The sequence below is a fragment of the Brasilonema sp. UFV-L1 genome (genome assembly GCF_012912105.1).
Classification (GTDB): domain Bacteria; phylum Cyanobacteriota; class Cyanobacteriia; order Cyanobacteriales; family Nostocaceae; genus Brasilonema.
Genome location: NZ_QMEA01000024.1, coordinates 1 through 57,671 on the forward strand (window position 1 = coordinate 1; position 57,671 = coordinate 57,671).

At 42.0% G+C, this 57,671-nt stretch carries 41 protein-coding genes, 1 other RNA gene and 2 pseudogenes (1 of these 44 running past the window's edge); 14 read left to right on the plus strand and 30 right to left on the minus strand.

From position 1 onward, the window contains the following. Nucleotides 1–64: 64 nt before the first annotated feature. From DP117_RS10200 to DP117_RS10215, 4 genes are all read right to left on the minus strand, one after another. Nucleotides 65–712: a response regulator transcription factor gene (locus tag DP117_RS10200; protein WP_169218204.1), complete on the minus strand. Its 648-nt coding sequence runs from the start codon at nt 710–712 to the stop codon at nt 65–67. A gap of 61 nt (nt 713–773) precedes the next feature. Further along, on the minus strand, nt 774–1,643 hold the full coding sequence (locus tag DP117_RS10205) for a trypsin-like peptidase domain-containing protein (protein WP_169218205.1): 870 nt from the start codon (nt 1,641–1,643) through the stop codon (nt 774–776). 35 nt (nt 1,644–1,678) lie between these two features. Continuing rightward, nucleotides 1,679–2,599, minus strand: a complete 921-nt coding sequence (locus DP117_RS10210; protein WP_169218206.1) for a trypsin-like peptidase domain-containing protein — start codon at nt 2,597–2,599, stop codon at nt 1,679–1,681. A gap of 158 nt (nt 2,600–2,757) precedes the next feature. Next, the gene (locus tag DP117_RS10215) at nt 2,758–3,765 is read right to left on the minus strand and encodes a D-glycerate dehydrogenase (protein ID WP_169218207.1); all 1,008 of its coding nucleotides are present in this window, start codon (nt 3,763–3,765) and stop codon (nt 2,758–2,760) included. Nucleotides 3,766–3,997: 232 nt separating this feature from the next. Between DP117_RS10215 and DP117_RS10220 the strand changes: the two genes are divergently transcribed. Beyond that, nucleotides 3,998–5,458 carry a hypothetical protein gene (locus tag DP117_RS10220; protein ID WP_169218208.1) on the plus strand — a complete coding sequence of 487 codons (1,461 nt, stop codon included), beginning with the start codon at nt 3,998–4,000 and terminating at the stop codon, nt 5,456–5,458. Between the two features lie 497 nt (nt 5,459–5,955). Here the strand turns inward: DP117_RS10220 and DP117_RS10225 are convergent, their stop codons facing one another. From DP117_RS10225 to DP117_RS10235, 3 genes are all read right to left on the minus strand, one after another. Next, nucleotides 5,956–6,450 carry an organic hydroperoxide resistance protein gene (locus DP117_RS10225; protein ID WP_169218209.1) on the minus strand — a complete coding sequence of 165 codons (495 nt, stop codon included), beginning with the start codon at nt 6,448–6,450 and terminating at the stop codon, nt 5,956–5,958. Nucleotides 6,451–6,730: 280 nt separating this feature from the next. Further along, nucleotides 6,731–7,369, minus strand: coding sequence for a histidine phosphatase family protein (locus DP117_RS10230; RefSeq protein ID WP_169218210.1), 639 nt, complete (start codon nt 7,367–7,369; stop codon nt 6,731–6,733). Nucleotides 7,370–7,600: 231 nt separating this feature from the next. After that, a complete protein-coding gene (locus tag DP117_RS10235; RefSeq protein WP_169218211.1) occupies nt 7,601–8,434 on the minus strand; it encodes a uroporphyrinogen-III synthase in 834 nt (277 codons plus the stop codon). A gap of 270 nt (nt 8,435–8,704) precedes the next feature. On the opposite strand from DP117_RS10235, the gene DP117_RS10240 reads away from it, so the two are divergent. After that, entirely contained in the window at nt 8,705–10,120 is a 1,416-nt protein-coding gene (locus tag DP117_RS10240; protein ID WP_169218212.1) for a 1-acyl-sn-glycerol-3-phosphate acyltransferase, read from the plus strand. A gap of 20 nt (nt 10,121–10,140) precedes the next feature. Here the strand turns inward: DP117_RS10240 and DP117_RS10245 are convergent, their stop codons facing one another. Further along, nucleotides 10,141–11,532 carry a peptidase gene (locus tag DP117_RS10245; RefSeq protein ID WP_169218213.1) on the minus strand — a complete coding sequence of 464 codons (1,392 nt, stop codon included), beginning with the start codon at nt 11,530–11,532 and terminating at the stop codon, nt 10,141–10,143. Nucleotides 11,533–12,299: 767 nt separating this feature from the next. On the opposite strand from DP117_RS10245, the gene DP117_RS10250 reads away from it, so the two are divergent. Both DP117_RS10250 and DP117_RS10255 read left to right on the plus strand, forming a co-directional pair. Continuing rightward, nucleotides 12,300–14,339, plus strand: a complete 2,040-nt coding sequence (locus DP117_RS10250) for a serine/threonine-protein kinase (protein ID WP_169218214.1) — start codon at nt 12,300–12,302, stop codon at nt 14,337–14,339. A gap of 159 nt (nt 14,340–14,498) precedes the next feature. Next, entirely contained in the window at nt 14,499–16,505 is a 2,007-nt protein-coding gene (locus tag DP117_RS10255; protein ID WP_169218215.1) for a serine/threonine-protein kinase, read from the plus strand. A 199-nt stretch (nt 16,506–16,704) separates the two neighbouring features. Here the strand turns inward: DP117_RS10255 and DP117_RS36930 are convergent, their stop codons facing one another. The 5 genes from DP117_RS36930 to DP117_RS10280 form a co-directional block, all read right to left on the minus strand. Further along, nucleotides 16,705–16,896: a tetratricopeptide repeat protein gene (locus DP117_RS36930; protein ID WP_169218239.1), complete on the minus strand. Its 192-nt coding sequence runs from the start codon at nt 16,894–16,896 to the stop codon at nt 16,705–16,707. A 240-nt stretch (nt 16,897–17,136) separates the two neighbouring features. Then, entirely contained in the window at nt 17,137–17,328 is a 192-nt protein-coding gene (locus DP117_RS36935; RefSeq protein WP_169218239.1) for a tetratricopeptide repeat protein, read from the minus strand. A gap of 625 nt (nt 17,329–17,953) precedes the next feature. Continuing rightward, nucleotides 17,954–21,133 carry a serine protease gene (locus DP117_RS10270; RefSeq protein WP_211176023.1) on the minus strand — a complete coding sequence of 1,060 codons (3,180 nt, stop codon included), beginning with the start codon at nt 21,131–21,133 and terminating at the stop codon, nt 17,954–17,956. Between the two features lie 114 nt (nt 21,134–21,247). Continuing rightward, entirely contained in the window at nt 21,248–21,769 is a 522-nt protein-coding gene (locus DP117_RS10275; protein ID WP_169218216.1) for a COP23 domain-containing protein, read from the minus strand. A 362-nt stretch (nt 21,770–22,131) separates the two neighbouring features. Further along, nucleotides 22,132–22,923 carry a dienelactone hydrolase family protein gene (locus tag DP117_RS10280; RefSeq protein WP_169218217.1) on the minus strand — a complete coding sequence of 264 codons (792 nt, stop codon included), beginning with the start codon at nt 22,921–22,923 and terminating at the stop codon, nt 22,132–22,134. Between the two features lie 329 nt (nt 22,924–23,252). Between DP117_RS10280 and DP117_RS10285 the strand changes: the two genes are divergently transcribed. Further along, nucleotides 23,253–25,361, plus strand: coding sequence for a M3 family metallopeptidase (locus DP117_RS10285; protein WP_169218218.1), 2,109 nt, complete (start codon nt 23,253–23,255; stop codon nt 25,359–25,361). A 678-nt stretch (nt 25,362–26,039) separates the two neighbouring features. Continuing rightward, the gene (locus DP117_RS10290) at nt 26,040–26,879 is read left to right on the plus strand and encodes a PEP-CTERM sorting domain-containing protein (protein WP_169218219.1); all 840 of its coding nucleotides are present in this window, start codon (nt 26,040–26,042) and stop codon (nt 26,877–26,879) included. Between the two features lie 117 nt (nt 26,880–26,996). Here the strand turns inward: DP117_RS10290 and DP117_RS10295 are convergent, their stop codons facing one another. Continuing rightward, nucleotides 26,997–28,421 (minus strand): HlyD family efflux transporter periplasmic adaptor subunit, encoded by a 1,425-nt coding sequence (locus DP117_RS10295; protein WP_169218241.1) that lies wholly within the window; start codon nt 28,419–28,421, stop codon nt 26,997–26,999. 546 nt (nt 28,422–28,967) lie between these two features. Then, a pseudogene (locus tag DP117_RS10300) lies at nt 28,968–29,486 on the minus strand (ATP-binding cassette domain-containing protein); the annotation flags it as partial. Nucleotides 29,487–29,584: 98 nt separating this feature from the next. Here DP117_RS10300 and DP117_RS10305 point away from each other — a divergent pair. Beyond that, nucleotides 29,585–29,734, plus strand: coding sequence for a hypothetical protein (locus tag DP117_RS10305; protein ID WP_169218220.1), 150 nt, complete (start codon nt 29,585–29,587; stop codon nt 29,732–29,734). Nucleotides 29,735–29,974: 240 nt separating this feature from the next. Here the strand turns inward: DP117_RS10305 and ssrA are convergent. From ssrA to DP117_RS36115, 10 genes and pseudogenes are all read right to left on the minus strand, one after another. Continuing rightward, nucleotides 29,975–30,364, minus strand: a transfer-messenger RNA (tmRNA) gene (gene ssrA, locus DP117_RS10310). Nucleotides 30,365–30,577: 213 nt separating this feature from the next. Further along, the gene (locus DP117_RS10315) at nt 30,578–31,525 is read right to left on the minus strand and encodes a F0F1 ATP synthase subunit gamma (protein ID WP_169218221.1); all 948 of its coding nucleotides are present in this window, start codon (nt 31,523–31,525) and stop codon (nt 30,578–30,580) included. A gap of 257 nt (nt 31,526–31,782) precedes the next feature. Continuing rightward, entirely contained in the window at nt 31,783–33,303 is a 1,521-nt protein-coding gene (atpA, locus tag DP117_RS10320; RefSeq protein ID WP_169218222.1) for a F0F1 ATP synthase subunit alpha, read from the minus strand. Nucleotides 33,304–33,429: 126 nt separating this feature from the next. Next, nucleotides 33,430–33,984: an ATP synthase F1 subunit delta gene (gene atpH / locus DP117_RS10325; protein ID WP_169218223.1), complete on the minus strand. Its 555-nt coding sequence runs from the start codon at nt 33,982–33,984 to the stop codon at nt 33,430–33,432. A gap of 2 nt (nt 33,985–33,986) precedes the next feature. After that, entirely contained in the window at nt 33,987–34,535 is a 549-nt protein-coding gene (locus DP117_RS10330) for a F0F1 ATP synthase subunit B (RefSeq protein ID WP_169218224.1), read from the minus strand. Between the two features lie 192 nt (nt 34,536–34,727). Further along, nucleotides 34,728–35,159: a F0F1 ATP synthase subunit B' gene (locus DP117_RS10335; protein WP_169218225.1), complete on the minus strand. Its 432-nt coding sequence runs from the start codon at nt 35,157–35,159 to the stop codon at nt 34,728–34,730. A gap of 266 nt (nt 35,160–35,425) precedes the next feature. Beyond that, on the minus strand, nt 35,426–35,671 hold the full coding sequence (gene atpE / locus DP117_RS10340) for an ATP synthase F0 subunit C (RefSeq protein ID WP_008233924.1): 246 nt from the start codon (nt 35,669–35,671) through the stop codon (nt 35,426–35,428). A gap of 268 nt (nt 35,672–35,939) precedes the next feature. Then, entirely contained in the window at nt 35,940–36,698 is a 759-nt protein-coding gene (gene atpB, locus DP117_RS10345; RefSeq protein ID WP_169218226.1) for a F0F1 ATP synthase subunit A, read from the minus strand. 120 nt (nt 36,699–36,818) lie between these two features. Then, nucleotides 36,819–37,271: an ATP synthase subunit I gene (locus DP117_RS10350; protein ID WP_169218242.1), complete on the minus strand. Its 453-nt coding sequence runs from the start codon at nt 37,269–37,271 to the stop codon at nt 36,819–36,821. Nucleotides 37,272–37,663: 392 nt separating this feature from the next. Continuing rightward, nucleotides 37,664–37,959, minus strand: a pseudogene (locus DP117_RS36115) (hypothetical protein); the annotation flags it as partial. 77 nt (nt 37,960–38,036) lie between these two features. On the opposite strand from DP117_RS36115, the gene hisS reads away from it, so the two are divergent. Next, entirely contained in the window at nt 38,037–39,446 is a 1,410-nt protein-coding gene (gene hisS / locus DP117_RS10355; RefSeq protein ID WP_169218227.1) for a histidine--tRNA ligase, read from the plus strand. Nucleotides 39,447–39,619: 173 nt separating this feature from the next. Here the strand turns inward: hisS and DP117_RS10360 are convergent, their stop codons facing one another. Together DP117_RS10360 and DP117_RS10365 are read right to left on the minus strand one after the other, a co-directional pair. After that, on the minus strand, nt 39,620–40,738 hold the full coding sequence (locus DP117_RS10360; RefSeq protein WP_169218228.1) for a mechanosensitive ion channel family protein: 1,119 nt from the start codon (nt 40,736–40,738) through the stop codon (nt 39,620–39,622). Between the two features lie 36 nt (nt 40,739–40,774). Then, the gene (locus DP117_RS10365) at nt 40,775–41,761 is read right to left on the minus strand and encodes a mechanosensitive ion channel domain-containing protein (protein WP_211176027.1); all 987 of its coding nucleotides are present in this window, start codon (nt 41,759–41,761) and stop codon (nt 40,775–40,777) included. A 1,948-nt stretch (nt 41,762–43,709) separates the two neighbouring features. Here DP117_RS10365 and DP117_RS10370 point away from each other — a divergent pair. The 3 genes from DP117_RS10370 (at nt 43,710) to DP117_RS10380 (ending at nt 49,896) form a co-directional block, all read left to right on the plus strand. After that, entirely contained in the window at nt 43,710–45,095 is a 1,386-nt protein-coding gene (locus tag DP117_RS10370) for an AAA-like domain-containing protein (RefSeq protein ID WP_169218229.1), read from the plus strand. A gap of 46 nt (nt 45,096–45,141) precedes the next feature. Continuing rightward, entirely contained in the window at nt 45,142–48,774 is a 3,633-nt protein-coding gene (locus tag DP117_RS10375; protein WP_169218230.1) for an AAA-like domain-containing protein, read from the plus strand. 432 nt (nt 48,775–49,206) lie between these two features. Next, nucleotides 49,207–49,896, plus strand: a complete 690-nt coding sequence (locus DP117_RS10380) for an ATP-dependent Zn protease (protein ID WP_169218231.1) — start codon at nt 49,207–49,209, stop codon at nt 49,894–49,896. Here DP117_RS10380 and DP117_RS10385 read toward each other — a convergent pair. The 3 genes from DP117_RS10385 to DP117_RS10395 all read right to left on the minus strand — a co-directional run bounded on the left by DP117_RS10385 (nt 49,857) and on the right by DP117_RS10395 (nt 52,038). Continuing rightward, nucleotides 49,857–50,882: a diguanylate cyclase gene (locus DP117_RS10385; RefSeq protein WP_169218232.1), complete on the minus strand. Its 1,026-nt coding sequence runs from the start codon at nt 50,880–50,882 to the stop codon at nt 49,857–49,859. The two genes, DP117_RS10380 and DP117_RS10385, sit on opposite strands and share 40 nt — an antisense overlap. 620 nt (nt 50,883–51,502) lie before the next feature. Next, entirely contained in the window at nt 51,503–51,763 is a 261-nt protein-coding gene (locus DP117_RS10390; RefSeq protein ID WP_169218233.1) for a hypothetical protein, read from the minus strand. 71 nt (nt 51,764–51,834) lie between these two features. Continuing rightward, on the minus strand, nt 51,835–52,038 hold the full coding sequence (locus DP117_RS10395) for a heavy-metal-associated domain-containing protein (RefSeq protein ID WP_169218234.1): 204 nt from the start codon (nt 52,036–52,038) through the stop codon (nt 51,835–51,837). 697 nt (nt 52,039–52,735) lie between these two features. On the opposite strand from DP117_RS10395, the gene DP117_RS10400 reads away from it, so the two are divergent. From DP117_RS10400 to DP117_RS37205, 3 genes are all read left to right on the plus strand, one after another. Beyond that, entirely contained in the window at nt 52,736–54,073 is a 1,338-nt protein-coding gene (locus tag DP117_RS10400) for a transposase (protein ID WP_348982996.1), read from the plus strand. 42 nt (nt 54,074–54,115) lie between these two features. Continuing rightward, nucleotides 54,116–56,755 carry an alanine--tRNA ligase gene (alaS, locus tag DP117_RS10405; protein ID WP_169218235.1) on the plus strand — a complete coding sequence of 880 codons (2,640 nt, stop codon included), beginning with the start codon at nt 54,116–54,118 and terminating at the stop codon, nt 56,753–56,755. Nucleotides 56,756–56,927: 172 nt separating this feature from the next. After that, a protein-coding gene (locus DP117_RS37205) for an AAA family ATPase (RefSeq protein WP_169218236.1) crosses the window boundary here: on the plus strand, nt 56,928–57,671 show its beginning. It continues 852 nt past the right edge of the window; 744 of the gene's 1,596 nt are visible here — the first part of the coding sequence; the start codon lies at nt 56,928–56,930; its stop codon lies beyond the right edge, outside the window.

A 57,671-nucleotide genomic window follows, 5' to 3' on the forward strand; every position in this document is an offset into this window, starting at 1 on the left:
ATTCTGGATTCAGCAATACTGAATACTTCTTCAAACTGATAACTGATAACTGATAGAAGTCGTCTCACAGCATGATTAAACCTAACCTTACACCAACAGTTACGGCTTCTGTACGTGTCGAGACACTGAGCTTTTGAAAAATAGATGAGACATGAAACTTAACAGTATGTTCGGAGATATTTAAACGTTTGGCGATCGCCTTATTACCCAATCCAGAACCAAGCATCTGCAAAACTTCTATTTCTCGTGGTGTCAGCGCTTGGACAACAGGTGAAGTATCTTTCTCCCGCACACTCGATTCTTTAAAAGGAAGCACAGACTCGATAGTATCAGAGTGCAGCACGACTAGTCCAAGGGCGATCGCCTCAACAGCCGCGACAATTTCCGACTCTGTACTGATACTTGGCAATATGCTGCGTACACCAGCACGCAGCGCTGCTTCAAAGTTTATACTATCGAGTTCATCAGTAAGAATAATGATTGCAAATGGGTATGGCTGCTGTGAGGAGAGCAATTTTTCCCAGACTAATTCTTGAAAATGACCACTCACATCCAGCAGCACGACATCGGGTTGTAGTTGCTCAAATTCCTTAGTAAATGTATCCAAATCTGATGCACTACCTACAACTGTGAGTTTGGAACTCGTCGCTACAACAGCTGACAATCCAGCCCGCACCACTGGGGAAGCCGCAACTACAAACACCCGAATCATAAACAATCCAAAATTTAAAATTCAAAATTCAAAAAGAAGAAAATCAGTGCGAGCAATTGGTCTAGTCTTTCGTTGTATACAAATTAAATGCATCAGAACTGACTACTGTTGCTACCTGACAAACTAATTTTTGTCCGCCACGCAAGATTTGCAACGGTAGTGGTTCGCTATTGTTGGTGTGTTCAAGATAGTTATTTAAATCATGAGGACTGGTAAACAATTTTCCAGAGACTCCAATAAGGACATCGCCAACAAGCACACCAGCAGCTTCAGCAGCACTTCCAGAATTAACCGATAACACCAATAAACCCAAGCTGCGTTTGTTGGTTGCATTTACTAATACAGGTTGCAAAGTCACACCAAGCTTTTGACGATTTCCATGCAAAAAACGTTCTACGGCAGGGCTTGGTATTGCTATGGCCAAACCGTTTACAATCATAGTGTTAATCCCAATGACTCGTCCAAGACAGTCAGCAAGTGGACCACCAGAATTACCAGGAAACAGACGAATATCAGCCATCACCACACGCTGGTGATTGGCGTGGATAATCCCGCTTGTCACAGCACCACTATCACCAAAAGGATTCCCGACTGCTAAGACAAATTCTCCCACTCGTAAAGCATCCGAATCACCGATAGTTGCAGTAGGTAAGTCAGTCGCGTCAATTTTCAGAGCAGCTAAATCCTTAGTTGGGTCTATATTAGTACGTACAGCCTCAAAGACTTGTCCATTCCACAGTTCCACAGTTGCTTTGTTGTTAGTAGCGACATGGGCATTGGTAATAATTAAACTACTGCCCTTAGGCGATCGCCAGATAACACCAGAACCACTTCCAAAAGAACTACTACGCACTTTCACAGTTACCTTGCGCAGATTTTCAGCTACCAATGCTAATTCATTACTTAAGCGTGTCATTGTTGCAGTACTCATGTTTTACTTTTGAAGCGTGGAATTTTGAATTGGTATCACTCATCTGTTGCAGTTCGTTCGCCAATTAGTATCGCTAACTCAACTAACACACCACCTCGGATAACCTGAACTTTGACAGTTTTTCCAACCTGATCGCCACTGTTCAAAAGTGCTAACACATCACCTGTATCATCCACAGGAGTTCCATCAAAAGTAACCAATACATCTCCAATCAACACACCAGCCTTGTCAGCTGGTCCATTTGACTCTACATTAACGACAATTACCCCACCAACAGAAGTTATATTGAGTGCTGTTCTCAGGTTGTTTGGTAAGCGTACAGGTTGCATCCCTAAACCCAGGTAGCCGCGTGCAATATGTCCTTTTGCCAAAAGTTGGTCAATCACCCGATTGACTGTAGAAGCTGGGATAGTCAGAGCAGTACCACGTCGTCCCGATGTGTTCATACCTACCACTAAACCCGCAGCATCTATGAGTGGTCCACCTGCAAAGCCAGGGTAAAGCGTGATGTCTGGACGGATGAACTGGTCTATATTTCCACCGGTCATACTCCGCCAAGCACCACTGACAACACTCACTGTCCCCATAGCTGCTCGAATGTCACCTTCGCTACTTCTTCCTAGTCCCAAAACCAGATGACCAACTTTTAATGTTTTGGCATCGCCGATGTTCGCCACTGGGATTTTTGCATTTTCAATTTTGAAAACAGCAACATCAGTGGTAGAATCATGTCCTATGAATGTCACAGGTACAGTACTACCATTTGATAGAGTGACCGTGATTTCGTCGTAGCGCTGGAGTGACTCATCAGAAGTCACAATAATTCCATTGCGCCAGTGTATACCACTAGGGGAAATACGCCTACCGGCGTTCACTGCAACAACAGCACCGCCAACTTGCTCTACAATCTCAGCTAAATTGTTGGACAAAACGACTAAGGCGTTGGATGAAGACATTTTATTTCTCCGCTTCTTGATACACAAGACAGGAATAACTTTTCCTGATGTTGCGATTGTGCCGTTTTGTCGATATAGATGACATCGGAAGAATGGGGAGAAATTGTCCTAGAAATATGGCTAGTACAACGCGGTCCAAATAAAGCTACGATTGAAAGTTAAAGATAGACTTCAGGATTGACACAATTAGGTAATTGCTCTCCTTTCAACCCAGCAATTAGATTAGCGATCGCCATATTTGCCATTTTTTCTCGTGTTTGACGGCTAGCACTGCCAATATGAGGTGTAACAATCAAGTTATCTAAGTCTAGTAAGGGGCTATCTGTTGGTATCGGTTCTGGATCGGTGACATCTATAGCAGCACCTGCAATTTCACCATTCGCAAGCGCTTGGTATAATGCTTCTGGGTCTACAATTGCTCCTCGCGCTGTGTTGATGAGAATCGCAGATTGCTTCATCAATTTAAACTGGCGATAGCTTCGCTGCTGCGCGGAGCGCAGATCGCCAAAAAGATGATAAGTTTCATCCGATAATGGTGTATGAATAGTCACAAAATCTGCCTCTTGCAGCAGATGTTCAAACGCCGTAAACTCCACACCTAAATCTTTTTCTAACTCCTGGTCACTTCGCTGTTTGCTGGTATAAAAAACTTTCATGTCAAACCCTTTGGCACGACGAGCAACTGCTTGACCAATACGCCCAAAACCAACAATCCCTAAAGTCGCACCTGTGATGTTCGGTCCTAGGAACAAATTTGGTTCCCACGTCTTCCACTGACCCCCACGAGCAAATCGGTCTGCTTCTACCACGTGCCGTGCAGCAGCCATGAGTAACGCCCAAGTCAAGTCAGCAGTTGCATCTGTTAACACACCAGGCGTATGACCAACTGGTATCTTACGTGCGATCGCAGCAGGAATATCAATATTGTCGTATCCAACTGCCATTTGGCTAATAACTTTAAAAGAGGTTCCGGCTGCTTCTATCAGTTGCTGATCAATCTGGTCTGTCAGCAAGCACAGCAAACCATCAATTGACTTGACTTTTTTTAGTAAAACTGTATACGGAGGCGGTTGGCGTTCTTCCCAGACTTCAATGGTAGCAATCTTTTGCAGTTGCTCTAATTTGGTTGGAAAGTGGCGAGTGATGAAGACTTTGGATTTGGGCATGGTTGAGGGTTTGTTGGGTTTCGCTTACGCTCAATTTAAGCTACTAGCTGCGACAAATGATGTCAACTTATGTGATTCCATACCGTTTCACTTTAAGGTTGATACAAATAGGCAGCTCTTGAGCAGGGAGCACCCGAATAGGGGGAAAGAATTAGAAACCCATCAAAAGTTACCCAAACTTTGGTATTCTTACGAATTAGAGAATACGAAAATTGTCTTGAAAAATTAGATTATGTCACAGGAATCCAATTTTGATAGCATAACACGCAAATCTAACTTAGTTTCGTTTAAGTTAGAAGACATTCGACTTCAAGTGGAGAATAACGAAGTTGCTGATGTTACAGTTAACTTGGATTATATCAATGGGCTGAACCCAAGTGAATTAAAAAATGTCGTAGCTATTGCTAATAATATCAAAGATTACCTGACTAATTATCCAAATAATCCCAATGACTTGTTTGAAGTCATCAATCGCAATCTCACCAAGGAATTGCTAAGTGATTCCAATCTAGGGCTTTCTGAAGTGTTGGACTCATTAAGTGTCAATTTGGATGTGGAACCAAAAGTTATTCCTTTCCAATTTGATAATACAAATACTCGTACCTCAGATGGAGACATTAACGATATTGTCTCGTTTCAGTTAAAAAATATCCAGCTTGATGTTACGAATAAAGAGAATGCGAATGTCACCATCACCCTTGATTATATTGATGGAGTAGACCCTAGTGACTTTAAAGAAGTCGGAGTTATAGCTGATAAAGTCAAAGATTATCTAACTAATTATCCAAATAATCCCAATGACTTGTTTGAAGTCATCAATCGCAATCTCACCGAGAAACTGCTAACTGATTCCAATCTAGGGCTTTCTGAGGTGCTAGACTCTTTAAGTGTGAATCTTGACGTCGCACCAGCCATTATTCCTTTCCAATTTGACAACACAAATACTCGTACCCCAAATGGCGACATAAACGATATTGTTTCATTTCATTTAGAAGACGTTACATCTCCAATTGATGGTGGTATAGTTGCCGATGTCACTGTTAATTTGGATTATGTTGATGGAATTGACTCAAGTTTATTAAAAGATGTCATACCCATCGGTAATTACATTAAAGATTTCTTGGCAAATTATCCAGTAGAAGCAGGGTTGTATGAAGTCCTCAATCGTGACCTTACCCAAGGGTTACTAAATGATAGCACTATAGGGCTATCTGGGGTATTGGACTCATTAAGCGTTAATCTGGATGTGTCACCAAAAATTATTCCTTTCCAATTTGACACTACAATTACCCGCACAGCCAATGGTGATATTAACGATATTGTCTCATTTCAATTAGAAGATATTTTACTTCCGATTGATGGTACTAGTGTTGCTGATGTCGCCGTCAACTTGGATTTTATCGATGGAATTGACCCAAGCGCCTTCAAAGATGTCATACCCCTTGGTAATTTCATTAAAGATTATCTCACAAATTATTCTCATCCCAATGACTCTTTTGAAGTCGTAAACAACAATTTAGGCAATGCATTGCTAACTGATTCTAATCTAGGACTTTCCTCAGTGTTAGACTCACTAACTGTTAAGTTAGGTGCATCACCCGGTGTTATTCCTTTTCAATTTGACAATACTGTCACCCTCACCCCAATTGGGACTACAATCTCTGGAGGAAGCGAATTGACTACGGTTTTGTGATATCGACGGTATTGTCTAGGTTAACGGAAGCTAAAGGCAACAGGGTTGGGCTAATAAAGCGCGAAAAACTGCGGTGCCTCCGGAAAAATCGCCCCATGAAAAGTTGTGATTTTTGTATACCAGTTGACGAGGTCTTACACGTAAGAAATGGAGCCAGCCTTATTACTTCGAGTATTCGTGACGCCAACACAGATAAACATTACAAAGGCTGGCTCCATTTCTAGGGGACAAATGCGTGACAATTTGGGCGATTTTTCCGCTTCAACGTTGACTCTAAACCCGTTACTTGTAATGAGGCACCGCAGTTTTTCCGGGTTTGATGAAACGGAACAGGGAACAGGGAACAGGGAACAGGGAACAGGGCAGGTGTTGGGCAGGGATTTAAACCCCGCCCAACACAATCGTCCCAAGAGAACGGGGCTTCTAACCCACTGGGGGGTCGAGGGAACGAACTGGCAACAAATCTTGTCCCCAATCCACCAACCAGTAAGAATGATTCAAACCACTGTCATTCTCACATTGATATTCCCACGAATCGCTTTCGAGTAGGGACAGAGTTGATGAGCTTGGGCAACTATCTGTTCAGCCTTCTTGCGTTCTGTATCTGGAATATTAATCACCATTTGGGCAGCAAGCATATATCCACCGTCCGCAGGATCTCGACCAATTGTGACCGCACAGGTAACCGTTGCTTTAGATGCATCAACTCCTGCTTTGCTAGCAACTAACGCAAGTGCGCCATGAAAGCAAGCTGCATAGCCAGCGGCAAAAAGTTGTTCTGGGTTGGTTCCTTTGCCGTGTCCCCCTAGTTCAGTAGGAAAGGCAAGATCTAAGTCTAGTAAGCCATCCGAACTTTGAGCATGACCCGACATACGGGCATGTCCTGCCTGACCTGGAGTGACAGTCACTGTAGCCGTATACAAAGGTTTCATCTCAGCACCTTCATATTGTTGGTCTAGTTGCTGCATGAGTTTCTCAGTTTCAGGATTCATCGTTCTTGCGTTCACACTACTATTAGCAGTATCACGCATTATCCTTAAAGGTGTAGAAAAGTTTCTTTCTATCTTGTTCTGTTGATACTAATTGAACGCACCCCAGCTAAATCAAAGATTATAGCTGGGGATTCATTCGCGTTTCAATTCTTTGTTCATTAAGATAGTTCCTGAATGTCCCATTGGATCGGAATGGATAAATGCACAACAGCTTATTTCCAGTCACGATCATTATCTGTCCACTTAACTTGAATGCTGCTGATACGGAGGCAAGCGACTATTATGTTCCCGGACGAGAGCGAATATTCACGGGTATATGATGGCGATCGCCTAATATTTCGAGCAAAGGACCATTAACGTCAAATTTAACCATACTTACCGACGCGACCAAAATATTCACCCGATAGCGGTAGCGTCCCAAATCAATTCCTAGTAAACTGCAAAGCATAATCCGAATCGTGGCTTTATGGGAAACTACTAAAACATTACCTTTGGGATGTTTTTCTTGAATTTCAGCAATTACAGGCATAGAACGGTTAGCAATATCTACCGCAGTTTCTCCACCTAGTGGTGCATTCCAAGCCGGTTCTGTCAACCATTTTACATAGTTTTCTGCATAATTCTCTTGGACAAACGATTTACTCTTAGTTTCCCATTCGCCGTAACTACCTTCTCTAAGTCCGTCACGCAACTGCATATCCATACCGATAGCATCACAAAATGGCTTGGCAGTTGCAATTGTGCGCTTCCGAGGGCTAACATAAACCGCTTCCCACTTCAATTTTTGATAAACATCGGCAAAACTCTCTGCCATCTGCATCCCTTCAGAGGTCAACTCCGCATCAGTTTCACCGCAGAAATTGCCACTTTGACTAAAAGTAGTTTCTCCATGTCGCAGTAAATATAAATTGAGTGTCATAGCTTGTATTGCCATTGGGATAAAGGAGTTTGTGCAAAAATAAAATACCATCAATCTCGCAATCGAGTATGTGACAGCAGGACAAAGTAATCAACCAAAAAAGTCAATCAATCACAAACTTTTGCGATAAGCCAGAGGCTTATCGCATGTGCGTATCGCCGCAACGCCTGCCAAATTCAGCTTAATATGCCAACCGTCGCAAGTGAGTACGAAGAATTTAATCCCAAAAAGTTATTGTAGTGCCCAAAGAGCGATTGCAAGAGCAAATCCCGCAAATGAACTATAATCCTGAGCGACAATTGAGACATTTAAACCCAACTTCTTTGCATTTGCTGCGGTGTAAGGTCCAAAGCAGGCGATCGCACAATGCTCATAATCTCTTTTTGAGTCAACCATTTGCAAAAAACCTACTACTTCCACAGTACTACTAAAGGCAATGACATCTATTTTGCCTTGCCGAATCAGATTTAACTCAACCTCATAGATATCCTTATCTAAACACCGCGTCCTATAAGTCGGTACACGGGTTACCTTCATGCCCAATTTTTCTAACCCTGCAATAAAGTTTGGAATCACATCAGGTTCCGGAACGCCTACAACTTCTGGAACAGGGACAAGAACATTTTTCTGAGCAATATCCGGAATTTTAGCCAATTGGGCAATCACTCCTGCTGGGCTGGGTTCTTTCGGTACTAAATCGACCTTGACTCCCAAAGCTGCTAATCTTTCAGAATCTAATCCTATCGCACAAAAACGACATTTTGTCAAGACAAGAGGGTTGATCTCCAAATCTTCTAGACGTTGGAAAAAAGCATCGATACCGTTTCTACTGGTAAAAGCAATCCAATCAAATGCATCGATATGTTGCAGTGCAGCATCTAAGTCTGTAAAGTTTTCCAGCGAACAAGTTTCGATGGTTGGCATCAAAAACGGCATACCACCTTGATTGATAAGTTGCCCAGATAACCTGGCAGCATAATTACGAGGTGCGGTAACGATAATCCGCTTACCATGTAAGGGCAATTGTACAGATGGAGTAAGCAGTTTTGTTGACCTTTTTAACATTTATTCAGTTATCAGTTATCAGTTATCAGTTATCAGTTATCAGTTATCAATTATCACTGTTCATTGTTCATTGTTCATTGTTCACTGTTCACTGTTCACTGTTCACTGTTTTAATTGTGCAGTGCAACAGTTATGACTTTAGTTTTAGCATTTCTTCTGGGACGCTGGTTTAGTTTAATCTAGAATTACGGAGTTTTAAGATAGACGACTTACTTGTTTTTTAGTGCGCTAAAGTTTCTGTATCTAAAGAACACACCTTGGAGAGCCACCTTGCCCCACTCGATTGAACTAGCTCAACCGCCCCTAGAGTTTATTCCGCAGCAATTTAACCCTGCTGTGTACTATATTACCAAATGGATGCTGCCTATTTTGTTGCGGTTTCGGACTCGACCGTGGTTACCAGCTGGTATCACACAGCTTGAAACTGTGAATGTCGAGAGGCTAGTTCATTTATATGAACAATTCCAAGCTGGCAAAATTCGGTTTTTGATAGCATTTCGTCACTCAGAGGTAGATGATCCTCTGTGCATGATGCATTTACTCTCCTATACTGTACCGAAAGTTGCTCGTCAAAATGGAATTTCCTTACAGTATCCGATTCATTCTCATTTTCTCTATGACAGGGGAATGACTCTGTGGGCTGGAGATTGGCTTGGTTGGTTCTTTTCTCGGTTAGGGGGCGTACCAATTTATCGAGGTAAACGGTTAGATAAGGTTGGTATGCGGACAGCGCGGGATTTATTCGCCAATGCTAAACTACCAATAAGTGTAGCTCCTGAAGGCGCAACGAATGGGCATAGTGAAATTGTTAGCCCTTTAGAACCTGGCGTTGCTCACATGGGCTTTTGGTGTGTAGAAGATTTGCTCAAAGCAAACCGAACTGAGGAAGTTTTTATTGTGCCAATAGGCAATCAGTATCACTACATCAATCCATCTTGGGCAAAACTAGATTGGCTTTTGGGTAAATTAGAAGCTGATTGTGGCTTAAAAGTGGAGCATATTGGTGAATCAAACCTGGTTGAGCGAGAAAAAGTTTTCTATGAGCGACTCTTTCGCCTTGGTGAACATATTCTTTCCCAAATGGAACAGTTTTACGCTCGCTTTTCCCACGAAAGTACACCGGCGACAACGCAAACAAATTCACCTGCAAGTCGTAACCAGGAACTAGAAACTCGACTCCAGACAGTATTAGATAAGTCATTACAAGCAGCCGAGCAGTATTTTGGACTTGAAAGCCAAGGAACTGTGATTGAGCGTTGTCGCCGAATAGAGTCAGCAGGCTGGGAGGATATCTACAGAAAGGATTTGCCAAACTTGCACGCATTATCACCTATGGAGCGTGGTTTGGCAGACTGGATTGCAGAAGAAGCATCTCTGCGGACGCTACATATGCGCTTAGCTGAGAGTTTTGTTGCAGTCACAGGAACTTATGTGCAACAGAAGCCTAGTTTTGAGAGATTTGCAGAAACGTCCTTAATTTTATTCGACCTTATAGCACGGATAAAAGGAGAGAAAAATCCTGCGCGCCCTCGGTTAGGTTGGCGAAAATCACGCTTAACGGTAGGTGAACCAATTTCAGTGACACAACGTTGGTCAGTTTATCAGACAAGTCGTCAAGCAGCAAGAGGCGCAGTTAATGATTTGACGCAAGATTTGCAAGTGGCGTTGGAGAAGATGATTTGTTAACACTCAAAAGGAATTTGAGCCTAAAAAAGTGTTAATCGATATGCACCACGTTCCTGTGCATTAGCTGAAATGACGATTATATAGTATGTGTCATCTGCTGGTAGTCTAGCACGATCAATGAGTACACTGTATTTACCATCTTTGTCACTATCTGAAGCAACGATTTGTCCCTTGGAATTTAGCAAGACGACATAAGGAGAAAACTGTTCAAAAATACTATCTACACGGATACTAACGAGTTGGTCTTTTTTCCCTTGAAATTTGGAAACATTGTAAGGGCTTCCATTTTGTTTAAGGGTAGATTTCTCTAGTGTCAGTTCACCAGATTGATCTAAAGTGTAACTGGCTCTGTCATTTCTAAGAGCTAGACTGTAACGACCTTTTTCTTTTGGGTTTTGACTAGTGACTGCAATTGTGTAGATACCTTTTGCGGGTAATCGTACAAAGATAAATGCATCCTTTACTCCTCGACTATCTACTGCTTCACCAGTACCTCGTTTTAAGAGAACTTGATTATTAGAGTCAAGTAGAAGCAAGAAAGGATTTAGACTCAAATTGTTTGAACGACGTTGATCTGCACTACCAGTGAGTCTAATTTGAATAAGTTGATTTTCTCTGCCTTCAAACTGGTAGAAATGAAAATATCTACCTTGTGACTGATAATCACCTGGGGCTAGAACACCAAATGCGAGATCTACAAAATTAATCTCTCTAAAAGTCGGTGTTATGGAAGTAGAAATAGGTGAACCTCCAGTGACTGGCTGACGAGTTCTTTGAGGTGGAGGAGTAGAGAGACGAACTGAAGTTTGCGTTGCTGGAGTTGTACCAGTTGCTGTCGGTGTCGAAGGAGTAACAGTCGCCGCAGGTTTGTTTGCTGGAGTCGTACCAGTTGCTGTCGGTGTCGAAGGAGTAACAGTCGCCGCAGGTTTGTTTGCTGGAGTCGTACCAGTTGCTGTCGGTGTTGAAGGAGTAACAGTCGCTGCAGGTTTGGTTGCTGGAGTCGTACCAGTTGCTGTCGGTGTTGAAGGAGTAACAGTCGCTGCAGGTTTGGTTGCTGGAGTCGTACCAGTTGCTGTCGGTGTCGAAGGAGTAACAGTCGCTGCAGGTTTGGTTGCTGGAGTCGTACCAGTTGCTGTCGGTGTCGAAGCAGGCGCTAAAGGTGACTCAATAGACTCTTTTCGTTTTTGAGATACAGGCGGTTGAGTCACAGGAATTTGCTCAATTCCTTTTTCTACAGCTTCTGGTTGTCTTTCATCTGGTGGTTTGGCAATTATAAAGTGTCTAGAGTGTAGTGGATTTGCTAAAACGCTAATAGGCAGAGCATAACTTGTGATCAACAAACTACTGCTCATACAACAAATTAAAACAAATTCTAATCTATCCCTGTAATATTTATTATTTTTTCTTGCCATAATTCACTCCTCATTGTCTTTTGCTCAATGCAATCTAATACCTTCTATTTCAACATGCTTGGTGAGCAGACTTTTTTCTCAACTCAGAACTCAGAAGAAAAGATATACTTTCATGTGTTTTGGTGTACCCAGTTCATGACGCCTACTTAAAATTAGAGATCTTCTTCTGGCGGTTTGGTAGTATCAGTTAATAAACTTTTATCACAATTTTTATACTTTGTATCACAAACAACCTAAACTCTCTTACTTTCTTCCCGTTCCAAGATTACCTGTAATAATTTACTCCTGTGTTTAGTTTTCCAGAACGCTTCTGAGGTTAAAAAATAAGTATTATTCTGGTGGTTCGGGAGTGAGACTCAATCAAGAGGAATAATGTTCCTGAAATTATTGAGGTTACGAAGACTAGAGTTGAGAACTTTTTCAAGAAGATAAATCATCAAAATTGTGTTGCTCGTTACAAAGATTACTGGTTTTTTGTAATCACTGAAACGTTTGTCTTATAATACATAAGCCAATTGTACAAACCCGGAAAATATGCAAATAAAAATGAAATCTGTAAATGGTATAATTTACGCTCACAAGGACATCTAAGCGTATCGCTCAAGCAAAATGCCCTAAAATCACCTAAATTGTAAAATAGTGAGTTGACAACTAACGTACTAGCGTTTATCTAATATGACAATCTTACGAAATCACAGAAAAAATAGTAGGAAGATACTGCATCGCTTAACCTTAATATATACTCCAACTGCAAATGGATTCCCAGTATGCTGTGCTGCCTGAATCCCGATTGCCCGAATCCTTTAAATCCAGACGATAACCAACTATGCCGAAGTTGCAATACACCATTGATTCCTTTGTTGAGGGGTCGTTATCGTGTTATCAAGGTATTGTCTGATGAAGGGGGATTTGGCAAAACTTATCTAGCAGAAGATGTAGATAAACTCAATGAACCTTGTGTTGTGAAGCAATTCGCACCCAAAATCCAAGAAACTTTGGCTTTAAAGAAGGCAGTTGAGCTTTTTAAAGAAGAAGCAAAACAATTACAGCAGTTGGGAGAACACCATCAAATTCCCACACTCTTGGCTTACTTTGAACAGAATAATTACCTGTTTTTGGTGCAGCAATATATTGATGGGCAAAATTTACTACAAGAATTGCATAAAAAGGGACTTTACAACGAAAGCAAAATTCGAGAATTTTTGCTGGATTTACTACCTGTTCTTGAGTTTATCCACAAACGTGGAGTCATTCATCGAGATATTAAGCCACAAAACATTATCCGCCGTGATAGTGATAGACGATTAGTGCTGATTGATTTTGGAGCCTCAAAGCAGCTGAGTGCAACTGTGCAGACTAAAATCGGTACGGCTATTGGTTCACACGGTTATACCCCAATCGAACAGATGCAAGATGGAAAGGCTTATCCAGCCAGTGATTTATTTAGCTTGGGTGCAACTTGTTTTCATTTGTTGACTGGGATTGTTCCATCTAAACTATGGATGCAAAATGGCTATAGCTGGGTGACTCATTGGCGGCGATATTTAAACCAACAAAGTCAAGGTGGAACAATCTCAGAATGTCTAAAATTGGGTAATGTCTTAGATAAGCTATTAAGAATTGATATCCAACAGCGTTATCAATCGGCTGATGAAGTTCTTAAGGATGTATTGCGTCAGTCGTCACAACCAATATCCTCAACCTTTATTTCTGTTAGTCGAACATCTCAGGTATTGGCGTCATTACCACTAGATACTCAGCGCAAGAAACATCTGTTAGTCAGTGCTGGTATTGTGCTGTTGGGATTGGGAGGAGTTTGGTATTCATACTCTCAACCACTAGTCATCCCCAAGCCTTCCAACCTAAGTCAACCTATAAACAAAACCTTGGAGGATTCTGATTCACCCAACACCTTAAAGGGACATTCCAGCGATGTGAATTCTGTCGCCTTTTCTGTTGATGGCAAAACTCTTGCTAGTGGTAGTGATGATAATACAATAAAAATATGGAATTTGGCGAACCAACAAGAAATTCGTACTTTTAAGGGACACTCAGAATGGATTTGGACTGTCGCTTTCTCTGTTGATGGCAAAATTCTTGCTAGTGGTAGTGCAGACAAAACCATTAGACTGTGGAATGTAGAAACAGGAGAGGAAATTGGTATTTTAAAAGGGCATGCTGCTGGAGTTTCTTCTATCGCTTTTAGCCCAGATGGCAAAACTCTTGCTAGTGGAAGTCTGGATAAGACTATTAAACTTTGGAACCTGGAAACTAGTCAAGAAATTTACACTTTTAAGGGACATTCTAAAGCAGTTGCATCTGTCGCCTTCAGCCCAGATGGTACGACTCTTGCAAGTGGAAGTTGGGACAAGACTATTAAACTTTGGAACCTCGCAACACAAAAAGAAATTCGTACTTTTGAAGGACATTCTGAGATGGTTCTTTGCATCGCCTTCGCTCCTGATAACCTCAATCTTGCGAGTAGCAGTAAGGACAACTCTATCAAAGTTTGGAATCTGGTGACAGGAGAGGTTACTCAGACGCTGATCGGGCATTCTGACAAAGTAAATTCTATCAAATATCTGCTAAGTACAGATAATGATCAAACAACCAATAAAGTGATTCTTGTCAGTGGTAGCAATGACAACACTATTAAACTTTGGAATCCGGTAACAGGACAGGAAATTCGCACCTTAAAAAAAGATTCAGGGTATATTTACTCTGTCGCTGTGAGTCCAGATGGAAAGGCGATCGCCAGTGGTGGTAGTGCTGATAATATCATCAAGATTTGGCGATCGCCCCGTTAGTTTTGTGTAAAATCATAGCCTCAATTCATCATCTTATTGCTAATCTTCTCAAGAAAATAATTTTAAAAGAGTCATCATTCTCAGAAATTTAACAATTTTCACCCGGAAAATTTTTGGATGTAATATGATAGATGGCAGCACAGTCACGCTTGCCAGACGATGCTCTGCTGCCTTAATCCCGATTGTCTAAATCCTCTCAATCCTGATAGGATAACGAATTGCCAGAGTTGCGGAGCACCACTGATACCGCTTTTGAGAGGTCACTATCGTATCATTCAGGTGCTTTCAGATGAAGGTGGATTTGGTAGAACTTATTTGGCAGAAGATGTAGATAAGCTCAAGGAACCCTGCGTTGTCAAGCAACTCGCACCGAAAGTTCAAGGAACATGGGCTTTGAAGAAAGCGGTTGAGTCATTCCAGCAAGAGGCTCAACGGTTGCAAGAACTCGGAAAACATTCCCAGATTCCGACTTTGCTAGCTTACTTTGAAGAAGATAATTATTTGTATTTAGTACAAGAGTTTATTGATGGACAGACTTTGCTCAAAGAGTTGCGACAACAGGGAACATATCACGAAACAAAAATTCGGCAACTGTTGCTCGATTTGCTACCAGTTCTCAAGTTTATTCATGAGCGTGGAGTCATTCATCGGGACATCAAGCCACAAAATATTATGCGCAGATTTGCTGAACCCCAGTTCACAATCAGGTCAAATTATTCCTCAGTAAGTGGGCACAAGAGAAGAGAAACAAAAGAGGAACTTGTCCTGATTGATTTTGGTGCCTCGAAGCAGCTAAGCGCAACAGTACGGACTAAACCGGGGACGACTATTGGTACACGTGGGTATAGCCCTCTAGAACAATTACAAGATGGTGAAGCTCATCCAGCCAGCGATTTATTTAGCTTAGGAGCTACGTGTTTTCACTTGATTTCTGGAGTTTCGCCTGGTGCTCTTTGGGCAGAAAACGGCTACAGCTGGGTTAGTTCTTGGCAGCAATATTTGAAACGTCCAATCAGTCAAGATTTAGCTGAGATTTTCGATAAGCTTCTTAAGAAAGATATTCAAGAGCGTTATCAGTCAGCGGATGAAGTCCTCATAGACTTGGCACCTCAGTTACCATCCCCGCAGTCACCGACGCTGAGAAGAAGACTTTTAGCAGGTACTGCGATTATATTGTTGGGATTTGGGGGATTTTGGTATATAAACAGTTTCTATCCCTTAAACCTGACAGCGGAAAATAATTTCCTCATGAAAACCCTCAATGGGCATTCCAATGTAGTGACTTCTGTTGCTGTCAGTTCTACTTCTAATGGTATCACTCTTGCTAGTGGCAGTTTTGACACGACACTTAAATTGTGGAATTTGACAACTGGAAAGGAAATCGTCACTATTGAGGGAAATGCTGCTTCGGTTTATTCTGTCGCCACCAGTCCTGATGGTCGTATTGTCGCTAATGGCAACGGTCACAATACAATTAAACTGTGGAATCTCGTCACCGGACAAGAAATTCGTACTCTTTATGGGCATTCAAGTTTGGTTGAGTCGGTTGCTATTAGTCCAGATAGCAAGATGCTTGCAAGTGGCAGTTTTGATGGTACTATCAAACTATGGGAATTGCCATCAGGAAATGAAATCGCTACCCTAAACTCACATTCTAGTGCAGTCAAATCTGTTGCTTTTGGTCCTAATGGACAAACTCTTGCAAGTGGTAGTGAGGATAAAACCATTAAACTATGGAATTTAAAAAACAAACAAGTCATCAGAACTTTCAAAGGACATTCTCAACCGATTCGATCTGTCGCTATTAGTCCAATCCTTTCTGAGTCGCCCCTAAGCAAGGAAGGACTAGTAGGAATTCTTGCTAGTAGCAGTGCTGACAACACAATCAAACTCTGGGATATCGCAACCGGACAGGAAATCTATACCTTCGTTGGGCATTCTTACTCCGTGAATTCTGTTGCCTTTACCTCAGATGGTAAAATCCTTGCTAGTGGTAGTAGTGACCATACTATCAAACTATGGGATGTCACAACAAAAAGAGAAATTCGTACTCTCAAAGGTCATTCTAAAGAAGTCACTTCTCTTGCTTTTAGTCCGAATGGCAATATCCTTGTCAGTGGTTGTGCTGATGGAACTATTAATCTTTGGCGGGTGGTTCGTTGGTGAATTATTTCAGAATTTCTCGTTCCATGCTCAACATGGGAACGCCTAAAAGGAAGCTCCCACTTCTTCATTCATTGTCTTTGTTTAGTGTGGTAATACTCTTGAAAAGATGGGTTCGCCTGCGCACACCTTTTCCATTATTGATACGATATCATGTCAACTCGTCAAAAGTCAACCCGTAAAGTGCTAAGGTAGTCAGAATCTAATTTTGCAAAAGACGTGAAAAAGCTTCGTTATTGTAAGCTTGTGCAAGACTTGGCTTGAGACGAATGGCTTGCTTTAAATCTTCCTTGGCTCCTTGGTCATCTTTTTGGTGTAAACGTGCTAAACCCCGGTTGTTGTAAGCTAAGGCAAAGTCTGGCTTGAGGCGAATTGCTTCTGTAAAATCGGCGATCGCCTAATCTTGTAGGGCTGCTGAGTATGGGAATGAGAAAATTAAAGAAGCGAACTGTGTTTACAGTATTGAAGCATAAAGCTCACTTCTTTGTTGATTGCTTCTTTGTTGATTGTCTTTGTTTAGTGTGGTAATACTCTTGAAAAGATGGGTTTGCCTGCGCACACCTTTTCCATTATTTATACGATATCATGTCAACTCGTTAAAAGTCAACCCGTAAAGTGCTAAGGTAGCCAGAATCTAATTTTGCAAAAGACGTGAAAAAGCTTCGTTATTGTAAGCTTGTGCAAGACTTGGCTTGAGACGAATGGCTTGCTTTAAATCTTCCTTGGCTCCTTGGTCATCTTTTTGGTGTAAACGTGCTAAACCCCGGTTGTTGTAAGCTAAGGCAAAGTCTGGCTTGAGGCGAATTGCTTCTGTAAAATCGGCGATCGCCTAATCTTTTAGGGTAGGCATCAATATTACTCGGATATCGGATAAACCTTTTTTTCCTCAAGAGCAACTCAAGCGCTTGCTCTACTCAAGAACTGCTTGCAAGGGGATAGATAAATTTCCAAAACCTACGCACTCAAGAAACAATCTTGCCAATTTCTGACTCAACAAAACGAACTGTGTTTACACTATTGGAGCACAAAGTCCACTTCTCCCACTTCTCCCACTTCTTTGTTGATTGTCTTTGTTTACTGTGGTAATACTTTTGAAAAGATGGGTTCGCCTGCGCACACCTTTTCCATTATATATACGATATCATGTCAACTCGTCAAAAGTCAACCCGTAAAGTGCTAAGGTAGTCAGAATCTTATTTTGAATCAAACGTCAAATATTACTAATACCTTTTTCTCGTTACGGCTGCTGAGTATGGGAATGAGAAAATTAAAGAAGCGAACTGTGTTTACAGTGTTGAAGCACAAAGCTCACTTCTTTGTTGATTGTCTTTGTTTACTGTGGTAATACTTTTGAAAAGATGGGTTCGCCTGCGCACACCTTTTCCATTATATATACGATATCATGTCAACTCGTCAAAAGTCAACCCGTAAAGTGCTAAGGTAGCCAGAATCTAATTTTGCAAAAGACGTGAAAAAGCTTCGTTATTGTAAGCTTGTGCAAGACTTGGCTTGAGACGAATCGCTTGCTTTAAATCTTCCTTGGCTCCTTGATCATCTTTTTGGTGTAAACGTGCTAAACCCCGGTTGTTGTAGGCTAAGGCAAGGTCCGGCTTGAGGCGAATTGCTTCTGTAAAATCGGCGATCGCCTTTTCATAATCTTTCTGAGTATCCTGAGTATTCTGTAAAGACTCTGGATTGATGTACAGTACGCTTGGAATATTAGAGTTGAGGTGAATCGATTGATTGCTTAGGGCGATCGCTCCTATGTTACCTTCTTCTTGTACACGTACTAAACCCCGGTTGTTGTAAGCTAAAGCAAAATCTGGTTTGAGGCGAATGGCTTCGTTGTAATCTGCGATCGCTCCTTGATAGTCTTTTTGTTCTTGGCGGGCGTTACCCCGGAACGCATAATATAGATATGCCAGTTGAGGAAAAAGACTAATAGCTTTGTTGTAATCTTCAATTGCTCCTTTATTGTCTTTGAGGAGAAACCGAGCGTTTCCTCGTGTACTGTAGAACCAAGCGTTATCGGGCTGGAAACCCAAAGCTGTGTTGAAATCTTCTGTAAATCCTTGTTGCGAACCCATTATAGCGTGAACAGTGCCTCGGCTCACGTAAGCGGTGGCATAGTTAGGTTCTAAGCGTATTGCTTCGGTATAGTTTTCAATTGCTATTTTATAATCTTTTTGGGCAGTTCGGACATCGCCCAGCTTTTTGTAATAAATATAAGCTGATTGCGGGGCAAGGCGAATGGCTGCGGTGTAATCTTCAATTGCTCCTTTGTCATCTTGCAGAATAGAACGAGCGGTACCTCGCTGACTATAAATAGTCGCTGAGTCAGGTTCAAGACGCAGAGCTTTGTCGAAATCTTGTGTGAATGCCTTTCGGTTTCCCATCATAGCGTAGACAATTCCCCGGTCAACGTAGGTATAGGGATTGTCTGGCTCAAGGGTAATGGCTTTGTTTAAATCTTCAAGTGCTTGTTGATAATTTTCTTCACTTGCTCTGGCGATACCTCGACGTCGATATGCAAAGGGATTGTCAGGTTGAAGGCGTAAAGCTTCGTTGAAATCTTTTATGGCTTCGGTGACATCTCCCATACTGGTACGGGTTTCACCTCGAAGAATGTACTGCAAAGGCTGGGGATTAATTTTAATTGCTTGATCGCAAGCTTTTATCGCTTTAAGATAATTTCCTAACTCGCCCAAAACATTACATAATCCTCGATAAGCTATAAACTCGTCTGGCTTGAGTGAAATGACTTTTTCTAGGGCTTTGCGTGCTTCTTCGTATCGATTCAAGGCGAAAAATGTATCGCCAAGTTCACGCCAAGCTGGATCGTATGTTGGACGGTATATTGTTGCTTTCTTGAAAGATTCTAAGGCGTCTTTATATTTTTGCTGTAGACGTTGTGCGCGTCCGCGTGCATACCAGCCTTGATACAAGTCTGGCTTGATTTGAATGGCTTTGTCAAAAGCATCTACTGCTTTTTCATATTTTTGCGATCGCAATAATTTATTCCCATAACTCAGCCACTCAAATTCATCAGAGTTGTTTCCTGGTGACGCGACATTCAGAGCAGATGTAATAATTGCATCTTGTTGTGGAGCGCTCAATCGCGGCGGCAAAGTCGTATGTTTTTTGAAGTTCAGTCCTAACTTCTCCTGCTGTACTAATGCCAAAAAGGTACGAATTGGCACACCTAAACTATAACCTAGTTGAATTTCCCGTTCTTCACCAGTCTTCTGTTTAATTAACGTTGGTTCTCCTTCGGCTGCTGTATGAATTCCAAGCACTCGACCCAAGCTATCTAACACTGGGCTGCCACTCATACCTTTGTCAGTAGAATTAGTATAAACCAGTTCATAACCAAAAGAAAAAGAACGAGAATCCTTGGCACGTTCAAGTCCTCCTCCGTAGAGCAATCCAGCACTAAACTGACGGCTTGGTTGTGTGGTATCATCTTTTGAAGCAGTCATCCCAGACACGAAAACAATTCTGTCTTCATTTTCCAAGTCATAGTCAGCGAGGGTTGCTACTTGATAAGTTTGGTTGCTGGTGAACTGCAACAGAGCTAAATCTGTCCCTTCCCAAGTTTTAATTGTGCTTGTGTTTACTGAATACTGCTGACCATCTGGGGTAACAATTTTTAAGTCCTTTTTACCTCGCGCCACATGACCAGCGGTGAGGACGTAATATGTGTTACCTTGATTTGCAACAATCACTCCCGAACCATGACTGCTTTCCCAAGTCATCAACACTGTAATGTCTTTGGCAATTTTGTCTACCAGACTTGCGACTAGAGGTGTAGAATTACCTGTTGTTTTGGTAACCGTGGTTGTTTGTTGCGGGACTTGTGGTGGAATAATTGGAGGGTCGAATTGAGTTAATGTCTCAATGGGAACTCCCCAACTAGATCGTTTCATTCGCTGGCGTAAAGCATCATTCGGCTGAGAACCATCTTCATACACATAGGGATCACCCCACAAGGGTTGAGCATGAATACCATTGATACCAATGACTTTACCTTCACGACTTAGCACAGGTCCGCCGCTCATGCCCTTTTCTATTTCGTTAGTATATCCAATCCGGTATCCCCCCTTCAAAGAGCGTTCTAGCAATAGGGAAACACGTCCACTTCTTGTCATCAGCTGCCTTGATACTGATGAATCATCTTCAAAGGGAAACCCAGCGGCAAACACTTCATCACCTTCTTTTAAGGTTGATGAATTTCCTAAAGAGGCTACGGTATAATTACTCGTAGCACGAAACTGTAATAGAACCAAATCTTTGTTATCATAATTAACATTCTTCACCAACTCTGCTGGATAATTTCGACCATCAGGTGTGTGGATCAGATGTGGTTTGCCGACTTCCAGAACGTGTTGACTTGTGAGAACTGTATATAACTGACCTTCTTTCTGAATCAATATCCCTGAACCGCCCTTTTCTCCAGAGATAATTTTGACAGTAATAGACACAGCAAGCTTTTGCAATTGCTCTTGAGACAACTGGGAAGCTTGCTGTTGAGCAAAAAGTCTGGCAGTAGAATAACTTAAAGGAAGAGTTTGTACTGGCAGCATCCATAACGTGCCTATCCAGACAACCAAAGCCAGTAACCGACTATTCATTTGCTCATGTCCCAATTAATGTCCATTGATTTATAGGGAATCATGGCTCACTGTTTTGATTCCCCTATCTTTGAGAAACGACTCAAGTTTGATATGTCCTTAAACCAGCATACCTTACTGGACGTCAGCAGACTCTTCTCTTAACAACTGATTCATATCAACATAAACTTGAGGAGAATCATCCTCAGATTGAACAATCGGACCGCTAGCTGTGTAACCCATTTGTCTGAGATTTTCAATAACTTGGCTAGCATCATCATCTGCTCTGAGTGTCAACAGCAAGTGGCTGCAAGTCCCACCGTATCGACTTGCAGCGCACAAAACTTTTTGACCATTAACTGTTCCAGTTGTGAGATAATTGAGTACACCCTCAACAGAGGCACTTTGAAATCTAGCAGAGACAGCTTCACATCGTGCTCTGGGGGAAAATTTGCTGCTCCAATTTCTTTGCCAACTGATGACTGGAATTTTTCTTCCAGCGGCATTACGGGCGTATGTTGTTGGTATGCCGTCTTTATTCATACCACAAAAGTATTGTGTTGTTGTTTGAGCATAACTAGAGTGACTCATAATAGCAACGCTGGCTGATGCGATCGCACCAACAGCCAGCATATTTGTAAATAATTTAGCTTTCATGGTATTGCTATTGTTCCTAATAACTAAGAAGTGATATTTACAACATCGTTGAAGTCAATCAATCCTGAGCCTCAAAAGGAAATCAAAAAATATTGTTAGTTATTATTAATGACAGCACTTTTATTTTATTCTTTAATTATATAATTTTACAGAAAATTTTCCAAAATCTTTTCTGTTATTTCAATTAGTCAATAAATATACAAGTGTTTCTTCGAGAATTGTTCTGTGATTAAAAGCTCACAATTGAAAAGAATACAGGAGCGTTGCCCCTGCCTATTCTGAAACTTCAGTCAGAATTTAGAAGTTTCGCTCCTGAACGCCAGACACCTCTGTCGGGAAAGCCTCCTGAGTAGGTGACTCTTTCATTTTTTAAAAATTTTGGCAAAAAACTGCTTCATGGCTTCCCAAGATTGTTTATCTGCTTGAGCATTATAAGCAACTCCCTTAGAAGGATCATTGCCAACTTCTGGATTAGTAAAGGCATGGACTGCACCAGGGTAAGGGATTAATTGCCAGTCTACATTTGCCTGTCGCATTTCTTTTTCAAAAGCTTTGACTTGTTCTTGAGGAACCAACGGATCATTTGCACCATGCAATACTAATATCTTTGCTTTGATATTTTTGGCATCATTGGGGTTTGGAGTATCAAGATTACCATGAAAACTGACGACACCTGCAATATTGGCACCACTGCGGGCAAGTTCCAGTACTGTACCACCACCAAAACAGTATCCAATGGCAGCAATGCGTTTAGCATCAGTTAGCTCATTTTTTTGTAAGACTTCCAGCCCAGCGTTAGCACGCGCCCTCATCAACTGTCTATCCTTGCGATAAATTGACGCTTGTGTTGCTGATTCTTTTGGATTTTTTGGTCTAATACCTTTGCCATAGATATCAGCTGCAAAAGCGACATACCCAAGTTCAGCTAATTGTTGAGTACGTTTTTTGACATAATCTTGTAATCCATTCCATTCATGAACCACTAAAACACCAGGACGCTTACCTTGGATAGCGTCATCATAAGCCAGATAACCTTCTAAAACTGTGTTTCCCTGTTTATACTCAATGACTTTTGTTTGAATAGCTGCTAATGCGTATGTTGAAGTTAACAACACAACTACAGGTGTTATTAGAACACAAAACAGTGTTTTCATTGTTGTAGATCGCTGACATTATTAAAGGCAGTTTAGGGTAAGCAAGGGTGATCGCGCTTCGGCGGGCACTTCGTGCGATCGCCATCAATTTTACCTTGGCTTTTATCTTAGCTATCGAGTATGCTAGGAAACTTCCTGTAGAACTCTTTAAAAGTGCTGAGTGCTGAATGAATTTTTTCTACTTAGCACTCAGTATGTTTTCATGAGTACGGTTGTTAGCACCTTTACTTACGAAAAACCTGCAATAGAGAGAGGGATAGCTAAACTAGGATGATAAATAAAGAAAAACTCCTTTTTACTGCGTATTGACCCACTACTTACACGAAATTATGAGTAAAAATGCGATTATTTCAGATAACCCGTTACTAAAAGCTTCTGGTTTGCCTCCCTTTGGAGAGATAAAAGCAGAACATGTCGTACCAGCATTTAACCAACTCTTGGCAGAACTCGATCAAGAACTGGCTACTTTAGAAGCTGATCTAGAACCGACTTGGAGTCGTTTAGTAGAACCTTTGGAAAAGCTGACAGAACGCCTGAGTTGGAGTTGGGGAGTTGTCAACCATTTGATGGGTGTGAAAAATAGTTCCGAACTTCGCCAAGCATACGAAACTGTACAGCCGCAGGTGGTGCAATTTTCCACTAAACTCAGTCAAAGCCAACCAATTTATAATGCTTTTAAGGCACTCCGTGCCAGTGATACTTGGACAACACTTGAGGAGGCTCAACAGCGCATTGTAGAAGCAGCTATCCGAGATGCAGAACTTTCTGGTGTTGGCTTACAGGGCAAAGCAAAGGAACGTTTTAATGCTATTCAGATGGAGTTGGCAGAACTGTCTACCAAGTTTTCCAACCATCTGCTGGATGCAACCAACGCGTTTAGCATGACATTAACAACTCCAGAAGAAATCGACGGTTTACCTGCGAGTTTGCTGAATTTAGCAGCACAAGCAGCACGCGCTGCGGGAGAAGAAAACGCGACTCCAGAAAATGGTCCTTGGCGCATCACTTTAGACGTGCCCAGTTACGCTCCTTTCATGCAGCATAGCACGCGACGGGATTTGCGAGAAAAAATGTACAGAGCTTTTATCAGCCGTGCTTCTTCGGGTGAGTTGGATAACAACCCGTTAATTGAACGCATTTTGGAGTTGCGTCAAGAACTAGCAGAATTACTCGGCTTTAAAACATATGCTGAATTGAGCTTAGCTAGTAAAATGGCTCCTAGTGTCCAAGCGGTAGAATCTTTGTTAGAACAAATGCGTCGTGCCAGTTATGATGCTGCTGTCAAGGAGTTGGAAGAACTCAAAGTCTTTGCAGCATCCAAAAAAGCACCAGAAGCAAACGATTTGCAGCATTGGGACATCAGTTTTTGGGCAGAACGTCAACGAGAAGAAAAATTTGCTTTTACTGCTGAAGAATTACGCCCGTATTTCCCACTTCCTCAAGTGCTTGATGGCTTATTTGGGTTAGTGCAGCGGCTGTTTGGCGTCACTGTCACACCAGCTGATAAGCAACAAGCCCCAGTTTGGCATGAAGATGTGCGTTACTTCCAAATTGCTAACGAAACAGGTCATCCAATTGCTTACTTTTATCTTGATCCATACAGCCGTCCAGAAGAAAAGCGTGGTGGTGCTTGGATGGACATCTGTATTAACCGTAGCAAAGTCACGGACAATGAAGTGACAACAACTCGCTTACCTGTTGCGTATTTAGTATGCAACCAAACTCCCCCAATCGGTGAGCAGCCTAGCCTCATGACTTTCTATGAAGTAGAGACTTTGTTCCATGAGTTTGGTCATGGCCTGCATCATATGCTCACTAAGGTGGACTATGCTGCAGCCGCAGGCATCAATAACGTTGAGTGGGATGCAATAGAATTGCCCAGCCAGTTCATGGAAAACTGGTGCTATGACAGACCAACTTTGTTCGGTATGGCGAAGCATTACGAAACTGGTGAACCTCTACCGGAACATTACTACCAAAAGTTATTAGCAGCAAAGAATTACATGAGTGGTAGTGCGACGTTGCGACAAATTCACTTTAGCAGCCTTGATATAGAACTGCATCACCGCTATCGCCAAGATAGCGGGGAGACTCCAAAAGATGTGCGCGATCGCCTTGCCAAAACCACAACTGTTTTGCCACCACTACCAGAAGATTCCTTTTTGTGTGCTTTCGGACATATATTTTCTGGTGGATATGCAGCAGGTTACTACAGTTATAAATGGGCTGAAGTACTGAGTGCTGACGCTTTTTCTGCTTTTGAAGAAGCAGGTTTAGATAACGAGCAGGCTATAAAAGCGACAGGGAAACGTTATCGTGATACGGTGCTGGCTCTTGGTGGTAGTAAGCATCCAATGGAAGTGTTTAAGTCATTCCGGGGTCGTGAACCCAGTACTGAACCTTTGCTCAGGCATAATGGCTTAATAGCAGCAGCGTAAGTATAGTCGCTGATAGCTTGCAGCATTCTCAACAATAACTAAAAAACCCCTAAGCCCTGCGGGCACACCGCGCGTTAGCCCTCTGGGCGTGCGCAAAGCGCATACGCTTAATTCAAAGTATGGCACTATGTCCTCTGGACACGCTGCGCGAACGTGCCACGCTGCGCTATCAAAATTCATAAGGTACGGCATTAAGAACCAGCATGGTTCAGATAAGCACCCGGACCGCAAACCCGGTAACTTTTGCGAAACCGGGTTTTTAAGCACGCTAACTACCCTTAACCGAACCGTATTGCATTAAGAACCACCAAAATAAATTTAGGGGCGCAGCGCCTTGTGTCTGGTGCTTTGCATCTCGACACAAATCTTTGATGAAATTTTAAGAAGCAAAAATTTATCATCACTTTACAAAAAACGTTACCAAATACTTAGGTTTATTTGTTAGTCTTTTTACTTAGATACATGATGAGAAATCAGAGATCTACCATCCTAATTTTTTAGCAGTTATCACGGATATTCTTGTTTAAGTAGGTTTTATTATTTACTTTTCAAAGGAATAACTGCAAATACCTCTGAGTTCATGCTTTGAATATTCAAAGCAGATTGATGCTGTTTACGTATTTTTACAGGGTGATTTAGCTAACCTCATAACCAAATCATCAATAGGTGAAAAATTGTATGAAGCAACACTTAGGTTTCATACAGCACTGCGTGCTGTTTATTACACCATTAATTGCCAGTTCTGTCTTAGGAAGCGCACCTAGTCAAGCTGCTACCTTGGCTTTATCTGAAGGAGAATTTGAATTTAGTAACATTAATCAAACACCTTTGACAATTGGAACTGGGACTGATACCAACACGATTGCCATTGGTAATGGTGGTACAGTAGATACTCTGGCTCAAGCAATAGCAACTTTTAGAACTCGTCCTACACCACAAGCATCCAATTTATCTTTCAGCGGAGCCTTAGGCGAAAACAAAGATTACTTAGGATTAGCAGAAAGTCAAGCTGCTGTTATCGGTGAATTCGTTGTAAACGCAGGTGAATCTTTGTCCTTTGACTTCAAAGGAAAGTTGAACCTGGAAACATCAATAGACAATCCACCAGCAGAAAATGCAAAAGCATTTGGAGATATATTCTTCGCAATCATCGACACCACAAATAACATTGTGTTAGACAACCTCAGGGTTATAGGAAATTTAAACACTCTAGGCGATGGCGATTTTATCACATACGAAAAAAGCGACAATGTTGCTTTAAATAATCCATTAACTACCTCTAATTTTGGAGGAAATCAAGAATCTGCGACAGCTTCGATTCAAGGTTCTGTGCGACGCTCTTTTGACAACACAGCAAAAATTGCTCTAGTAGAAGTTAAGAGAAATCAGGTTAGAGTGACAGCACCTGAACCTTCTAGTAGTCTCGCTTTACTGTTCGGTTGTGGCGTCGTTGGTTTTGTTACCAGGGCTAAACGTAAAGCAATGACTTTAGGGCGCTTACTTCAAGAAAAAATATAACTGCTGAAGGCTGAGGATCTGCAAACAGCTAACAGTTAATAGCTACAGTGACTAAACGCAATAATATCATTGCGTTTGGTCAGTTTATATAAATTCAAATATTTGGGATGCTCCCGTTCACAAATCGGTTGTTAATCTTGCTTTTCTCAACAGATATTGTAGTGCTGTCTCTTCTTTAGAAATAATATCAGCTGTAGCAGCCATTCCAGCTTGAAGATGGCATTTGTATTCGCCACGTCCGAATGTGAGTGTTTCTGGTTTGACTGTGACTTCAAAATAGCTAGCACCAACAGTTGAAGAACTAGTTGTTAAAGTACCTGAATTGCTCCCAGATGTAATAGCGTCTGGAGAAATACTGCTAACAGTACCTTTGAGAGTTCCGTAATCAGGATAGGGACAAGAATCTAATCGCAATTGTACGCTTTGAGCAACAGCAACTTTTTTAATTTCAGCAGGAGGAATCGCGGCTTTGATAACAAGAGGAGCATTCAGAGGAACAATTTGAGCAATGGCTTCGCTAGTACGCACAACTTGACCAGGATTATACACATTTAGCTTCAGAATAGTGCCGTCACTGGTGGCACAAATGATGCTACTTTTGAGTTGAGTATCCAGTTGTTGAATATCTTTTCGAGATTGGTTGATTTGGTTTTCTATTTCTGCTCGTCGCTGAATGAGAGCTTCTTTTTCTTTGAGCAAAGTTGCTATGGTTGCTTCACCTCTCGCAATTTCTTGTTCAACGCGTTTTTTTGCCATTGATACCGTTGCATCGCTGGGATTAAGAGCGGCTTGAGCTGATTTCACTTTGGCTTTGGCGGTATCAATGGCTTTTTGTTGACCTTGTAGAAGTAATTTTGTCTGTTCAACAGCGAGTTTTTTCTGTTCAAATTCACGCCGCCCTATTGCTCCAGATCGTGACAACTGCTCATAGCGATCGCGATCTACAATAGCAAAGTCTAAATCTACCTTGGCTTTTTGCAACTCCACTTCTGCTTTTTGCAAATTTGCAATGGCTGTGAGTGAGTCACTTGTTGTTGTAATTTGTCGTTCTTGATATTCCCGTTGACTACGTGCTAATTCCGTTTTTGCTGAGGAAACTACCTGCTCTATGACTCTTTTTTCTGCAATAATCTGAACATCTAAACTCTTGATTTGAGCATACATTTGAATAAGTTGTAACTTGTTTTGATCAATATTGCCTTTGATTTGGCTCTTTTTAATTTGTAGTTGATCATCATTTAAAAGAGCGATCGCATCTCCCTGCTTGACAACTTGATTTTCTTTGACAAAAATTTGTTTCACAGTTCCTTCTATTTCTGGTTGCACTAACCGGAGGTCTCCTGCGGGACGCACATTAGCATTTGCTTTCACTGTGACATTGTATTTGACAGATGAGGCGAGACTAAACACAGCACCGACAGTCCCAACAAGAAACACTCCAGCTAAGGATGTCCAAGGACTAACAGGAGGGAGAAACCCATCACTGTGAATTGAGGGGATTTGAAGTGAAGGAAGAAGTTTTTGATTTTGGGTCTGCATAATTGCTAATTGCTAATTTTTCATTGCTACTTGAGTTTTTAAAAAATAATTCAGGGGCAAAGCCACGCCTACAATCTGCCTCTGGTCATCATTGCTGAATCTAGTTAGCATAGCTTGTCAGTCGTTTACTGACTTTCTCAAGTTTAAGCATTAATTTTCTAGTATTTCTATATCCTCAAAACTCAAGATAAAGAATTAGATATTAACAAGATTATTTCCTCACATAATTGTACAATATTCAGAAAATAAGTCACTCGCTAGAACACAAATTCACTAATCCCAAAAACCCGGTTTCTGTTACCGATAAGACCAAATTTTCCTTGGTTAAACTAGAAGAAACCGGGTTTTTTAGTCACAATTATGAATACTGAATCGGTGTTCTAGCCCCGGAGGAGGCACTGCGCAAACACTGCCTACCGCACGCTGCGCTAACAAATTCAAAAAAGGTCAGAATTCAAAATTCAGAATTTCTTCTGATTTCTGACTCCTGACTTCTGACTTCTGATTTCTGATTTTTTACGTTTCTAAATCTCTTCTATGAGCTATTACTTAAGGCATGAAAAAGTCCATATAGTCTCCAGGTTTAGAACGTAAATCTTCCAGAGGACCTTGAAGTTTCAATTTGCCCTGATCTAATAACACAACCCAATCAACCCGATTAATGATTTTGGGACGATGGGTAATCAAAATCGTGGTTTTCCCGCGACGGTGTTTAAACAGTTTATCCAGCACAAGGCTTTCACTCCCTGGGTCGAGTCCAGAGGTAGATTCATCTAAAATGAGGATTGCTGGATCTGTAGATATCGCTCGTGCTATTGCGAGTCGTTGACGTTGTCCACCAGAAATATTTGCGCCAAATTCACCTAAAATCGTTTGATATTTGTCAGGTAGTTTATTAATAAAATCATCGGCTTCTGCAATTTGGCAAGCTCGCACAATCTGCTCAAAAGTTAATTGAGGTGCTCCTAGACGAAAGTTTTCAATAATGGAACGACTCCAAAAGTGAGCGTCTTGAGGAACTAAAACCACTTGTTGACGCAGACAATCAAGAGCTAAGTCATCTAAATGGCATACCACTGAAAAACTTGATGTCCCACAGGGTATTCATCTGATTAAGATGCCATCTCATTCTCCAGAACTTCAACCAGCGGAGAGACGAATGGCCAGTGACAAACGAACCTCTTGCTAACCGAACATTTGAGAATCTAGATGAATTAGAGGAAGTTTTATTTCATCGTTGTAAACAATTGCTCCAACAACAAGATTTAGTTCGAGGTTTGACAAACTTCCACTGGTGGCCTCAGGTGGTGGCTTAATTATGGGTAAGCTACCGGACATGATATGAGTTATTGTCATTACATGCTTTTTTGTAGAAAAAGAGAATTTCCGGAAACATTTCATAAAAGTTTGTATAAAAAATCAGCATTTCAGTTTGGCGATGCGGAAACTGCCTGTACTCTATCGCACAAAACTCACAACACCTGACTTCTTCTTTGGTCAAAAAAACGCAAAATCCGCCATCCTATAAAAGTCAGGCGGATTTGCAGATATTGTGTAAGTGGATCCGAGCAGAGTCGAACTGCTGTCCAGACTGGGTATTGACCCCCCGCTCGTTCACAGGTTTAGCCTATCTAACCCTCAAGGCGGGGAACGTTCATTATCCCGAACGGTAGGATGCTCTGGTTAAGTCTTAGCTAGCAAGCAAACCAGAGATACTTGCTAGAGCATCCGTTGGGGGTTGGTCTCTAGCCCTTAACGGAGTCAAACTAGAGACGCTCGAACCTGTAAGAGGTTATTAGGCAGCTACTACAGCTTGCTTACGAGCAAAAGGAACGATGTTGTTCGCATTTACTTTTTTTTTGAGTCTTTGATTTTCGAGAGACGACTCACTCTCGACCTGTTTCACAGAGTAGCTTTCGCCAACCTGTCGAAACCGTGACGGACCCATGTGATTCACTTATACTACGATTATAGTACGTTATTTTCAAATGTGCTACCCAGGAGTTTAGATTTGAGATTTTGGATAGGGTCTTCTGGTTCATGCCAGTGCTGCACATAAACACAAGGTGTCTTTTTGAACAAACCCAAAAAACTAAAAATAGCTAATTGCTATCAAAACAACTAGCAATTAGCTATTTTTATTTGCTACGAGCAATTTCCTAACCTAGTGCTTCAGCACCGCCGACAACTTCTAGGATTTGTTGGGTAATTGCAGCTTGCCGGGCTTTGTTGTAAGACAAAGTGAGGGTATTAATCAGTTCTTTAGCGTTGTCGCTAGCATTACTCATTGCTGTCATCCGCGCTGCTAGTTCGCTGGCTGCTGATTCTTGCAATGCCCGCAAAAGCTGATTACTCAGATACAGAGGTAGCAAAGAATCAAGAATCTGTACTGGATCTTGCTCAAAAATCATGTCACGGGAGAAAGTACGGGTTTGGGTGGTGACTTTCTCTCGTGTGACTTCAAATTCTCCACCACGAGTTGTTAAGCGGAAGATTTCGTCATCCTGTGCTTCCAAACCTTGAGGATCAAGAGGAAGCAAAGTTTGCACGACAGGACGAGAACTCACCAAGGAGACGAATTTGGTATAGACAAGCTCAATTCGGTCTACGCTTTCTGACAAGAACAAAGAAAGTAGTTCGTCAGCAATCTTGTTGGCTTCAGCTGCTGTCGGAATTTGCTCTAAACCAGTGTAGGTAGCGTCTATTGGCTGTTCGCGACGTTGGAAGTACTGGGTTGCTTTGCGTCCTACGATGACAAATTTGTAGTCTACACCTTCTGCTTTGAGTTCTTTGGTGCGATTTTCGGCACGTTTGATAACGTTGTTGTTGTAGCCGCCACACAAACCGCGATCGCCTGAAATCACCAACAACCCTACTGATTTGACTTCTCGTTTTTTCAGCAGTGGTAAGTTTGCTTCTTCAAAACGTAGACGGTTTTGTAAACCATACAGAACTTGCGCCAAACGATCGGCGAAGGGACGAGTGGACAGCACCTGTTCTTGGGCGCGACGCACCCGCGCTGCAGCCACCAGCCGCATGGCTTCTGTAATTTTTTTTGTATTTTTGACTGATTGAATGCGATCGCGTATTGCTTTGAGATTTGGCATAATCTTTTACAAGAATTTAGAACTCACAATGGACCGGAGGCGGAGCGGCTCCGGCTCCGCTGCGGAGCGCGGAGCGCTCCAGGAGTCAGGAGGAAGCTATATTCTGACTTTCAACTCCTAACTCCTGTCTTAGTACAATTGCCAGGAAGGTTTTTTTATTCAGAATTCTGAAGTCAACACATAACTAACATCTTTGTGCTGACTCCTGACCGGAGGCTGCGCTTTCCTTGCTCCGCTCCTGATTCCTGACTCCTGTTCTATACTGTTGCCAAGAAGGTCTTCTTGTATTCGTTAATTCCTTCTTTCAAGAGTGCTTCTTCTTCTTCACCCAGTGCTTTCTTGGATTGAATTCCTTGAACGTACTGAGGTTTGCTGGTTTTCAAGTAATCGCGCAGTCCTTTTGTAAATTCAGTGATTTTGCTGACTGGTACGTCATCTAAGTACCCGTTAATACCAGCGTACAGAAGAGCCACTTGCTCATAGACTGATAGAGGCGCGTTTTGTGGCTGTTTCAAAAGTTCCCGCAAGCGCTGACCTCGTGCGAGCTGGTCTTGAGTGGCTTTATCTAGGTCAGAAGCAAATTGTGCGAAAGCTTGCAATTCGTCAAACTGTGCTAATTCCAGCTTCAATTTACCAGCAACTTTCTTCATTGCCTTGGTTTGAGCTGCAGAACCTACCCGTGACACGGAAATACCGGGGTTGATGGCGGGACGGATACCAGAGTTGAACAAGTCGGAAGACAGGAAGATCTGACCGTCTGTAATGGAAATCACGTTGGTGGGGATGTAAGCAGATACGTCACCCGCTTGAGTTTCAATGATTGGCAGAGCTGTCATGCTACCTTTACCCAATTCATCACTCAGTTTAGCTGCACGTTCCAACAGACGTGAGTGGATGTAGAACACGTCTCCAGGATAAGCTTCCCGTCCGGGTGGACGACGCAGGAGCAAGGACATTTGACGATAAGCTGCGGCTTGTTTGGAGAGGTCATCGTAGATAACCAGAGTTGCCTTACCTTTATACATAAAGTACTCAGCAATCGAAGCACCTGTGTAAGGAGCCAAGAATTGCAGGGTAGCTGGGTCACTGGCATTTGCAGCTACGACAACTGTGTAGTCCAAAGCACCTTTGTCTTGTAATGTCTGCACTACGTTTGCTACTGTGGAAGCTTTTTGACCAACTGCTACGTAGACGCAGACCACGTCTTCTTCTTTTTGGTTGATGATTGTATCGATGGCGATCGCCGTTTTTCCTGTTTGACGGTCACCAATAATCAATTCCCGTTGTCCACGACCAACAGGAATCATCGCGTCGATAGCTGTAATACCAGTTTGCAGTGGTTCGTGTACGGAACGACGTGCTACAATACCAGGTGCTGGAGATTCAATCAAACGGGTTTCTGTGGTTTTGATTTCTCCTTTACCATCAATCGGACGACCTAATGCATCAACAACTCGTCCAATCAAAGCATCTCCCACGGGTACCTGAGCAATTCTACCAGTGGCGGTTACGGAGCTTCCTTCTTGAATATCACGACCTTCGCCCATGAGCACTGCGCCCACGTTGTCTTCTTCCAAGTTCTGAGCGATACCAATTGTACCATCTTCAAACTCTAGTAGCTCGCCAGCCATAGCCTTGTCTAGACCATAGATACGAGCAATACCGTCACCTACTTGCAGAACGGTTCCAACGTTAGCTACTTTGACTTGTTGGTCGTATTGTTCTATTTGTTGTTGAATAATGTTGCTGATTTCGTCTGGTCTGATGCTAATTGCCATTTGTCTATCTTCTCTATATTGTGAGACGGAACGATTTTACACTCAGCAGTTAATCAGTTATCAGTTATCAGTTATCAAGGAAGCGCAGTATCAGTTATCACTGTGTACTGTGTACTGTTCACTGATTTAAGCGCCACTGAGACGCAAAGAGATACGGCGCAGTTGACCCCGTAAGCTGGCATCAATGACTTGAGAACCTACTTTAATAATCACACCACCAATGAGCTCGCTGTCGATTTTTGTATCTAATTCAACTTCACGAGCTTTAGTCAGTGCGATGACTTTATCTTTGACTGCTTGTTGCTGAGCTTCGCTGAGGGGAACAGCTGAAATCACTTCTGCCAGAGCAATTTGTTTGAGTTGCCGCAACAGCGTTAAATATTGCTGCAAAACTGGTTCCAGCAATGAGATGCGCCGTCTATCTACCAGCAGCAATAAAAAATTGCGGAAGTATGCGTTAGCGCCGTCACCGAGGATACGGTTGATGACTGCTTTTTTATCTTCTAGCCCCACAAATGGGTTGTCAAGAAAATTTCGCAGTTGTTCGCTTTCACTCAGCAAGTTCAGTAAAGAGCGCACATCTTCGCCGAATTGATCGCTCAAGTTTTTAGATTGTGCGACTGACATCAAAGCCTGTGCGTAAGGCTGGGATATTTCCGCCATTGCGATATTACTTTTCATCCCTAACCTCCCAGTAGCGCTATGCTGCGATCAATCAATTGCTGTTGAGCATCATCGGCAATGCCTGTCTGGAGTTCTGACTCGACTTTTTGCAATGCCTTAGACACTAAATATTGTTGCAGTTCGGCGATCGCCTTGTCTCTTTGTGTGTCTAAATCCTTAGCAGCTGTTTCTTTCAAACGTTCCACATCTTCTGCTGCTCGTGCTAATATCGCTTCACGAGTTGCCTGTGCGTTTTCTTCTGCTGCTTTGCGGATGCGTTGCGCTTCTGCTTGAGCTTGGGTTAACTGTTCCTGTGCCTTAGACAGGGCAACAGCTGCCTCCTTTGCCTGTGCTTCTGCTTCTTTGATTGTCGTTTCAATATTTGAGCGTCGTTCGCTGAGGATATTGCTAAGAACTTTCCGCCCAAAGTAGAATAGTATGCCAATGAGAATCGCCAGGTTTATCAGATTGGTTCCTAAAATGTCTATGTTCAGACCGAAACCACCTTCTGAATGACCTTCTGCTATCGCCTCTGTGGCTAGTAATAAACAACTTCCAATGATACCCATCTACAACTGCGCTGCTCCCTTACTTAGTAGGTTGAAGTTTCCCTAAGGGAAAAAAGTGCCACTTTTGACACTTGTTTCACCGCTGCGGCACTAGCGCCCCGCTGCGTGTTGCTTATTGAATTCTTGTGAGCGATTTCTCACCAATTTCTTCCACTACTAACCTTTGGTATAGTGGAGGACTTATTGGTGAATTTATTTAGCCAAAACAGGTCCCAATAGTTTTTCTAGTATCTGCCTGCTGAGAGCATCTACCTGTTGCTCTAAGGAACGTAAAGCTTCCTGCTTTTGTTGTTCTATTTCAACAGCCGCTTGTTCTCGTTGAGCTTGAGCTTCTTTTTGTGCTTCCGCGATTTTCTGAGCGGTTATTTTCTGAGCATCTGCTTGAGCTGCTGTGACAATCGCTTGTGATTGTTTGCGAGCATCTGCTAGTTGTTGCTCATATTCTTTAGTTAATCGCTCAGCTTTAGCCAAGCGTTCACGAGCTTCAAGGTTATTCGTTCGGATATAGTTATCGCGATCGTCTAGTGCCTTGGTCAGTGGCTTATAGAAAATAACATTCAACAAAGCTGCCAACAGCAGGAACTGCACTGCCATCAAGGGCAAGGTTGCATCGAAATCAAACATTTCTCTCCTTTGTTGCTGGAACAGCAGTTTTCATGGCAAGCAAAATTATCCTACCTATCCTACCTTTGATCATCATCAAGACCCCATAGCCATTGTCAGTTATTCAGTTATCAGTTATCAGTTATCAATGTCATTGTCACAAATCAATTTGCTGAGTTGTATTTTTTTGTTACTTCATTGGCTGATAACTGTTTACTGTTGACTGATTGACTCATTTATAGAGACGTGAACGCTCACGTCTCCAGATTAAGCAAAAGTTTTAGGTCTTAGGAAAATGGGTTAGCAAACAGCAGTACTAGGGCAATCACCAGACCGTAAATGGTAAGGGATTCCATGAAAGCCAAGGTTAACAGCAGAGTACCGCGAATTTTACCTTCTGCTTCTGGTTGACGAGCAATACCTTCTACTGCTTGTCCTGCAGCATTACCTTGACCAATACCAGGACCAATTGCAGCTAAACCGATTGCTAGGGCAGCAGCTAGAACTGAAGCAGCAGAAACTAATGGATCCATGTTGATTTTCCTTACCTTTAGTACAAAACGAACGATTTTTGTGTTGAGATTGTAGACTGAGCGATTTTGAATCGAATCCAAAATTCGGGCATCCAAAATCTAACATTACATCAACTGGGGGGCTTTAACAGCTATGAGTTATCAGTTATCAGTTATCACTTTGAAGAAGAATTCAGAATTCAGAATACAGTATTCAGAAGGAAGAAATAAAGAATTCTGACTCCTGACTCCTGACTCCTGACTCCTGACTCCTGACTTGTGTACTGATTTAATGTGCCTCATCATGCTCTTCTGAGCCATGTCCCTCCATTGACTCATGAATGTATGCCGCTGCTAGGGTGGCAAAAACCAAGGCTTGAATGGCGCTGGTAAACAAACCTAAAGCCATTACAGGCAGAGGTACAAACAGAGGGACTAACAAAACCAGCACTGCTACGACTAATTCATCCGCCAGAATGTTACCAAATAGACGGAAGCTTAGGGAAAGGGGCTTGGTGAAATCTTCTAGAATCGCGATCGGTAATAGAATCGGCGTCGGCTCTATATACTTTTTAAAGTATCCCAAACCACGCTTGCTAAAACCTGCGTAAAAGTAAGCTAAAGAAGTCAGCAACGCCAGTGCTACTGTCGTGTTAATGTCATTGGTTGGAGCAGCCAATTCTCCCGACGGAAGTTTGATGAGCTTCCAGGGAATTAAAGCACCTGACCAGTTTGATATGAAGATGAACAAAAAGAGTGTGCCTATAAACGGCACCCAAGGACGGTACTCTTTCTCTCCAATCTGGTTTTTTGTGAGATCTCGAATAAATTCCAGAGCATATTCCATCAAATTTTGGATGCCACTAGGAACTTTTTGGATGTTTCTTGTCGCAGCTAGGGACGCCACAACTAGAACACCAATCACAAACCATGAGGTGAGAAAGACTTGTCCATGCAGTTTGAGATTGCCTAACTGCCAGTAGAAATGATGACCTACTTCTAATTCTGCAAAGTGAATAGAAGTTAGGACGTTCAGAAAATTCGGCATTTTCTTGACCTATCTATCATTTCTCCAATCTTACCTGGAGAAGTGGAGCGAGTTTGCGGCGTAGATTTTTCTCCCGAAAAACTTCCGTCATTCCGCACAGTCGGCGCTTTGCTGTGATGGTTATCGGAGCTTTGACAAGTCAGAGGCAAATGCCCCTCTAACTACGTAAATGAGGAGCGTTGCTTTGTAAGTAAGAAATCCCAAAAATATGGGTAAGATTTGCAGTTGATTCCACCGCGATGCTAGTAGAATGACCCCTACTAATAACGCGAATCGAGTTTTACTCAACTGTTTTTTCTCTCCACTCAAACGCTCAACATCTTTCGCCAGCATCCTCAAGTAAACCACACCTGTACATGCCCCAAGCAAATAATTTAGGGCAATGTTTAGGGAATAAAATATCCAAACAGAGATAAAAATAATCCCTGTCAAGACAAGAGTGATGAGTAGCAACTCCTGGTAGAGTTGATAAAACTCTTGCATGGAGTTGTCTGGTTTTGTGTCCTCAAAACCAGGTCTTGAATCTTGCCGTGTTGTTAGTGTGGGATCAGTTGATTCGTCTGACAAGCTCACGGGAGTTGAAACCAGTACAGATAATTGTGTTGACTGCATCTTCAGCCAGCTGAATCATATCACGATTGGGTAACAATACTTTAGAAAAAAACAATTAACTTATTGTTCACAAACCAATGATATGGGTAGATGCAGCAACTAAAAAACGACAATCGACACGGAACACATGGATAAACAGGATTCATCTTTACCCTATCCTTGTTATCAGAGAAATTCCGTGTTGACAATTGTTGCCAGATGAGGAGTAGCAATAAGAGAAAAGCAGAGCATCTCTTACATTTTTATTCTACCTTTTACCTTGTGTGTTGAGTTCTTTGGGTTTTAGGAGTTTGTTTAGTCATTTTGTGTTCCTTGTGGAGCATTCAAACTCCATCTTATTCGAATGATGAGTCTGCTATAATCTCTGCGACTGTTGAGTGACCATCGCACCTTTGTAAAAACTTCACATTTTGTGGTGATAAATTTACAATTTGGTAATCATAGCTGGAGTTTAGACTCAAAGCAGGCGAGCCTCCCAAAGGGAGGAGCAACGCTTACGTTAACATAAAGAATGTACTGAAGACCAGCTTTCTTGTTCTCGCTTGACAATACGGTTATTTTCTGGTAAATAAGCAAATATTTGCCGAGCGACTTGAACACCATCACGGTAATCACCGCGTTTGTCACCTTGGAGGAGTGCGATCAGCCGGAGACTTGACGTTAATCTTTGCTTATACGTGTTAACTTAATCAGTTACATATTAACTAAAGTTACCAAGGAAAAGGCATGACAAAAAGTGACAAAATAAATTTCTCAACTCCCAGTGGTTTTCCAGAATTTCTTCCTGGTGAAAAGCGTTTAGAATCATATTTACTAGATACCATCCGGAGAGTGTTTGAAAACTATGGATTTACACCCATCGAAACTCCTGCAGTCGAACGCTTGGAAGTTTTGCAGGCTAAAGGTAATCAAGGGGACAACATTATTTATGGTCTAAATCCCATCTTGCCACCAAATCGGCAAGCAGAAAAAGATAAAGCTGGTGAAACAGGTTCGGAAGCAAGGGCTTTAAAATTTGACCAAACAGTTCCTTTGGCTGCATATATTGCTCGTCACCTCAATGATTTAACTTTTCCTTTTGCTCGCTACCAAATGGATGTGGTGTTTCGTGGAGAAAGAGCAAAAGATGGTCGATATCGTCAGTTTCGTCAATGCGACATTGATGTTGTTGGTCGTCGTGAGCTCAGTTTACTCTACGATGCTCAGATGCCTGCTATTATCACTGAAATATTTGAAGCTATAAATATCGGTGATTTTCTGATTCGCATCAACAATCGTAAAATTCTCACTGGTTTCTTTAAATCAGTAGGAATTGAAGAAAATCAAATTAAATCTTGCATCGGCATTATTGATAATTTGGATAAAGTCGGTGAAACTAAGGTAAAACAGGAGTTAGAAAAAGAAGGTATTTTAGTAGAGCAAACTCACAAAATTATTGACTTTATTCATATAAATGGTAGTATAGATGAAGTTTTAGATAAGCTCAAATACCTGGCTCAGTCAATGCCAGAAGCTGAAGAATTTTGTCTTGGAGTGACAGAGTTAGAAACAGTTATTTCTGGTGTTCGCAATCTTGGAGTTGCTGAAAATCGTTTTTGTATTGACTTATCGATCGCTCGCGGTCTGAATTATTATACAGGTACAGTGTACGAAACAACCCTCATCGGACATGAGGCTCTAGGCAGCATTTGTTCTGGTGGTCGATATGAAGAATTAGTGGGGATGTTTTTAGACGAAAAAATGCCCGGAGTTGGAATTTCTATTGGCTTAACTCGTTTAATGAGTCGGTTACTCAAAGCAGGAATTTTGAGTTCTTTCGCCGCCACTCCCGCACAAGTCATGGTGGTGAATCTGCAAGAGGATTTGATGCCTATTTATTTAAATGTGTCGCAGAAGTTACGTAAGGCTGGCATTAATGTTATCACAAGTTTTGAGCAGCGACCTTTAGGTAAACAATTCCAACAAGCTGAAAAACAAGGAATTCAATTTTGCGTGATTATTGGTTCCGAGGAAGCAGCAGCACAAAAATCTGCTCTCAAAGATTTGACAACACGCGAGCAAGTGGAAGTTTCACTGTTAAATTTGGCAGAAGAAATTAAAAGAAGACTTGCTCACACCACACCACGTTTGAGTTAAGGATTTTTGGTGAAATTTGGTGATGTGTAGAGTACGTAAATGTGAGTCAGCGCGCCCTTGGAGGTTATCTCATTGAGTATGACTGACTCTCGCATTGAGCTACGTCTCTACATTGTCGTCTTGATCACAGTTTTTGCTGATTAGCAACCGTATTGACAAAATACCAATTCTTCCTAAATTGGTACAGGAGATTCGAGATAGAGTGTTGGTTCTTGCATAGTAAATTCAATGCCATGACTAGCAAGCTTTTTCGACATAGATTCATTGGCTAACTCTAACAAACGCTTGCGGAACTCAAGTGAATTTTCATTAGAACCTAAGATAAAGAAGCTCACCCTAGCACGAACTCCCTTTGAATCATCTTGATGGGGAAATAAATTAATTTTCGTACTGTTTGGATCTATTCCAAACAATGTGTTAGTACTTTCCCTGATGACTTTTTCCAGCAATGCTTGTTCAGATTTTGCTAAACTCCGAGCAAAATCAAGATACAGCAAAACCATGACCTTTTTCCCTCGCGTCACGTTCTCGATATCTGCTTCCGCCATCACTGAGTTGGGAACGACAATGAGGGTACTCTTTGCAAGTGTCCGCAACTTAGTTGAACGCAAACCAATCGCCTCGACACGCGCAAATAAAATTCCTTGGGAACTTAAACTAACGCGAATGTATTCTCCAGGAATATAGGGACGGTCTAAGTATATAACAATTGTTCCAAAAATCTGTTCCAGAGTTTTTTGAGACGCAAAAGCAACCGCTATACCCCCAATCCCCAAACCAGCAATTAAACCAATCAAGTTAATGTTCTGACTTTGGGCAAATGCGACAGCCACAATAAAGCCAATGATGATGTTAGCAATGGTTTCAAAAACGAGTAGTAACTCATCAATTTCAAAACCCACTCTGCGAATCAATTCAATTCCGTAGACGCGCAAGAAATTACGAAATAAACCGGCAATGAAGATGGCAACACTGATAGCTATTGACAGGTCGGAGAAAAATTTCAAGAATCGGTAAAATCCCGTGTATTCTTGAAGAAAATTCAGACTAACAGAAACGAGAATTAATGTTGCTACAATCCCCAGAATTTTTTCCTGTGGTTCAACTAAGTTCTGATAAATCTCTACAAAAAATTGAGGTGTAAATCTCCTAACAATCGCCTTTAGAAAACGAGGAATCGATTTCCCAACTATGAAAGCTAGGAAAACAAATAATAAGAAAATGGCAAGTTTAATTCCAATTGCAATCAGAAGCTTTTGCGTCGCTTCGTCCAGCGAAAACCAAGGTTGCATGCTCAGTAGAGTCTCCTTTTCAGCCCAAAAGTTTATTTAGATAGTAATTGGTGCATCAACATCAACTGGTCTTTCTTCAAGATCGAAGGCAATACCATACTCTTTTAATCGCAGAGCTATGCTTTGTTTCGCCAGATCTAGCAATTGGCGACGCATCTCCATTGACATCTCACCAGAACCAAGAATGAAAAAGTTTATTTGAGCCTGAGTTCTATTAGCTTTTCCATCTTGGATAATCTCTTTAAATGTCACATCCGTATTGCGAGAATCAATACCAAAAATCTCTCTGGTACTTTCTAATATGACTTGACGAATCAAAGCTTTTTCATCTTCCAGCAGTTCTTGATAGAAAGTTAGATAAACCAGAGAAACGACTTTTTTGGCTCCTGTGAAGTTCTCGATACTCATGCTTGTCAAAGAACTATTCGGAACTATGGTTAAAGTTCCTTTGCCAGAATTACGAATTTTAGTGGAACGTAACCCAATAGACTCGACTCTACCAAATGTGCCATCCGCTAAACCGATATAGTCATCAACAACAAAAGGTCGGTCAATATAGAGTATAATTCCACCCAATAATTGCTCTAAAGTCTGTTGTGCTGCAAAAGCAATGGCTAATCCCCCAATTCCCAAGCTTGCTGTCAAACCTAAGACATTGACTTGGTGAGTCTGAGCAAAAATGAAGAAAATAACCAGAAAAATAGCTGTATCAGCGACGAGATTACCGACTATCAGTAACTCAGCGTTGATTTTACGGCTGAGGGCATTTTCTTGCAAGTAAGCCTCGTAGAATTTCTTAAACAAGCGAGAAGTCAACCAGCCCACCATAATCGCAACTAACAACGCTAGAGGAAATTCCAGGTAGTTGAGCCAATTTGGTTTGGGAATCAGTAATAAAGTCAAGTCAATCAAGACTAAGACAACTGTTACAACCAAGATATTTTGATAGGAAGAAACAACTTTGTTATATATTTTTGTTCCTTCAGCAGTAGATAAGAAGCGATTTGTCATAACTTCAGTCATTTTCTTAAATAAGAAAGCTAAAAAAAATAACAGAGCAAAAAAACTGACTGCTACTCCGATGGCACAGGAAATAATAACTAGAGGAAGAAAATTATCTCGAATTGTTTCAGAAAATAGTGTGATATCCAAAATAAAAGTCACTCCTTTATAGCTATCATTAATTGGCTGAAAGTTGTCAGACTGTGAACGATTTATGAACAGTTATCAGTTGTCACTTATCAGTGAACGTAAGCTGCAAGAGGGAATGTGTTTATAAAGACTTCAAAATCAAAAAATATTCCATTCTAAGCACTCAAAGAATGTACTGCGGAATGCAAACGCAAAGCCTTCTTTTTCGTTATCAATGCAAGTTCTAGTACAACAAGGCAAAATCATACTCTCAAGCGAAAGCGTTACGCTCAAAAGAAACAACCAAGATGCTGGAAGCTTTTTACTTATTTGGTGATGGTGAACCATCGCGGCCCAGAAGGGTCGCTTTATTTGAATCATCATGTACTAGAAGTATTAAAGCTAGTGAAGTACTAACTTTAATAGAGTGTACAACTGTAGAACAATTTATCAATCTAATTTTTCCACAGTTTAATTATCAATTAAATATTAGCTGACTACTATCGGTTGTTAGAACAAGGCTATCTAGAATGACATGACAATATGATCTTAGTTGAAAAAAAGCGCTTTTCGCGACGAAAGTAACATCTAAATCGCATCTGTGCAACACTCCTCTAAAAGAGCCACAACAGAGCAATGGCGCAGAGTAGATGCCTCTAGAGAGGCTGATGCTCTACGCACTCATAAGTGCAGGCGATAACTTCGCTGCTGCCTTCGGCAGATCATACGTATGAACTAGGGAACACCAAATCTGAATGATGGCGACCTCCGACACAAAGAGATAACAAAGTGATGATTTTATTTGTGATAATTACAATATATAAATACTACCAGTAAAACACTTTTATTAAAAGTGTCAGGAGTCGCAAAAAAGTTACCTTTTGTAGCTAAATCTTTCTGCTGTCGAATGCCAATTTACTTGTTCGTTTGACAGAGGATAAGTCAATACGGCTCAGTGACAAAGAATTGTCGGTTGAGTTCATGAACTGCTCAATATCTTCTGGTTGAGTGTGATCTGCGCTTTCTTGCAGCAGCACTCGCGAGCTGCCGAACGCTCATGCGCTCGCGCTTTGCAAACTAAGGCAAGCGTTAGCTCCGGCCCCCTAAGGGGCTAGCTATCGCCTCAGAGTTAAGCCTCCTAATACTGCTCGGCTAAAAAGCTAAAATATAGTATGATTTGCATGTAAGACTCGGCTATTTGTCCAAAATGTTTGCTTTCATGACCCCTGTCATCTAAACATCGCAGATGTTTCATAAATAAATAAAATTGTCAAGAAAATTCAGAAGAAAATTCAGAATTGATGCACTCAGAAGTCAGCAATCTTAAGCGTGGAGGATTGGTGACCCTTCAGATAAATTGGAGACTACCCTTTGGGTATGACCTCCGCTCACGCTGCGCTTTAACCCTCTGGGCGTGCGCATAGCGCATACGCAGTCGCCTAGGTCAGGAGACCAACGCCAGATACCTAGGTCGGGAGACCCTCATCAAGTACTGGCTCCTCCTGCAGCGCTGTCTCACCAAATTTTCATTTTGGTGGGGGCTTAAAGCTCAAGTTATCCAAGCTTTGCAAAGAATACCCAACCTGTATTCTGACCGGAGCTTCGGAATAGCTAGGGGGAACACTTCTGACTTCAGGTGCGGAGCGTCTCCCCTTGTGAAGACTTTTTTTGTTCAAATCTTATTACTCTTGATTCTCAATAAAGAACTGCTGCTGACATCAAAATCTAACCAATAACAGAGCTTATTTTGCATTGTTCAAGTTGCTTAGTATTTAGTTTTACCTGCATCGTTCCATACCCGTTTCTAATGGGTGTTAAATGCCACATACGTATTTAGAAAATGAATATTGATACAGTGGTACAGCTGATAGAAATGAACCAGAAAAAAGCTTTGACATCTGTGCAGAAATTGGTATTGTACTCATCCTGGGAGGGTAAGAATTATACCGTAATTGCACAGCAAGCTCATTATGGGGCACAAAGTATCAGAGAAATCGCTTCCCAATTGTGGCGAAGTCTCAGTGAAATCTTAGGAGAACCAATCAGCAAAGCCAACTTCCGCGCCCGCTTAGAACGACGCCCTCTCACCAAGGAACAGCAGCAACTGCTTCAGAAATACTACAGCAAAAGTGCCACCCCTAGCGCTGTTGAATTTCCTGGTGGCCCCCTGATGCCATCTTCCCATCTTTACATTCCTCGCTCTCCAATTGAGGAACTCGCCTGTTCTGAAATTACTGAACCCGGATGTGTCATCCGCATCAAAGGAGCTAGCAAGATGGGGAAAAGCTCTCTGATGCTACGGATTATCGATTATGCGACTTCTATTGGCTACCGCAGTGTGAGTTTAGACTTTCAGCAAGCAGATTCAGCAGTCTTTGCTGATCTCGATAAGTTTTTACGTTGGTTTTGTGCGAATATCAGTAGTCAGTTGCAGCTAGAACCCCGGCTTGATGAGTATTGGGATTTGGATATAGGGAGTAAAGTCAGTTGCACCAACTACTTTCAAGGATATTTATTAGAGCATTTAGTCTGTCCTCTCGTCTTGACATTGAACGAGGTGAATCAGGTTTTTGAGTATCCGACAATTGCCAAAGAATTTTTGCCCTTATTACGATTTTGGCATGAACAAGCTAAGCAACTGGAGATTTGGCAAAAACTCCGACTGCTGGTAGCTTATTCCACAGAAATTTATGTTCCTCTAAAAATAAATCAATCTCCGTTTAATGTCGGGTTACCTCTTAAGTTACCGCCATTTACAATAGAGCAAGTGCAGGATTTGGCACAACGTTATGGACTTACTTGGAAAGATGACAAAGAAACCAAGCAGCTGATGGCAATGTTGGGTGGTCATCCTTACTTAGTTTGTCTGGCTATTTATCACATTTCTCAAGGGAAAGTGAGCCTGAAACAGCTTTTGCAACAAGCCGCCACTGAGTCAGGAATTTATAACGACCATTTACGGCGACTCCTCGCAACACTTCAACAAGAACCAGAACTTGTTACTCTGCTCAAACAATTAATTGCTGCACAAGATAATGTCAAGTTGAAATCAATTCCTGCTTACAAATTAGAAAGTTTAGGACTGATAAAACTGGAGGGAGATAGCGCTCAATTTTCGTGTGAATTGTATCGTCTGTATTTTGCACAGGTAAACTTGAGTGAAGAGTCCCGAACTTCAGCAATTGAGGAAGCATCTGTTCACAATGACTCATCAAAGTTAACTTAAAATATTCGGGTAGTCTAATTGTTATCAAGACTGAAGGTAACAAAAAATGAACTCTTATAAATACCGAGTTGGAGGCAGTCTAAAACAAGATGATCCTACTTATGTAGTGCGTTCTGCTGATACTGAACTCTACTCAGCCTTAAAATCAGGTGAATTTTGTTACATCTTTAACTCCCGGCAAATGGGAAAATCCTCACTCATAGTCAAAATTAAGCATCGGCTCCAACAAGAAGGATTCTGCTGTAGTACCATCGATATGACCAATATCGGCAGCGAAAATATTACACCTACTCAATGGTACAAAGGAGTCGTTTTTGATTTATGGCGAGGCTTCAATCTTTTAGGAAAGTTCAATTTAAAAAATTGGTGGAGCGAACAGGGAGATATTTCTAATCTCCAGCAATTGAGCCGATTTATTGCTGATGTACTCCTGGTTCAATTTCCTCAAGAAAAAATTTGTATTTTCATTGATGAAATTGATAGCATTCTCAGTTTAGGATTTCCTGTTGATGATTTTTTTGCACTCATTAGATTCTGCTATAATCACAGGGCAATTAATCAAGAATACAATCGCATTACCTTTGCTTTGTTTGGAGTCGCGACTCCCTCTGATTTGATTGCTGATAAAAATCGCACTCCATTTAATATAGGTAGAGCAATAGAATTGCATGGCTTTCAATTTCAGGAAGCGCAGCCATTAGCTTTAGGATTAATCGGAAAAGTTGAAAACCCACAAACAGTACTGAGCGAGATTTTAGCTTGGACAAGAGGACAACCTTTTTTAACTCAAAAGATATGTCAGTTGATATACAGATTGAGTCAAGAAACTCAAAGCGGTATTCTGACAATTCCTCCAGGAACTGAGGCATTTTGGGTAGAGTCAGTGGTGCGATCGCATATCATCGAGCATTGGGAATCGCAAGATGAACCTGAGCATTTAAAAACAGTAAGCGATCGCATTCTCCTTCAAGAAAAACGTGTCGGAAGATTGCTAGGTATCTATCAACAAATTTTACAAGGTGTGAAAGTGCCAACAGATGACAGTCGAGAGACTGTTGAACTACTGCTGTCTGGTTTGGTGCTCAAACAACAAGGTTATTTGCTCTTAAACAACAGAATTTATCAAGAAGTTTTCAACTTAGAATGGGTAGAAAAACAACTGGGGAAACTGCGCCCCTACTCCCAAGCATTGGATGCGTGGATTCGCTCAAAGCAACAGGATTCTTCACGTCTGTTGCGGGGACAAGCTTTGAAAGATGCCCAACTTTGGGCACAAAGTAAAAGTTTAAGCGATTTGGATTATCAGTTCTTAGCTAAGAGCGAAGAAGTGGATCGGCTGGAAGTGCAACAGGTTTTAGAAGCTCAAAAACTCAAGGAAGTTGAAGCGCGACTGGCAGAACAAAGCAAAAGATTAACTCTACAAATAGAAAGTTCCAAACGACAAGGATTATTGCTGGCTTTGCTCAGCATAGCATTAGTGATTTCCATTGTTCTAGCAGTGATGACTTTCACAGAATACCAAACAGCCGCAGTCAGTGAACGCAACGAAAAAATCAGCAAGATTCAAGCGATTACGAGATATTCTGACGCCTTGTTTGCTCTAGATGAAAGATTGGATGCACTGATGGAAGCACTAAAGGCAAAGCATGAACTACAACGCCTGGGTATAACCAACGCAGAAACAGAAACAATGGTTGAAATCGCTCTTCGGCGGTCAATTTATGGAGCAGTTGAGTATAACCGCTTACCAGGGCATGGCGCTGGGATTTACGGAATTACTTTCAACCCTTCAGGTGAGTTTGTCGCTACTGGTGGTGCAGATGCGACTGTCAAACTTTGGAAGCCTGATGGTACACTACTGACAACTCTTAAAGGGCATGAAGGTCCAGTTCTAGATGTTGATTTCAGTCCGGATGGTGAAATGATCGCTTCCGCAAGCGAGGATGCCAATGTCATACTTTGGAAGCGTGATTCTCTTGGCGAGTTTCAAAATCGTCCTTATAAGATTCTCAAGGAACATTTGGCTGGGATTTGGTCTATTTCTTTCAGTCCCGACAATCAGCTGATTGCTTCAGCAAGTCAAGATAACACTATCAAACTCTGGAGCCGTGAAGGCACTTTGCTGAAAACTCTCCGAGAGCACACTTCCATTGTGAGGAAAGTTGTTTTCAGTCCCGATAGTCAGATGCTCGCCTCCGCGAGTGAAGATGGTACAGTCAAAGTTTGGCAGCGTAACGGCACGTTACTAAATACCTTTAAAGGACATACAGCTGCAGTCTTGGCAGTCGCATTTAGTCCTGATGGTAAGACAATCGCTTCAGCAAGTGCTGACGGCACTATCAAACTCTGGAAGCATAACGGCATTTTACTCAAGACTCTGCAAGATTATGATACCGCAGTTTGGGATGTTGCATTTAGCCCTGATGGTGAAAAAATTGCTTCTTGTTCTAACGACACAACAATAAAAATTTGGGATGTTGACGGGAAGTTGTTGGGGGTTTTCCGAGGACATAGCGCCCGGATTAACAGAGTCCTTTTTAGTCCTGACGGTGAGACGATTGCTTCTGCTGGTGAGGATAATAGCCTCAAACTTTGGAACTTAAACAACACAATGCTAAAAATTCTTCAGGGGCATAATGGTGCGATTAAAGATATTGCTTTCAGCTTTGATGGTCAAATACTTGCCTCAGGGAGTGAGGACAACACCCTTAAACTCTGGAACCGTGACGGTCAGCTGCTAAGAACTCTCAAACATAAATCTGAGGTTAGGGGAGTTGCTTTGTCCCCTGACGGTGAGATAATTGTCTCAAGCTCTGGAGATAAAACTATCAACCTCTGGAAACGTGACGGCACTTTACTCAAGACTCTTAAAGGTCATGACGGTGGAGTCAGGGGAGTCGCTTTTAGCCCTGATGGTCAAATCATTGCTTCTGGGAGTACAGATAAGACTGTCAAACTCTGGAACCGTGACGGCACTTTACTCAAAACTCTTAAAGGGCACAAAGCTGGAGTTTGGAATGTTGCGATTAGTCCTGACAGTCAGACAATTGCTTCAAGCGCTGGAGATAGGACAGTAAAACTCTGGAGTCGTGACGGCACTTTACTCAAAACTCTCGAAGGTCATAATGCTGTGGTTATGGGAGTTGCTTTTAGCCCTGATGGTGAGATGATTGCTTCGGGTTCAGATGATAACACTGTGAAACTCTGGAGCCTTGATGGTACCGAGCTGACAACCCTGAATGGACATCAATATGGAGCTTGGGCTGTGACTTTTAGCCCTGATAGCAAGACAATTGCCTCAGGGAGTAAAGATGGGATCATCAAACTCTGGAACCTTGACGGCACTGAGCTTGCAACTCTGATTGGGCATAATGCAGCAATTTGGAAACTTGCTTTTAGCCCTCATGGTCAGATACTTGCTTCAGCTTCTTCTGATAATACAATAATTTTGTGGAATTTAGAGCAAGTTATTGATCTCGATAAAGTACTGACGTATGGTTGCAATTGGATACAAGATTATTTGCGGACTAATGCTGAGTTGAAAAACAGCGATCGCCTGCTTTGTGATGGAACAAAATATGAAAAAATAGTTAACAATAGAAGTCAGAAGTCAGAAGTCAGAAGTCAGAATCAATTGGATGGAGACTTAAGCCGCTCAGAAAAACCTATGCAGAACTAGGCAAGCCTAGGTAAATCTGTACACAGTCGGAGCGTGCAGACTAAGCGAAAGCTACGATTTTTGAGTCATGACACCTTGATGTGAACGCCAGCATCAGGCACTGTCGAACTCAGTTAAGTAATCGGCAAACAGGTTTATAGCCGTAGTGCTGAGTTCCTAACAAGCTCTTAAATCATTGTCGAGGCAAACATAACTGAGAAATCAGGCTGGCAGAATACGCCATATAAATAGGTCTTGTTAAACAAGACCTATACAAAATGACCAAAGATGTACAGATATGCATAGAAATCAAGTGACAGCTTCTTACCCTTCTACTCATCCGCTCACGAGCTACAAATTCAATTCTGTAAGCGCAGCGTACAAGTAGAACATATTCTGGCGACTGACGCCTCTATTGTTTTGTTCAGAAAGATTAAACGAAACCATCTTTGGATGAGCAGAATATCTCTAAACTTAATAGCAATCTTAGTCTTTGTAATGACGATTTCTAGCCTATTAGGACCGTTGTTTCACATCTCACCTACAATCCCAGCGACTTTGACTTTTACCGTTTTGGGAATTGCGACTTTGGATGCATTTAGTTTACAAGGTAAGGGTGGGAATTTACTTATAGATTGGATAGCAGGGTTTTCTCCTGAACACAGAGAACGTATCATTCACCACGAAGCCGGACATTTTCTAGTCGCTTATCTGCTGGGTATTCCAGTGATGAGCTATACCTTAAGTGCCTGGGAAGCACTCAAACAAAAACAGCCAGGGCAAGGTGGTGTGAGTTTTGATGATGGCGAATTAGCATCCCAACTAGAACGGGGTACAATCGCTGCTCAAAAGCTAGACCGTTACTGCACCATTTGGATGGCAGGTATTGCGGCTGAAATGCTGGTTTACGAAAACTCGGAGGGAGGAGCTGATGACAGAAGCAAGTTGTCAATGGTATTGACAAATTTAGGTTTTTCTGCATCAGCATGTGAGCAGAAACAGCGCTTTTGTACCCTTGCTGCTAAAACTCTGTTGCAAGAAAACTGGTTGTCATATCAGGCTTTGGTGAAGGCTATGCGAGAACGTGCTTCTGTCGCAGAATGTCAAAATGCAATTGCAGAAGCTTGTGAAGAAACAGTTTGAAGATGTGAGGCTTTTTGGGACTTATGACACTTGCAACCAACGACACAATTTCGTCCAGCAGCTTTAGCTTGTAGGAGGTGTTGATCAGCGCGTTCTAATAAGCTGATTCCCTTTGGATCATCTCCTGGTTGTAGAGAAGCTGTTCCCAAGCTGATTGTCACGCTGATCGTGAGTTTGCTATCAATTGCAAATGGTTGTTCACTGACGATACGATTGAGACGACGCGCCACCAGCAATGCTTCGTCACAATTGGTGTTGGATAAAATAATGACAAATTCCTCTCCACCATAGCGGAATGGAGTGTCTTGACACCGCAGATTATGGCGTAGACGGTGACACAGTATCTGCAAAAGGCGATCGCCTACTAAATGTCCATAGCTATCGTTGACTTTCTTAAAATAGTCCACATCCAGAATAATCAGCGAGAGTGGAGTTTTATGAGTACGGGCTTTTGTGATTTGCTTGGGTAAATCCCACTCCAAAGCACGACGATTATTCAATTGTGTTAACGAATCAGATAAGGCTATGGCTGACAACAAGTCATTTGTTCGCAGCAAATCACGATATTTCTGTGCCTTACGCAAGCCTACAGTTAAATGAGCTAGCAATAACTGCTCATTAGCAGTTTCTTCACTTAGGTACCAAATGTAAGCATCGGCTCCTTGACGTAGTGCAGCAGAAGTCATCTCTAACTCCCATTCTCTGTTACACTCACTTGTTAGAGCAATTACCTGGGGACGATCTTCCACAAGGATACAGTAAATCCAAGATAGCTTTGTCTGTTCTTTCAACCAATGGCAGAGTTCCATACTGTCATCCAAGCTAGCCTGTACGAGTATGACATCAGGTGGTGTCATTTGAATTAGGGATACTGCTTGATTCAGATTGCTGATAGTTTCTACACAAAACACGGATGTATTACGGATCTGATCTGGAAGTTTGGCGAGAAAATGATCACCTCCGAAGACCAGAATAGATATATTCATTGCTCTGGTTTTAATTGATTTTAATTTTAAGGGTTGAACTCTAGTCAGATTTACTGATGCTCCCTGCAATAACTAGCAGTTTGAGGCATTCACGATCGCTTATTTGATTGTCTTATTTTTCGCTTTACATCAATCTTTCATTTTTTTACCTCATGGTAGTTGATATTTACTACCACAATGACTGTTACTTATATCTCTAATAAATAATGTCAGCCGTGTGAGCATTTCTTTCAAACAGTATAAATACTGAATATTTTTTGGTTTACAAAGATATTTTCATAATTCTAAGTATTATGAGATTTTTTTAGTGAAAAAGATACTAATAGTGACTTTCCCTCAAATGCATGACTTTTTGAGCAAAATAAGTAATAAGGTATAGCTATTACTCTAGCTTTTTTCCTTTAAAATTTCAATACTTGTTCAGTAAAATTACGCATTTTAGGTACTCTTAAGTATTTGAAGATTCAACAAGGCAAAACTTCACATTCTTGAGCTTCTAAGGCACGCTGCGCGTAAATATACGGCATGAACTTTACATTTATTAAGGAGTTCAAAATGGAAAATGATGAGTTGACAATTATTTTTTTGTACCAATGATTTTTTGATTTTGAAAAAAATCGTCAAATTCTTTGCCTCATCGCCTCATAAACCCGACACCAGTTGCACGCCAGGTGGTAGGAGAGGTGCTTTGAGCTTCGATCCTTTGAGGAACGATCGCGCTTCGGAAGTTTCCCTGCACTCAAACAACTCTTGGCACGGCGTTGTCGCAGCAAGGCACTTCTGTGTGCAGCAGTCGCTTTCTCCGGGATGATCTCCGGTGACGCTGCGCTAACACAGTCCCCAGTGCGTGGGAAACTCGCCTGCTTCCCCTCACTCTCCATAGTGCAACTTGTAGGCGTAACAGCTTACAAGCTGCTAAACTTCTTTTTAGAAAGAGTCCTCAAAGACACAGTTATTGATAACCTTCAATGGTGTAACCAGCAGCAACAATTGCCTGTTTGATTGATTCCTCAGAAGCAGCAGATTCGACAGTTACAGTTTTCGCTTTCACATCCACATCCACCTTGGCATCAGATTCGATTGTATGGATAGATTCAGTAATAGTTGCTGCACACTTTTCACATCCAATATTTGGTACGCTCAGTTTTAACGCCATAATCTACCTGTTTTGAGGAAATTTATTTTTTTTACCAGCTTTCATTGTAATAATCGTTAGCACACTCGCCCATCCTACTAAAGTGAGGTGACTGTGATACCATACAAAAGCTGCATAAGCTACTTGGCATAGGTAACTGGTCGCAATCTGAAACAAAATGCAAAAATATATAAATGAAAATCACGCTGAAAGCAACAAGTAAAATACGACTTATTATTCATTGCTCAAAACTCAGAACTCAAAACTTTATAAGGGGTAGGCTGAAAACCCCGGAGGAACAGGCACTACGTGCCGCCTTCCGTGCTATGCCCGAAGGGGTTGGGTAAACCCTCGACAAGGATGGACAACCCTTGTATTTTTGCGGCCTCCAGTCAACTAGTTTTACCCAAATTCTTGGGTAGGGCCGCAAAAATACACCCAGATTTTGGGTTTTACAAGTAGACATTGTATAGGGTTGTCCATCCAAGGCTCATGAAAAATGAAGCGGCACGCTGCGCGAACAGACCGGGGCGGGGGTCTAACACGTAAAAAAATTAGCCATGCCGAGGGACTAAGCGACAAAAAATTGCTGGTTCATTTTCTAGGGGACAAATGCGTGGACAATGCGTCGGATGAAAGCCACAAGGCACTTTTTAAAGTGCCTGATATTTTTCCGGAATTCGTGCTAAGAACGTTGTAGAAGATTGAGCACAAGGAGGTGATTTTATTGCCAAAAGATTATGGTTGCCAGCAAGTATTGTTAAATCGCTCATTGCTTGTCCATCCCATTCTTGAATATCTTTGCAATCAAGCTCATAGGTTAACAAATTGCGGAATATACTACGGTCGTCAAATTTGGTTTCAAGAGCGCAGGTACCTTAAAAAGTTCGATTTAATAAACGAACTTAAGAGTAGCCTAAACTACCAATCTCTTTATTCACAATGCGCTCAACAAGTTTTACTTGCTGTTGTAGAAAGTTTTAAATCTTTCTACGAGTTAGACAAGAAAAGCCGCAATGGAGAATTAGATCAAAAGCCGCGTCTTCCTAGTTACCGCAAAAACGGATTAGCTGTTGTCACTTACCCAAAACAAGCATTAAAGCTAGTTGGAGGTGAAATACGAATTCCGCTAGGACAAACGGTAAAAGCGTGGTTTGGGATAGATTATTTTACGGTTCCAGCACCGTCTAATATTGATTTTGCATTAATCAAAGAGTTGCGGATTCTGCCACGTAACCGTGAGTTTTACGCTGAATGGGTATATGAACAGCAGCCAGTTCGACAAATTAAGCTGAATGAGAGATGGGTGTTAGGAATTGACCCAGGTGTAACGAATTGGTTGACGTGTATTGAGAATTCATTTGGCGGAAATAGTTTCATCATTGATGGTCGGCACGTCAAATCTGTTAACAAGTGGTATAACAAGCAGATTGCTTGCATTAAGGAAGGCAAACCTCAAGGGTTTTGGTCCAAGAAGTTAGCAACCATCACCGAAAAACGTAATCGACAGATGCGAGATGCAGTGAACAAAGCAGCGCGGATTGTCATCAATTACTGCTTGAAGAACAGAATTGGAAATATTGTGTTTGGCTGGAATAAAGGTCAACGTCAAGAATCGAGTCTTGGGCGTAGAAACAACCAAACATTTGTACAAATTCCGACATGCAGATTAAAAGAGCGAATTGAGTGTCTGTGCAAACGGCACGGCATCAAATTTGTTGAAACAGAAGAGTCGTACACATCTAAAGCATCGTTTTTAAATCGCGATCCTCTACCGACATATGGTGAAAAACCCGATAGGTGGAAGCCGTCAGGAAGACGAACTAAGCGCGGATTGTACAGATCATTATGGTACGGAACAATCAACGCGGATTGTAACGGAGCCGCTAACATAATTCGTAAAGTAGCCGCAACGTCGGGGTTCGACCTTGATGGAGTGGGTATGGGCGCTTTGACACGCCCCACCCGGATTAAAATTTGGGTGACAGCTAAAAACGTGAAGGGGCACGGCTTTAGCCTGCCCCGTAGCGTCAATTTAGAATCCCCTCGCCTTTAGGCAGGGGAGTGTCAATAGTTAACATTATTTTTGTAAACACCCATGTCTGATCATCTCCACTACAAAAGCGGTAACGAAATTCGCACCTTATTCCTAGACTTCTACGCCCAACGAGGACACCAAATTCTCCCAAGTGCTTCCCTCGTTCCAGAAGATCCAACCGTACTGCTGACGATCGCGGGGATGCTACCATTTAAACCCATTTTCCTCGGACAGCGGACACCAGAATTCAAGCGTGCTACCACTTCTCAAAAATGCATTCGCACCAATGATATCGAAAACGTTGGACGCACAAAACGGCATCACACGTTTTTTGAGATGTTGGGGAACTTCAGCTTTGGGGATTATTTTAAAGAACAAGCGATCGCTTGGGGTTGGGAAATTTCCACAAAAGTCTTTGGTTTACCAAGAGAACACCTCGTTGTGAGTGTCTTTGAGGAAGATGACGAAGCCTTTGCTATCTGGCGTGATCAAATAGGCGTTCCCGAAGCCAGAATTAAACGTTTGAGGGAAGACAACTTTTGGAATTCTGGTCCTACTGGTCCTTGTGGTCCGTGTTCAGAAATACATTACGACTTTCACCCTGAACGCGGCGATGACAATATTGATTTAGATGACGACAGCCGGTTCATTGAGGTTTATAACCTTGTCTTCATGCAATACAACCAGGATGCAGAAGGGAATTTAACACCTCTAGCTAATAAGAACATCGACACTGGGATGGGTTTGGAGAGGATGGCGCAAATCCTTCAAGGAGTTCCCAACAACTACGAAACTGATTTGGTTTTCCCCATTATCAAAACAGCAGCCCAAATTGCTGGGATAGACTACGAATCAGCAGATGAGAAAACCAAAGTCTCCTTAAAAGTGATTGGAGATCATATTCGTGCAGTCGTCCACATGATAGCCGATGAAATCCGCGCTTCTAACGTCGGACGAGGTTATATTCTGCGTCGCCTGATTCGTCGGGTTGTCCGTCATGGAAGATTGATTGGGATTCAACAAGAATTTACTACCAAAGTTGCCCAAAGTGCGATCGCCCTCTCGGAATCAGCTTACCCTAACGTCCGCCAAAGAGAAAACGCCATCAAAGCAGAACTGCAACGAGAAGAATCTCGCTTCCTGAAAACTTTGGAACGCGGTGAAGAACTGCTGGCGGAAATTATCCAACAGGTGCAAAGCAAAGGCGAAACCCAAATCAGTGGCGAAAGTGCTTTCACCTTGTACGATACCTACGGTTTTCCTTTAGAACTGACTCAAGAAATTGCTGCTGAAAACAACCTCAGCGTTGATGAGGCGGGTTTTGATGCAGAAATGCAAAAACAAGTAGAACGCGCCAAGGAAGCACACAAAACAATCGACTTAACGGTACAAGGTTCTCTCGACAAGCTGGCGGAACACATCCACGCAACAGAATTCTTGGGTTACACCCAACCTGTCGCGACATCCAAAGTTGAAGTGCTGTTGGTAGGTGGCGTTTCCCAAGAAGAAGCAGAAGCCGGAACAGACGTGCAAATTGTCCTCGACCAAACTCCATTTTATGCAGAGTCGGGCGGACAAATAGGCGATCGCGGATATCTTTCTGGTGATGGTGTCCTTGTGACAATTCACGACGTCAAGAAAGAATCGGATTTCTTTGTTCACTTCGGACGCATCGAACGCGGTACAATCCGAGTAGGAGATGATGTGACCGCGCAAATTGATCAAGCTTGTCGTCGTCGCTTGCAAGCAAACCACACCGCAACTCACCTACTGCAAGCAGCGTTGAAGAAAATTGTTGATGACTCCATATCGCAAGCAGGTTCTCTGGTGTCATTCGACAGGTTGCGGTTTGACTTCAACTGTCCCCGTGCTTTAACACCAGAAGAAATACAGCAAGTTGAAGAACAGGTAAACACTTGGATTGCCCAAGCACACTCCGCAAAAGTGGAAGTTTTGCCCTTAGCAGAAGCAAAAGCCAGAGGTGCTGTTGCCATGTTCGGTGAAAAATATGGCGAACAAGTGCGCGTCATTGACTTTTCTGGTGTATCAATGGAACTTTGCGGAGGAACTCATGTCAGTAATACTGCGGAGATAGGAGTTTTCAAAATAATCTCTGAAGCTGGTGTGGCGTCAGGAGTCCGGCGAATTGAAGCAGTTTCTGGTCCTGCTATTTTAGATTACCTGAATGTGCGGGAAAAGGTCGTGAAAGATTTGAGCGATCGCTTTAAGGTAAAACCGGAAGAACTTCCCGATAGAATTACGACTCTGCAAAACGAACTTAGAAACACCCAAAAGGAATTAGAAACTCTTAAATCACAACTGGCGATCGCCAAATCAGATAGTTTGCTGCAAACAGTCGAGTCCATTGGCGATTATAAAATTCTCGTCGCCAAAATGGAAGACGTTGATCCAGAATCCTTAAAAACTGTAGCCGAACGCCTGCTGCAAAAACTTGGTAATGGTGCGGTTGTGTTAGGTTCTGTTCCAGAGGAAGGAAAAGTCAGCTTAGTTGCTGCTTTTAGTCCAGAGGTGAATAAGAAAGGGTTGCAAGCAGGGAAATTTGTGGGTGCGATCGCGAAAATTTGCGGTGGTGGCGGCGGTGGAAGACCGAATCTTGCACAAGCAGGCGGACGCGATGCGAGTAAATTACCAGAGGCGTTGGAACAAGCACACAGTGAGTTGCGAACGGCTTTGGGTTAACCAGCTTATCTTTAATAAGTCAAAGGAGAAAAAGGAGAAATGTGTAGCTGGCATTTCTCCTTTTTCGATTTAAAAGCCGACAACCAAAATTGGTAGCTATAATTTATACTGCTTCAAAAATTAAGGGTGCTAAACTGCTCCATACCTAACTCTTAACTAATACCAGCAAATAGTGTATAAATACTCAGACTTAGACCAGAAAAACCTCAAATGGTTTCCTTGTGACACTTCACGTGCAACTTTACTCACGATACAGGTTTTAAGTGGTCAGATACGTGGTTTGAAGGGGGTTACTATCGACTTTCGCTACCCAATTACAGCCATTGCTGGACGTAATGGTTCTTGTAAAACCACAGTTCTGGCACTATCAGCATGTGCGTTTCACAACAAACCTAATGGCTTCAAGTTAGCTGGAAGACAACATTCCTACTATACTTTCTCAGATTTCTTTATTCAAACAAAAGAGGAAGCTGCACTTGGCGATATAGACATTCGATATCAAATTCTTCATAACAATTGGAAAGTTACTAAGCATAATCCTGACCAGGTTGGACCTGGTGAGCAAGTACGTCATAAGAAATCTGGAGGTCGCTGGAATAACTATGATTCAAGAGTTCAACGTACCGTTGTATTTCTTGGTGTTGAGCGCATTGTTCCACATGTAGAAAGAAGTGTATCTAAAAGCTATCGAGGTAAGTTTAAGCCAGGAACAGACCACGGATGGGAAGATAGTGTTCGTGAAACTGTAAGCAGAATCCTTAGTACTGACTATACCAGTTTCAGCTATAGACGACACTCAAAATATCGTTTGCCTATAGTGGCTAAAAAAGATCAGAATGTCTACTCTGGCTTTAACATGGGAGCAGGAGAACACTCTTTATTTGAATTATTTTCAATTATCAATGAGTGCCCAGAT

Excerpts from the sequence above, each read along its gene's own strand:
- DP117_RS10200 (WP_169218204.1), bottom strand. The coding sequence starts at position 712 with ATGATTCGGGTGTTTGTAGTTGCGGCTTCCCCAGTGGTGCGGGCTGGA.
- DP117_RS10205 (WP_169218205.1), bottom strand. The coding sequence starts at position 1,643 with ATGAGTACTGCAACAATGACACGCTTAAGTAATGAATTAGCATTGGTA.
- DP117_RS10210 (WP_169218206.1), bottom strand. The coding sequence starts at position 2,599 with ATGTCTTCATCCAACGCCTTAGTCGTTTTGTCCAACAATTTAGCTGAG.
- DP117_RS10215 (WP_169218207.1), bottom strand. The coding sequence starts at position 3,765 with ATGCCCAAATCCAAAGTCTTCATCACTCGCCACTTTCCAACCAAATTA.
- DP117_RS10220 (WP_169218208.1), top strand. The coding sequence starts at position 3,998 with ATGTCACAGGAATCCAATTTTGATAGCATAACACGCAAATCTAACTTA.
- DP117_RS10225 (WP_169218209.1), bottom strand. The coding sequence starts at position 6,450 with ATGAATCCTGAAACTGAGAAACTCATGCAGCAACTAGACCAACAATAT.
- DP117_RS10230 (WP_169218210.1), bottom strand. The coding sequence starts at position 7,369 with ATGACACTCAATTTATATTTACTGCGACATGGAGAAACTACTTTTAGT.
- DP117_RS10235 (WP_169218211.1), bottom strand. The coding sequence starts at position 8,434 with ATGTTAAAAAGGTCAACAAAACTGCTTACTCCATCTGTACAATTGCCC.
- DP117_RS10245 (WP_169218213.1), bottom strand. The coding sequence starts at position 11,532 with ATGGCAAGAAAAAATAATAAATATTACAGGGATAGATTAGAATTTGTT.
- DP117_RS10250 (WP_169218214.1), top strand. The coding sequence starts at position 12,300 with ATGCTGTGCTGCCTGAATCCCGATTGCCCGAATCCTTTAAATCCAGAC.
- DP117_RS10255 (WP_169218215.1), top strand. The coding sequence starts at position 14,499 with ATGCTCTGCTGCCTTAATCCCGATTGTCTAAATCCTCTCAATCCTGAT.
- DP117_RS10270 (WP_211176023.1), bottom strand. The coding sequence starts at position 21,133 with ATGAATAGTCGGTTACTGGCTTTGGTTGTCTGGATAGGCACGTTATGG.
- DP117_RS10275 (WP_169218216.1), bottom strand. The coding sequence starts at position 21,769 with ATGAAAGCTAAATTATTTACAAATATGCTGGCTGTTGGTGCGATCGCA.
- DP117_RS10280 (WP_169218217.1), bottom strand. The coding sequence starts at position 22,923 with ATGAAAACACTGTTTTGTGTTCTAATAACACCTGTAGTTGTGTTGTTA.
- DP117_RS10285 (WP_169218218.1), top strand. The coding sequence starts at position 23,253 with ATGAGTAAAAATGCGATTATTTCAGATAACCCGTTACTAAAAGCTTCT.
- DP117_RS10290 (WP_169218219.1), top strand. The coding sequence starts at position 26,040 with ATGAAGCAACACTTAGGTTTCATACAGCACTGCGTGCTGTTTATTACA.
- DP117_RS10315 (WP_169218221.1), bottom strand. The coding sequence starts at position 31,525 with ATGCCAAATCTCAAAGCAATACGCGATCGCATTCAATCAGTCAAAAAT.
- atpA (WP_169218222.1), bottom strand. The coding sequence starts at position 33,303 with ATGGCAATTAGCATCAGACCAGACGAAATCAGCAACATTATTCAACAA.
- atpH (WP_169218223.1), bottom strand. The coding sequence starts at position 33,984 with ATGAAAAGTAATATCGCAATGGCGGAAATATCCCAGCCTTACGCACAG.
- DP117_RS10330 (WP_169218224.1), bottom strand. The coding sequence starts at position 34,535 with ATGGGTATCATTGGAAGTTGTTTATTACTAGCCACAGAGGCGATAGCA.
- DP117_RS10335 (WP_169218225.1), bottom strand. The coding sequence starts at position 35,159 with ATGTTTGATTTCGATGCAACCTTGCCCTTGATGGCAGTGCAGTTCCTG.
- atpE (WP_008233924.1), bottom strand. The coding sequence starts at position 35,671 with ATGGATCCATTAGTTTCTGCTGCTTCAGTTCTAGCTGCTGCCCTAGCA.
- atpB (WP_169218226.1), bottom strand. The coding sequence starts at position 36,698 with ATGCCGAATTTTCTGAACGTCCTAACTTCTATTCACTTTGCAGAATTA.
- hisS (WP_169218227.1), top strand. The coding sequence starts at position 38,037 with ATGACAAAAAGTGACAAAATAAATTTCTCAACTCCCAGTGGTTTTCCA.
- DP117_RS10360 (WP_169218228.1), bottom strand. The coding sequence starts at position 40,738 with ATGCAACCTTGGTTTTCGCTGGACGAAGCGACGCAAAAGCTTCTGATT.
- DP117_RS10365 (WP_211176027.1), bottom strand. The coding sequence starts at position 41,761 with ATGACTGAAGTTATGACAAATCGCTTCTTATCTACTGCTGAAGGAACA.
- DP117_RS10370 (WP_169218229.1), top strand. The coding sequence starts at position 43,710 with ATGAATATTGATACAGTGGTACAGCTGATAGAAATGAACCAGAAAAAA.
- DP117_RS10375 (WP_169218230.1), top strand. The coding sequence starts at position 45,142 with ATGAACTCTTATAAATACCGAGTTGGAGGCAGTCTAAAACAAGATGAT.
- DP117_RS10380 (WP_169218231.1), top strand. The coding sequence starts at position 49,207 with ATGAGCAGAATATCTCTAAACTTAATAGCAATCTTAGTCTTTGTAATG.
- DP117_RS10385 (WP_169218232.1), bottom strand. The coding sequence starts at position 50,882 with ATGAATATATCTATTCTGGTCTTCGGAGGTGATCATTTTCTCGCCAAA.
- DP117_RS10390 (WP_169218233.1), bottom strand. The coding sequence starts at position 51,763 with ATGGAGAGTGAGGGGAAGCAGGCGAGTTTCCCACGCACTGGGGACTGT.
- DP117_RS10395 (WP_169218234.1), bottom strand. The coding sequence starts at position 52,038 with ATGGCGTTAAAACTGAGCGTACCAAATATTGGATGTGAAAAGTGTGCA.
- alaS (WP_169218235.1), top strand. The coding sequence starts at position 54,116 with ATGTCTGATCATCTCCACTACAAAAGCGGTAACGAAATTCGCACCTTA.